Origin of the sequence: Pseudomonas sp. MB-090624 (genome assembly GCF_003205245.1) — a bacterium.
Classification (GTDB): Bacteria; Pseudomonadota; Gammaproteobacteria; order Pseudomonadales; family Pseudomonadaceae; genus Aquipseudomonas; species Aquipseudomonas juntendi.
The window spans coordinates 1-57671 of sequence record NZ_QJRK01000017.1; the positions used below are offsets into that span (position 1 = coordinate 1).

Below are 57671 nucleotides of genomic sequence, written 5' to 3' on the forward strand. Positions count from 1 at the left end.
TCGCTCTAACAGGCGCTGCATACCTTGTGGCAAACACCTGTCAGCCCTGATGCGATCCCCGTGGGAGCTGGCTTGCCGGCGATTGGGCTGCAAAGCAGCCCCGGCTATCTCAAGTTGGAATGAGTTCAATCAGGCAGCACCGCCCCTGCACATCCAGCTCCAGCAACGCTTCGTTGCCCTCCAGCCGCAGGCAGTCATACAACCCCAGCCGTTGCGCCTCACGCCCAGCCAAGGCCACCTCGACCTGATTACAGGCCGCAAACAGCAACACCGTCGACGCCGAGGTGTACATTCGCTGGGTACCGTCCAGCCACTGCAACCGCGCCCGGTAACGCTGCGGCGCATAGATCAGGTTGAAATCCCGAATCGCCCCGCCCAGCAACCTGCAACTGACCTGGCTCTCGCCACTGAAGGCAAATGCATCGCAGGCCAGCAATGGCCGGCTGGCCTGGCCGTCCACCACCAGGCGCATGCCGTCGCCCTGCAGCACAGTGATGATCCGCTGGTAACCGGCAAACGTGGAAAAGCCGCCCGAGTCCTCGATATCGGCGATCGACAGGCGCCAGCCGAAGCCGTCCAGGCCTTCGCCGCTGTCGCGGGTGATTTCTTCAGTGAAACCGCCACCGTTCTTCCATGGCATGCGCGGGTAATCCTGCGCGCGCAACACCTGCAACTGGCTCATTTGCTGAAACGCCCCTCCAGGCGATGACGGGATCCGGGGTGGATCAGCCGCGCGGCAGTCACCGGCTGGCGGCCCGACCAGGTGCGGCGCCGAATCAGCAGGCAAGGCTCGCCCCGCTCGATCTGCAACAGCCGGCATTCCTCCGGCTCGGCGAGGATCGCCTCGACCACGTGCTCGCCTTCGGTCAAGGGCGCGACCTGGGACAGGTAGGCGTAGGGCGTCTGCCGGGTGAAATCCTGCTTGAGGTAGTCGGGGGCGATCGCCGCATTGACGTAACGGTCCTCGATCTGCACCGGCACGCCGTTCTCGAAATGCACGATCAGCGAATGAAACACCCGCTGGCCCTCGCGCATGTCCAGGGCCAGGGCGCGCTCCGAGCCGGCCGCTTCCTCGGTGAGGGTGATGACCTGACACGTATGCTTGTGGCCACGGGCGGCAATTTCGTCGGCGATGTTGTTCACCTCGAACAGCGCCGACCGACCTTTGGGCTCAGCCACGAAGGTGCCCACCCCTTGCATGCGCACCAGCAGGCCTTCGGCCGTGAGTTCACGCAGGGCGCGGTTGATGGTCATGCGACTGAAGCCGAGCTCGTTGACCAGCTCGCTCTCCGAGGGGACCCGGTGATGCGGCGGCCAGCTGCCGTTGTCGATCTGCTGGACGATCATCTGTTTGACCCGCGCATACAGCGGCGCCGGGCCCTCGCCCATCTGGGCAACCAGCGCGGAGACAGGAGGTGTCGGCACGGCGTTGGATCCTTGTGCAAATGTAATGGGCGGTAGCTTGCCGCAGTTTACCCGGCAGGCAAACGCCTGTATATGTATATACAAGCTAACAATAACAGGATTCGCACCATGCCCGCCTACTTCGCCGAACGTGCCCTGCTGCCCAGCGGCTGGGCCCGCCATGTCCGCATCGAGGTCGCCGGCGATGGCTACGTGGCCAGTATCGAGCCAGGGGCTGCGCCCGAGGGTGCCGAACGGCTCGCCGGGCCCTTGGTCCCCGGCATGCCCAACCTGCACTCGCATGCCTTTCAGCGCGCCATGGCCGGGCTGGCCGAGGTTGCTGGCAACCCCAACGACAGCTTCTGGACCTGGCGCGACCTGATGTACCGGCTGGTCGGCCAGATCAGCCCAGAACAACTGCAGGTCATTGCCCGGCAGCTGTACATCGAGATGCTCAAGGCCGGCTACACCGCGGTCGCCGAGTTTCACTATGTGCACCATGACCAGGCCGGCAAGCCCTACGCCGACCCCGCCGAGTTATCCCGCCGCATCAGTGCGGCCGCCGCTGACAGTGGTATCGGCCTGACCTTGTTGCCGGTGCTGTACAGCCATGCCGGGTTCGGCGGCCTGGCGCCGAACCACGGCCAGCGGCGCTTCATCAATACCACCGACCAATACCTGCAACTGCAGGCGCAGCTGGCCCCCGCGCTGGCCACACAGCCCGCGCAGCGCCTGGGCCTGTGCTTTCACTCGCTACGGGCGGTGGCGCCGGCGCAGCTCGCCGAAGTGCTGGCGGCCAGTGATACGCAAGCACCGGTGCATATCCATATCGCCGAGCAGCAGAAGGAAGTCGACGACTGCCTGGCGTGGAGCGGCCTGCGGCCCCTGCAGTGGCTGTATGAGCATGTCGACGTCGACCGGCGCTGGTGCCTGGTACACGCCACCCACGCAGCACCCGACGAAGTGGCAGCCATGGCCCGCAGCGGCGCGGTGGCAGGCCTGTGCCTGACCACTGAAGCCAACCTGGGCGACGGGATTTTCCCGGCCGTGGAGTTCCTGGCTCAGGGCGGGCGCATGGGCATTGGTTCAGACAGCCATGTATCGCTGAGCGTGGTCGAGGAATTACGCTGGCTGGAATATGGCCAGCGGCTGCGTGACCAGCGCCGCAACCGCCTGTATCGGGGTGATCAGCCAATGGTCGGGCGCACCCTGTATGACGCCGCGCTGGCGGGCGGCGCCCAGGCGCTGGGGCAGCCAATCGGCGCGCTGGCCGTGGGCAAACGTGCCGACTGGCTGGTGCTCGACGGGCAGGACCCTTACCTGGCGATTGCCGAGGATGATGCCATCCTCAACCGCTGGCTGTTTGCCGGCGGCGATCGCCAGGTGCGCGATGTGATGGTGAATGGGCAGTGGGTAGTGCGCCAGGGGCGGCACGCCCAGGAGGAACAAAGCCGGGTGGCCTTTGCCGAGGTGCTGCGGCAGTTGCTGGGGTAATGCAGGGCCATCACCAAGCTTGAGAACTGTGTAGTACCTGTGGGAGATCACACAGCCCTACGGGCTGCGCTGTCGCGCAGAGAACTCAATTCATAAGCGCGACACGCCCGCTCCCACAGGGCCCCTGCTAAATCAGTAAGTTATGTAGTGTTAAATGAGAGATGGCTTGCCGGCGATAAGGCCGGCAATGCTGCCATCAATGCATCTTGACGATCTGCTGGTCGGAAGCGCGCCAGATCAAGCGGCTGGTGTCATAGCCCTGCTGACGGGCCTTGGCCAGCAGGTTCTCGCGCTGCCAGGCCGGCAGGGTCGGCGTGCGTGACAGGATCCACAGGTACTTGCGGTCCGGGCTGCCGACGATGGCGGTGCGATAGTGTTCGTCAACGTACAGAATCCAGTATTCACCCCGCGCCACGCCCGGCACCAGCTTGGTGAACCAGTTATCGAACTCGACCCATAATTTATCGGTATGGCCCGGCTCCTGGATATTGGCATGCCCTTCGGCGCGCAGCCATTCGTCACCCATGGTGCGGCAACGGTTGAGTACTCCGTAGCTGCCATCGGGCTTGAGGTTGTAATGGGCCTCGGACTGTTCGCAGCCCTCCTGGAAGCGCATGGGCAGGCGTGCCAGCTCGTACCATTTGCCCTGGTAACGCTTGAGGTCTACATTGCCGGCGGTTTTCGGCGCCAGCGGGTCATGCACAGAGCCTGCGCAACCGCCCAGCAGCACCGCCAGGCATACCGCCATCAGCAGGTACACACGCCTCATTTGAGGCCCTGCCCTGAGTACATCAACACTTTGTCAGCCGCATACTGCACGCTGATGAAGCTCTTCTCGTCCCCCCAGGTGCAGCTGCTCATGCCCAACGCGCCGGAACATTCGGTCGGCGTGCCGAGCAGCTGCTCGACCTCGGCCTTGCTCATACCGGCCTTGATCTTGGAATAGTTTTCCTGGTTGATCTTGCTGCAGGCAGTCAGCACGACGCACAGCGACAACAGGGCGAGGGAACGCAACGACATTGAAGGACACTCCTGGGAAGATGAGACAGGCGAGTGGCCTGCAGTGACCTTCGACGTGAAAATCCCTCCTTTGTTCCCTTCCCTCCCCCCTATACCCCTACACCATTGGTCGGGTGGCCACTACTGTGCGATTAATCACAAAGCATTAGTTAACGGCCAATAAAAAAGCCGCCCCTTGTAGGGGCGGCCTTATGTGGCGATGGCCTGCGCAGCAGGGCCCTGCAATATCAGAACCTGGACCCGGGCTCCAGCAGGAAGTCCATCTCTTCGCTGGTGCTCGGGCGATCCAGCACCAGGTTGCGGTGCGGGAAGCGACCGAACCGGGCGATCACCCGCTGGTGCTGCTCGGCGTAGTCGAGGAAGCCTTCGAACAACCGGCGGCTGGCCTCGGGCTGTTCGCCCAGCAGCATCTGAAACCGCTCGACGCACAGGTTTTGCCAGTCCAGCACCTCGGCGTGCTCCAGCACCACCAGCACGAATACCCGCTGGATCGGCAGCAGCTGATAGTCCCAGTACCTCTGCAGGCCCTGCATGGCCACCACCTGGGCACGCCGGTCACCCTCGAAGGCGCGCGGCGTGTCGCGGTAGATCATGCGTGGCAGCTGGTCGAGCAGGAGCAGCAGGCCCAACCAGCCCTGCGGGCTTTGCTGCCACTCGTCGAGCCCGCCGGCCAGGGCCTGCTCCACCAGTTCACCGAACTGCGCATGGGCCTCGGCATCGTGGTGCTTGCCGAACCACAGCGTGCTCTTCTCGTCAGCCACGGCCTGGGCACTGGTGCCCCAACCGAACCACCATTCCAGCAACGGCTGCCAAGGTGCGAGCATGACTTACTCCTTGTGGTAGGCGGTAACGCGCTCGACCTCTTCTTTCGAGCCGAGAATGACCGACACACGCTGGTGCAGGCTTTCTGGCTTGATGTCGAGGATGCGATCGTAACCATTGGTAGAAGCGCCACCGGCCTGTTCGATGATGAACGACATCGGGTTGGCTTCGTACATCAGGCGCAGCTTGCCCGGCTTGCTTGGCTCGCGGGCGTCACGTGGGTACATGAACAAGCCGCCACGGGTCAGGATGCGGTGCACGTCGGCCACCATCGAGGCGATCCAGCGCATGTTGTAGTTCTTTTTCAGCGGGCCGGTCTCGCCTGCCAGCAACTCGCCGACGTAGCGCTGGACCGGGGCTTCCCAGTGGCGCTGGTTGGACATGTTGATGGCGAACTCGGCGGTGGTTTCCGGCACGCGGATGTTCTCGTGGGTAAGCACGAAGCTGCCCAGCTCGCGGTCCAGGGTGAAGCCTTTCACGCCGTTGCCCAGGGTGAGGATGAGCATGGTCTGCGGGCCGTAGATGGCGTAGCCGGCAGCCACCTGCTGGGTGCCTGGCTGCAGGAAGGCGTTTTCGTTCAGGGTTTCGTTCTGGCTCAGGTACTCGTTAGGGCAACGCAGTACCGAGAAGATGGTGCCGACCGAAACGTTGACGTCGATATTCGACGAACCGTCCAGCGGGTCGAAGACCAGCAGGTAGGCGCCTTTGGGGTACTTGCCCGGAATCTGGTAGGCGTTGTCCATTTCTTCCGAGGCCATGCCGGCCAGGTGGCCGCCCCACTCGTTGGCCTCCAGCAGGATATCGTTGGAAATCACGTCCAGTTTCTTCTGGACTTCGCCCTGCACGTTTTCCGTGCCCATGCTGCCCAGCACACCGCCGAGGGCGCCCTTGGACACGTGATGGCTGATTTCCTTGCACGCACGCGCCACCACTTCGATCAGGAAGCGCAGATCGGCAGGGGTATTGTTGCTGCGGGTCTGCTCAATCAGATAGCGACTCAGGGTAACGCGGGACATGTATGGCTCCGAAAGGATGGGGGAGATGAAAAACCCCCGCAGTTTACAGGGAGAGTTGCAGGCTAGCGAGTGATGAGACTCGCCACGGCACTCTGACGGCACAATAGGTCGGTAGTTCAGCGGGTGCCAGGCCGGTGGTCGGCGCCCGCCTTCTTCACGAGCGAGCCCGTGAAGAAGGCGGTGCAGGCACCTTCAATCCAGCGCTTTCCAGATCTGCGTAGCATATTCGCGAATGGTCCGGTCCGACGAGAACCAGCCCATCCGCGCCGTGTTCAGCACCGCCATGCGCCACCATTGCTCCGGCGTGTGCCACAAGTCCTCGACGCGCTGCTGGGCATCCCAGTAGGCATCGAAATCGGCACATACCAGGAAGCGGTCATAGGCCACCAGCCCATCGATCAAGCCGGTGTAGCGCGAAGGGTCGTCCGGCGAGAACACACCGCTGCGAATCGCCTGCAGTACGTCGTTGAGGCGGTTGGACGCAGCAATCGCCGCCGTGGCGCCAAAATCACCCGCCCGCTTGCGCGCCTCGACCTGCTGGGCGGTCAGGCCGAATATGAACATGTTGTCGGCACCGACCTGCTCGCACATTTCCACGTTGGCCCCATCCAGGGTACCGATGGTCAGTGCGCCGTTCAGGCCGAACTTCATGTTGCTGGTACCCGAGGCTTCGTAACCGGCCGTGGAAATCTGCTCGGAGAGGTCCGCAGCCGGAATGATGCTCTCGGCCAGGCTGACGTTGTAGTTGGGCAGGAACACCACCTTCAACTGGCCACGCACGGTCGGGTCGTTGTTCACCACCCGGGCGATGTCGTTGGTCAGCTTGATGATCAGCTTGGCCTGGTGGTAGCTGGCCGCCGCCTTGCCGGCGAAAATCTTCACCCGCGGCACCCAATTGGTGCCAGGGTCGTTGCGCATGGCCTGGTACAGGGCCACGGTATGCAGCAGGTTGAGCAACTGGCGCTTGTACTCGTGAATACGCTTGACCTGCACGTCGAACAGCGCTTCGGGGTTGACCGTGACGCCAACGCGGTCCTGGATGATGCTGGCCAGGGCACGCTTGCTGTGCAGGCGCTGAGCCGCGAACTGCTTGCGGAAACCCGCCTTGTCGGCGAACGGCACCAAACCGGCCAGGCGCCCCTCCGGGTCGTCCTTGAGCTCCGGCCCCAGCGCCTCCACCAGCATGTCGGTGAGTTGCGGGTTGGACTGGTACAACCAGCGGCGGAAGGTAATGCCGTTGGTCTTGTTGTTGATACGCTGCGGATACAACTTGTGCAGCTCGGCGAACACCGTGCTCTTCATCAGCTGGCTGTGCAACGCCGAAACGCCGTTGACGCTGTGCGAGCCGAGGAATGCCAGGTTGCCCATGCGAACTCGGCGGCCGTTGTCTTCCTCGATCAGCGACACCGCCCGCAGCACGTCGAAGTCGTGCAGGCCTTTGGCACGCAGGCTGTCGATATGGTACGCGTTGATCAGGTAGATGATCTGCATGTGCCGCGGCAGCATGCGCTCCATCAACGCCACCGGCCAGGTTTCCAGCGCTTCGGGCAACAGGGTGTGGTTGGTGTAGGCCAAGGTGCCGACGGTCAGCTCCCAGGCCTTTTCCCATGGGATTTCGTGCTGGTCCACCAGCAAGCGCATCAGCTCCGCCACGGCAATGGACGGGTGCGTGTCGTTGAGCTGGATGGCGGCCGCATCGGGCAGGTTGAGCAGCGAGGCATGCTGGTTCAGGTGGCGGCGCAGCAAGTCCTGCAGTGACGCCGATACGAAGAAATACTCCTGGCGCAGGCGCAGTTCCTGCCCGGCCTCGGTACTGTCCGCCGGATACAGCACCCGCGAAATGCTCTCGGCACGTGCCACCTCGGCCACTGCACCCAGGTGGTCACCGGCGTTGAAACGCTCCAGGTGCAGCTCTTCCAGCGCCCGTGCGCGCCACAGGCGCAGGGTGTTGACGCTCGAACCCCGCCAGCCGACCACCGGCGTGTCGTACGCTACCGCACGCACGGTCTCGCCAGGTGACCACACCTGGCGTTGGTTGCCGTGGTTGTCGTGCACCGTTTCGACGCTACCGCCAAAGCTGATTGGGTAGATCACTTCGGCACGCTCGAACTCCCACGGGTTGCCGAAGTCCAGCCAGTTCTCGGTCTGCTCCTGCTGCCAACCATCGACCAGTGCCTGGCGGAACAAGCCATGCTCGTAGCGGATACCGTAGCCATGGGCGGCAATGCCCAGGGTCGACATGCTTTCCATGAAGCAGGCGGCCAGACGCCCCAGGCCACCGTTGCCCAGTGCGGCATCGGGCTCCAGCAGGCGGATGCGCTCCAGGTCCACGTCCAGGTCTTGCAGGGCCTCTCGGGCGATGTCCAGCAAGCCCAGGTTGCTCAGGCTGTCGTAGAGCAGGCGGCCAATCAGAAACTCCAGGGAAAGGTAGTAGACCCGTTTCTGGCTACGTCGGTAGGCCTGGCGGGTGTGGTCCATCCAGTGGTCGACCATGTGATCGCGCGCGGCCAGGGCGATGGCTTCGAACCAGTCATGGTCGAAGGCGTGCTCCGGGTCCTTGCCAACCGCATAGGTCAGCTTGTTCAGTACGGCAGCGCGAAAATCCGCGACTTCGGCGTCACGAGCTTCAGGTTCCTGGGACATGGGGCATCCTCGGGCAAGTTGACGAAAGCGGAGGGAGAGTGTTCAGACTAGACCCTTCGACAGGGAGAGACAGTTACGGTTCGCAGTTTTCATGCCGACTTGGTGATTCCGGCAAAAGGTTGTTCATAAATTGAACAATTCCGGTATCATCGCGCGCCCCAAGACCGTGATCCGCCCCTTATAAAGATGAAAACGACCCTGATCGCCGCAGCCGAAGTCGACCGCCTGGAGACCTGGCAGCGCTACACCAGCAACATGTGCCATGGCTGCCATTCGACCTGCTGCACCCTGCCGGTGGAGGTGAAGATCAAGGATCTGATCCGCATCGGCGTAGTCGATGAATTCGAGAAAGACGAACCGCCGAAGAACGTGGCCAAGCGTTTGCAGAAAGAAGGCATCATCGAGCGCTTCAACCAGAAGTCAGGCATCTTCACCCTGACCCGGATGAGCAACGACGACTGCATGTATCTGGATCGCAAAAGCCGCCTGTGCACCATTTATGACAAGCGCCCGGACACCTGCCGCAACCACCCCAAGGTTGGGCCGAGGCCGGGGTATTGTGCGTACAAGCCCAAGGTGGTCGGGCGCTGAGCGTTAGCCATCAAGGGCCTCTTCGCGGGCTTGCCCGCTCCCACAGGATCTGCGCGATCCTCAAGGCCTGTGCAGTACCTGTGGGGCAAGCCCGCGAAAAGGGCCATCGCAAATTCTGCAAGCATAAAAAAACGCCCCCGGCCTTTCGACCGGGGGCGCTTTTATTCAGCCTGAGCTAACTCAGTTCTTGGCTTTCTTGGCAGCGCGGGTACGCTCGCCTTCGTCCAGGATCTTCTTGCGCAGACGGATCGACTTAGGCGTGACTTCGCACAGCTCGTCGTCCTGGATGAATTCCAGGGCCTGTTCCAGGGTGTGGCGAACTGGCGGTACCAGGGCGATGACTTCGTCTTTGCCCGAAGCACGCATGTTGTCCAGCTTCTTGCCCTTGGTCGGGTTCACGCCCAGGTCGTTGTCACGGCTGTTCAGGCCGATGATCTGACCGTTGTAGATCTCTTGGCCGTGTTCAACGAACAGCTTGCCGCGAGCCTGCAGGGTTTCCAGCGAGTAGGTCAGTGCCTTGCCGGTTTCGACCGACACCAGAACACCGTTCAGGCGGCCAGACATCTGGCCCGACTTCATGGTGTCGTAGCGGTCGAAGATCGAGGTCAGGATGCCTGCACCGTTGGTCAGGGTCAGGAACTGGTTACGGAAGCCGATCAGACCACGGGCTGGAATGTTGTATTCCAGGCGAACACGGCCCTTGCCATCCGGCACCATGTTGGTCAGGTCACCCTTACGCAGGCCCATCTCTTCCATGACCTTGCCCTGGGATTCTTCAGGGATGTCGATGGTGACGTTCTCGAACGGTTCCTGCTTCACGCCGTCGACTTCGCGGATGATCACTTCAGGGCGGCCAACAGCCATCTCGAAGCCTTCACGACGCATGGTTTCGATCAGTACCGACAGGTGCAGCTCGCCACGGCCCGATACCTTGAACTTGTCAGGGGAATCGGTTTCCTGAACGCGCAGGGCCACGTTGTACAGCAGCTCCTTGTCCAGACGGTCCTTGATGTTGCGGCTGGTAACGAACTTGCCTTCTTTACCGCAGAATGGCGAGTCGTTGACCTGGAAGGTCATCGAAACGGTTGGCTCGTCAACGGTCAGCGGCTTCATCGCCTCTACCGCGTCCGGGGCGCACAGGGTGTCGGAGATGAACAGCTCGTCGAAACCGCTGATGCAGACGATGTCGCCAGCCTGGGCTTCTTCGACGTCGACGCGGTGCAGGCCGTGGTGGCCCATCAGTTTCAGGATACGGCCGTTACGCTTCTTGCCGTTGGTGTCGATGGCGACAACCGGGGTGTTCGGCTTGACGCGACCACGGGCGATACGACCAACGCCGATAACACCGAGGAAGCTGTTGTAGTCCAGTGCGGAGATCTGCATCTGGAACGGGCCGTCACGGTCAACAGACGGTGCCGGTACGTTGTCGACGATCGACTGGTACAGCGCAGTCATGTCTTCGCCCATGGCGGTGTGGTCCAGACCGGCAATGCCGTTCAGGGCCGAGGCGTAGACGACTTTGAAGTCCAGCTGTTCATCGGTGGCACCGAGGTTGTCGAACAGGTCGAAGATCTGGTCCAGAACCCAGTCCGGACGCGCGCCCGGGCGGTCGACCTTGTTGATCACGACGATTGGCTTGAGGCCGGCTTCGAAGGCCTTCTTGGTCACGAAGCGGGTTTGCGGCATCGGGCCGTCCTGGGCGTCGACCAGCAGCAGCACCGAGTCGACCATCGACATTACACGCTCGACCTCGCCACCGAAGTCGGCGTGGCCGGGGGTGTCGACGATGTTGATGTGGTAGCCGTTCCAGTTGATGGCGGTGTTCTTCGCCAGGATGGTAATACCGCGCTCTTTTTCCTGGTCGTTGGAGTCCATGACGCGCTCGTCGTTGAGCTCGTTACGCTCCAGGGTGCCGGATTGACGCAGGAGTTTGTCGACCAGGGTGGTTTTACCATGGTCAACGTGGGCGATGATGGCGATGTTACGCAGATTTTCGATCACAAGTGTATCTCGATCAGAGGATTCGGTTGCCGCCCAGTGTAGGCGGCGAATATGTACTGTTTAAGGCTCAGCGGGCCCGGCGGTCGGGAGGGCGATGGCGGATACTGCCGCCATACAGCCCCGGCGTCTTATGTCGGACGATAAACACGCACATTGGCATGTCCCTCACTGAGCAGGTGGTGTGCGTGCAAACGGCTCATCACACCCTTGTCGCAATACAGCAAGTACTGGCGCGTGGGGTCCAGGTGCTTGAACTTGCTGTTGATGGCATAGAACGGCATGGCCTGGACCTCGATACCTTCCAGTACCAGAGGCTGATCTTCCTGGGCGTCGGGGTGACGAATGTCGATGACGATCTGGCCTGGCAGCGCCTCGGCCACTTCCTCGATTTCGATGTCCTTGCCCAATTCATCGATCACGTGGTCGATGGAAATGAACTTGGCGCGCTCCAGGGCGCGCTCCAGCACGGCCATGTCGAACTGCTTTTCTTCGTGCTCCATGCGGTGGCGCTTGGCATGGGTGGTCGGGTTCACCGAGATCACGCCACAGTATTCCGGCATGTGCTTGGCGAAGTCGGCGGTGCCGATTTCGGTGGCCTGGTCGATGATGTCCTGCTTGTGCGTGGCCAGCAGCGGGCGCAGCACCAGCTTGTCGGTGGCCGAGTCGATGATCGACAGGTTCGGCAAGGTCTGGCTCGATACCTGGGAAATCGCCTCGCCGGTCACCAATGCGTCGATCTGCAGGCGGTCGGCCATATGCGCGGCGCCGCGCAGCATCATGCGCTTGAGGGTCACGCCCATGTAGCTGTTGTCGACCTTGTTGAGGATTTCGCCAACCACTTCCTCGAACGGCACGCTGATGAACAGCACGCGCTGGCTGCTGCCGTACTTCTTCCACAGGTAATGGGCCACTTCCATCACGCCCAGCTCGTGGGCACGGCCGCCAAGGTTGAAGAAGCAGAAATGGGTCATCAGGCCACGGCGCATCATCTGGTAGGCCGCCACGGTAGAGTCGAAGCCACCGGACATCAGCACCAGGGTCTGCTCCAGCGCACCGAGCGGGTAACCGCCAATGCCATTGTGCTGGTTGTGGATCACGTACAGGCGCTGGTTGCGGATCTCGATGCGCACCATCACCTCGGGGTTCTTCAGCGCGATGCCGGCAGCGCCGCACTGCTGGCGCAGCTGGCTGCCGACGTAACGGTCGACGTCCATCGAGGTGAAGTCATGGTGACCACCGCGCTTGCAGCGCACGGCGAAGTGCTTGCCGGCCAGCAGGTGGCCAAAATGGTGCTTGCACTTGGCGACGATATCGTCGAAGTCACCCAGCGGGTATTCCTCTACCTGCAGGAAATGGGTAATACCCGGGGTGCAGGTGAGGCGCTCGATCATCTCGCGCTGGACTTTCTCGTCTTCGACGCGGGTAACCACTTCGAGGTTGTCCCACACACCATCCACCGCAAGCTCAGGGTCGAGGTCCTTGAGCACGTTGCGGATATTCTTGCCGAGCTGGCGGATGAAGCGCTTGCGCACCGGCCGGCTCTTGATGGTGATTTCTGGGAAGACTTTGACGATGAGTTTCATTGGTTAACAGCGCGCGCAGGGCCTGCCGAAAATGAGGGGCGCGAATTATATCGGAAATTGCTCAGGATTTGACCAACTTTTGATCAGAAGCTTTGAGATAAATGTCAGCGCAGGATTTTTTGGTGCCCGTGAGACCGAGCGCCGCCCGCGCGGCGCATCGCGAGCTGCGCTCGCTCCTACGTTTGTTTCGGGCCAGTAACCCCTGTGCCAGGTGCGCGCGACCGCCTTGTTTGTACCGCGCGATAATGAGGCATGCGCCAAGGCGTTCGCGCACAAATCCCACAGGAATAATTGGCCCGAAACAAACGTAGGAGCGAGCGCAGCTCGCGATGCGCCGCGCGGGCGGCGCTCGATCTCACAGGCGATGAAGCCCTCAAAGAAAGCACACCCTCCAGGTCGTGCACCATGCCGGTGCACCAATACCAAAACCCGCATCTAAAAAGTGCACATTCCAAGCCCAGCCCCCCGCAAAATGCCTGCAAACGCCCCCTTTTATCCCGCGCTCGCCATTTTCGGGCACTGGCATGCAATTTGCTCCCTTGTGAGGCAGGTAAGCTTGGCCGACTATCCGCGCCCGGCAACACCCTTTTTCCAGGGCAGCGGCCCACCGCGCTCTAGACCATCCGGAGGACAACATGTCGAAGTCGGTTCAACTCATCAAAGATCATGACGTCAAGTGGATTGATCTGCGTTTCACGGACACCAAAGGTACTCAGCACCACGTGACCATGCCGGCGCGCGATGCGCTGGACGAAGACTTCTTCGAAGTCGGCAAGATGTTCGACGGTTCCTCCATCGCTGGCTGGAAAGGCATCGAAGCTTCCGACATGATCCTGATGCCGGTTGACGAAACCGCCGTTCTGGACCCGTTCACCGAAGAACCAACCCTGATCATCACCTGCGACATCGTCGACCCGTCGAGCATGCAGGGCTACGACCGCGACCCACGTGCCATCGCCAAGCGTGCCGAAGAGTACCTGAAGAGCACCGGCATCGGTGACACTGTCTTCGCCGGCCCGGAGCCCGAGTTCTTCATCTTCGACGAAGTCAAGTTCCAGTCGGACATCTCCGGCTCGATGTTCAAGATCTTCTCCGAGCAAGGCTCGTGGATGACCGGCGCTGACGTGGAAGGCGGCAACAAAGGCCACCGCCCAGGCGTGAAAGGCGGCTACTTCCCAGTTCCGCCGTTCGACCACGACCACGAAATCCGTACTGCCATGTGCAACGCACTGGAAGAAATGGGCCAGACCGTCGAAGTTCACCACCACGAAGTGGCAACTGCCGGCCAGAACGAAATCGGTGTCAAGTTCAACACCCTGGTGAAGAAGGCTGACGAAGTCCAGGCGCTGAAGTACGTTGTGCACAACGTTGCCGACGCCTACGGCCGTACCGCTACCTTCATGCCGAAGCCACTGTACGGCGACAACGGTTCGGGCATGCACGTGCACATGTCGATCTGGAAAGACGGCAAGAACACCTTCTCCGGCGAAGGCTATGCCGGCCTGTCCGACACCGCCCTGTACTTCATCGGCGGTATCATCAAGCACGGTAAGGCCCTGAACGGCTTCACCAACCCGTCGACCAACTCGTACAAGCGCCTGGTTCCAGGTTTCGAAGCCCCGGTGATGCTGGCCTACTCGGCGCGCAACCGTTCCGCTTCGATCCGTATTCCTTACGTTGGCAGCCCTAAAGCCCGCCGTATCGAAGCCCGCTTCCCGGACCCATCGGCCAACCCGTACCTGGCCTTCGCAGCGCTGCTGATGGCTGGCCTGGACGGTATCCAGAACAAGATCCACCCAGGCGACGCGGCCGACAAGAACCTGTACGACCTGCCGCCAGAAGAAGCCAAGAACATCCCGCAAGTGTGCGGCAGCCTGAAAGAAGCTCTGGAAGAGCTGGATAAAGGCCGTGCGTTCCTGACCAAGGGCGGCGTGTTCTCCGACGACTTCATCGATGCCTTCATCGAGCTCAAGAGCGAAGAAGAAATCAAGGTCCGCACCTTCGTGCACCCGCTGGAATACGAGCTGTACTACAGCTGCTGATCTGATCGGCGCCCGGCGCCGGTGAGCTGATCAAACGGCCTCCCTCGGGAGGCCGTTTTCGTTTCTGCCGTCACTATTTTCGGAAGCGTCCTACCCCCGAGGATCAGCCAACACCGCCACACTCGGGCCTTCACCCTATGCTCTGGAGGTCTGTCATGCGTCATTTCCCCTTCGCCGCAGTGGCTGTATTGGCCCTGACCGGTTGCACTGCAGAAGCCCCGCCGGATACGGCGCTGTCCGCGCTGCTCGACAACATCGAACGTCGCCTGGCCCTGGCTGAAGCCGTGGCGCTGCACAAGTGGGACACTGGCCAGCCCGTGCAGGCAACGCTGCGCGAGCAACAGGTGCTGGCCAATGTCCGTGCTGCCGCACCTGGCCACGGCCTGGCACCACAACGCGCCGAGGCGTTTTTCGCCGACCAGATGGAAGCCAACAAGTTGCTGCAATACACCCTGCTGTCCGACTGGCACCGCGAGGGCGCGGCGCCGCACACGCAACGCCGCGACTTGCAGACAGACATCCGCCCGCAACTGGATGACCTGCAGGGCACACTGCTGCAAAGGCTGGCAGCCTTCGACCGTGAGCCCGCGGCGGGCTGCAGCACACGGCTGGCCAAGGAACTGGCCGGCCGGTCCGCGCCCCAACCACTGCACCAGGCTTTGGTTCGCGCCACCGGTCAACTGTGCGATAAATCCTGAAAGCTCTATGCTCCTTATTGGTGCATTCTTGCGGGCGACGCCCTGGAATGCACCCCAAAAAAGGTCACAAGAAACGTTAAACCAGAACATTCTGGTGCGAATCTGCGCGATTTCGGGTGCTGATCGGACAATTCCGCTTCTTTTCGGAGCTTTGGTTTGTTTCTTGCATTTTATGCACTGAAACTGGAATCAGCGGATTCACTGCGCCCCGGGTTCTGGCTGCACCCTGCCAGACAAGCGCCAAAAGAGGTCAACGACGCCTTATGACCATCAGCGATGCACAGCACCGTCTGCTTCTGGACAACCTGACCACCGCCACGCTATTGCTCAACGGTGAGCTGCGCCTGGAATACATGAACCCAGCTGCAGAAATGTTGCTGGCGGTCAGTGGCCAGCGCAGTCACGGGCAGTTCATCAGCGAACTGTTCACTGAATCGACCGAGGCGCTCAGCTCGTTGCGCCAGGCGGTGGAACAGGCGCACCCGTTTACCAAACGCGAAGCACAACTGACGTCCCTGACCGGGCAGACGATCACGGTCGACTATGCGGTAACGCCAATCCTGCACCAGGGCCAGACCCTGCTGCTGCTGGAGGTGCATCCGCGCGACCGGCTGCTGCGCATCACCAAGGAAGAGGCGCAACTGAGCAAACAGGAAACCACCAAGATGCTGGTGCGGGGCCTGGCTCACGAAATCAAGAACCCCCTCGGGGGCATCCGCGGCGCCGCCCAGCTGCTGGCCCGCGAGCTGCCCGAGGACGGCCTGCGCGACTACACCAATGTGATCATCGAAGAGGCCGACCGCCTGCGCAACCTGGTCGACCGCATGCTGGGCTCGAACAAGCTGCCCTCGCTGGCCATGACCAACATCCATGAAGTACTGGAGCGGGTCTGCAGCCTGGTCGAAGCCGAAAGCCAGGGCTGCATCACATTGGTGCGCGACTACGACCCAAGCCTGCCGGATGTCCTGATCGACCGCGAACAGATGATCCAGGCCGTGCTCAATATCGTGCGCAACGCCATGCAGGCGATCAGTTCGCAGAACGAACTGCGCCTGGGCCGCATCACCTTGCGCAGCCGCGCCTTGCGCCAGTTCACCATCGGCCACGTGCGCCATCGCCTGGTGGCCCGGGTGGAGATCATCGACAACGGCCCGGGCATCCCGCTGGAACTGCAAGACACCCTCTTCTATCCCATGGTCAGCGGTCGCCCGGACGGTACCGGGCTCGGCCTGGCCATTACCCAGAACATCATCAGCCAGCACCAGGGCCTGATCGAGTGTGAAAGCCACGCTGGCCATACCGCCTTCTCGATCTACCTGCCTCTGGAACAAGGAGCCACCGCCTCATGAGCCGAAGTGAAACCGTATGGATCGTCGACGATGATCGCTCCATCCGCTGGGTCCTGGAAAAAGCCCTGCAACAGGAAGGCATGACCACCCAGAGCTTCGATAGCGCAGACGGTGTCATGGGCCGCCTGGCCCGCCAGCAGCCGGACGTGATCATTTCCGACATCCGCATGCCGGGGGCCAGCGGCCTCGACCTGCTGGCGCAGATTCGCGAGCAGCACCCACGCCTGCCGGTCATCATCATGACCGCCCATTCCGACCTGGACAGCGCCGTGGCATCGTACCAAGGCGGCGCTTTCGAGTACCTGCCCAAGCCGTTCGACGTGGACGAGGCGGTTTCGCTGGTCAAGCGGGCCAACCAGCACGCCCAGGAGCAGCAAGGGCTGGACGTGCCACAAAGCCTGGCACGCACGCCCGAGATCATCGGTGAAGCCCCGGCGATGCAGGAGGTGTTCCGCGCCATTGGCCGCCTCAGCCACTCCAACATCACCGTGCTGATCAATGGCGAGTCCGGTACCGGCAAAGAACTGGTAGCCCACGCCCTGCACCGCCACAGCCCGCGCGCAGCGGCACCGTTCATTGCCCTGAACATGGCCGCCATCCCCAAGGACCTGATGGAGTCCGAGCTGTTCGGCCACGAAAAAGGCGCTTTCACTGGCGCCGCCAACCTGCGCCGGGGGCGCTTCGAGCAGGCAGATGGGGGCACCCTGTTCCTCGACGAGATCGGCGACATGCCCGCCGAAACCCAGACCCGCCTGCTGCGGGTGCTGGCAGATGGCGAGTTCTACCGGGTCGGCGGCCACGTGCCGGTCAAGGTAGACGTGCGTATCATCGCCGCTACTCACCAGAACCTCGAGTCACTGGTGCAGGCTGGCAAGTTCCGCGAAGACTTGTTCCACCGCCTGAACGTGATTCGCATCCATATCCCGAGGTTGGCTGACCGGCGCGAAGACATCCCCGCACTCGCCCGCCATTTCCTTGCCCGTGCCGCTCAAGAGCTGGCGGTCGAGCCGAAGGTGCTCAAGCCGGAAACCGAGGAGTTCATCCGCAACCTGCCATGGCCGGGCAACGTGCGGCAGATGGAGAACACCTGCCGCTGGATCACCGTCATGGCCTCCAGCCGCGAGGTACTGATTGGTGACTTGCCGCCGGAGTTGCTGAACCTGCCCCAGGACGCTGCCCCCGTGACCAACTGGGAGCAGGCGCTGCGCCAGTGGGCTGACCAGGCATTGGCGCGTGGGCAATCCAACCTGCTGGACAGCGCGGTGCCAAGCTTTGAGCGGATCATGATCGAGACCGCCCTCAAGCACACCGCCGGCCGGCGCCGCGATGCGGCGCTGTTGCTGGGCTGGGGCCGCAACACCCTGACCCGCAAGATCAAGGAACTGGGGATGAATGTGGCGGGTGGCGATGACGAGGAAGGTGACGAGCACTGAGCGCTAGGTTAACCCTCGAGATCTTTGGGGCTGTTGCGCAGCCCTTTCGCGACACAAGGCCGCTCCTACACGGACCATCTGTGCCTCCGGGCTGATGGGTTACCTGCAGGAGCGGGTTCACCCGCGAAAGGGCCGGGCCTGCGGGCCAGTTTCTGCCAGGCATTGTGCATTGCCGGTACTACCGTATTCGCGGGTGAACCCGCTCCTACATCGATTGATGATGCCGGCCCGGCTCCGCAGGACTGCCGGCCACCCCCGCCCATTGTGAGCGGCCTTGTGCCGCGACAAGGCCGCAAAGCGGCCCCAGCTGTTTCAGCCTTCCGATGCACCGTTCCTGTGCCCGCTGCACCTCGCCAAGGCACAAACCCCCTCAAAAACCGGCCGAATCCCCCTCAAAGCCCAGTATTTCCGGGTTTTGCAAAATTGGCACGCCCCCTGCAATAGCTAATACATACCCAGTTTCGGGGGCCCTGGTACAGGCAGGCCGGGTGAACCCCTCTTTTATTAGCAACACCGCCGTTTTTGGGGACCTCGGTACAGGCAGGCCGGGCCATCCCCCCTTTACACGCAGTACGCCGTAGCCCTTTTGGGGACCCTGGTACAGGCAGGCCGGGATATCCCCTCTTTTATTCCTGCAGGCTCACCTGCAGCCGCCAGCGTCCAGCGTCTTCTGCACCGGCCCATTGGCCGTGCAGGGGGCGCGCGGCCACCACCGTCAGCAACAACCCCTCCTGGCTGTTCTGCAGCCGCCAGCTTACCGGTTTGCCGTTCAGGCTCAATTGGCCCTGCCGGGCCGTGCCCTGGGCCTGGAACAGCACAGCCACTGTGCCTTGGACGTTCTCGGCATGCAGCTTGGGTTCTTCGTTGAACCACAGCGCCAGCCCATCCGGCAACACCTCTACCTGCTGCAACTGGCGCTCTACAGGGGCGGTCAGGCGGCCGATCATCAGCCCCACCATCACCCCGACGATCGCCAGCGACAGCAGCATGCGCGGCAACGCCTTCGAACGCACATCCGGTTCGGGGGTAGAATGCCCGTCATCCTCTTGCTTGGAGCCGTGCATGTTTCACGTCATCCTTTTTCAACCAGAAATTCCGCCGAATACCGGCAATATCATTCGCCTGTGCGCCAACAGCGGCTGCCACCTGCACCTGATCGAACCCATCAGCTTCGAACTGGATGACAAGCGCCTGCGCCGCGCGGGGCTGGATTACCACGAGTATGCCACGCTCAAGCGCCACCAGAGCCTGGCCGAATGCCTGGAAAGCCTGGGCAACCCACGGCTGTTCGCCTTTACCACCAAGGGCTCGCACCCGTTCCACGAGGTCGCGTACGAGCCGGGTGACGCGTTCCTGTTCGGGCCGGAGAGCCGCGGGCTGCCGGCAGAAGTCCTCGACAGCCTGCCCGCCGAGCAACGCCTGCGCCTACCCATGCGCCCAGGCTGCCGCAGCCTGAACCTGTCCAACACGGTGGCGGTGACGGTGTATGAGGCCTGGCGGCAGAACGGATTTGCCGGGAGCTGATGTGTAAGCCTGCACTGGCCCTATCGCCGGCAAGCCGGCTCCCACAGGGACCACGTGCGGCTTCCCACACAGCCAACAAAAAAGCGCCCCTAGAGGCGCTTTTCCGATACCGGCAGCAGTTACTGAACGGTTGGCGCTTCGCCGGCTTCCTGCATGCGCTGCATTTCTTGCGCGTACAGGGCGTCGAAGTTGACCGGCGACAGCATCAGCGCCGGGAACGAACCACGGGTCACCAGGCTGTCCAGGGTCTCGCGGGCATACGGGAACAGGATGTTCGGGCAGAACGCACCCAGCGTGTGGCTCATAGAAGCAGCATCGAGGTTGGCGATGAGGAAGATACCCGCCTGCTGCACTTCAGCGATGAACGCGACTTCGTCGCCGTTCTTCACGGTGACCGACAGGGTCAGCACCACCTCATGGAAGTCGCCTTCCAGGGCCTTTTGCTTGGTGTTCAGGTCCAGGGCAACGCTCGGCTCCCAGGTCTGACGGAAGATCTGCGGGCTTTTCGGGGCCTCGAACGACAGGTCGCGCACATAGATACGCTGCAGGGAGAACTGAGGGCTGTTGTCTTCAGCAGCAGCGCCGTTGGTCTGTTGGTCAGTCATGGCAGATCCTTATCCTAATGTTTTCGAATGCAGTGCAAATCAGGCCGCCAGCAACGCGTCGAGCTTGCCGGCGCGCTCCAGGGCATAGAGGTCATCGCATCCACCGACATGGGTGCTGCCGATCCAGATCTGCGGCACCGACGTGCGGCCGGCTTTCTGGGCCATCTCGGCACGCAGTTGCGGTTTGCCGTCGACCTTGATTTCCTCGAATGCCACGCCCTTGCTCTCGAGCAGGTACTTGGCACGCATGCAGTAGGGGCAGTAGTCGCTGGAATAAACGATGACGGGCTTCATATCACTTCACCAGGGGCAGGTTATCGGCTTTCCAGCTGGAAACGCCACCGCTCAGTTTGGCGGCGTTGTAACCGGCCTTGAGCAGATCGCGGCAAATGCTGCCGGACTGCTGGCCCATCGCGTCGACGACGATCAGGGTCTTCTCTTTGTGCTTGTCCAGCTCGGCCATGCGGTTGGCCAGCTTGTCCTGCGGAATGTTCACCGCACCCACGATGTGACCGGCGGAATACTCCTTGGCCGGGCGGATATCGATCACCAGTGCCTTGTCGGCATTGACCAGGGCAGTCAGCTGACCGTTGCTCAGGCTCTGCCCGCCACGGCGGATTTCATTGATGAGCAGCAGGGCCAGCAGAATGAAGAAGATCGCAACCAGGATGTAGTGATCTGTCGCGAATTGAATCAGGTGAGCAACCATCAGCGGTGTTCCAGGCGATTGAAAATGCCGGCCAGTATACACAGCCCCTTGGTACCACCAAAGCCCGACGGGCCGGCCACCAGACCAGCTTCATGTTGCCATTGCGCGCGCGCCGGTCGGGGGATGGGACGATTATTCGCCGCACGTGGCGTATTTGCCCTAAAATGCGTTTCTTTATCATCTTTGAACAACCGTGAGTTTGATTGATGACGAGTACGCCCAAACCCCTGGTCCTGATCATCCTGGATGGCTTCGGCCACAGCGAAAGCCCTGAATACAACGCCATCTACGCCGCTAACACGCCGGTCTACGACCGCCTGCGCGCCAGCCAGCCGCATGGCCTCATTTCCGGCTCGGGCATGGATGTCGGCCTGCCGGACGGGCAGATGGGCAACTCCGAAGTCGGTCACATGAACCTGGGCGCGGGCCGCGTCGTCTATCAGGACTTCACCCGGGTGACCAAGGCCATCCGCGACGGTGAGTTCTTCCAGAACCCGGTGCTCACCGGTGCGGTGGACAAGGCTGCCGGTGCCGGCAAGGCCGTGCACATCCTTGGCCTGCTGTCCGATGGTGGCGTGCACAGCCACCAGGACCACATCGTTGCCATGGCCGAACTGGCCGCGCAGCGCGGCGCGGAAAAAATCTATCTGCACGCCTTCCTCGATGGCCGTGACACCCCGCCACGTAGCGCGCAGTCGTCCATCGAGCTGCTCGACGCCACCTTCGCCAAGCTGGGCAAAGGCCGCATCGCCAGCCTGATCGGCCGCTACTACGCCATGGACCGCGACAACCGCTGGGACCGCGTCAGCGCCGCCTATAACCTGATCGTCGACAGCAGCGCCGAATACACCGCTGACACCGCCGTGGCAGGCCTGCAAGCGGCCTACGCCCGTGACGAGAGCGACGAGTTCGTCAAGGCCACGCGCATTGGCGCAGCAGTCAAGGTCGAAGACGGCGATGCCGTGATCTTCATGAACTTCCGCGCCGACCGCGCTCGCGAGTTGTCGCGCGCCTTCGTCGAGCCCGATTTCACCGAATTCGCCCGTGCACGCCTGCCAAAAATGGCGGCCTACATCGGCCTGACCCAGTATTCGGCGAAAATCCCGGCACCCGCTGCCTTTGCCCCGTCCAGCCTGAACAATGTACTGGGCGAGTACCTGGCAAAGCACGGCAAGACCCAACTGCGTATCGCCGAAACCGAAAAATACGCCCACGTCACCTTCTTCTTCTCCGGTGGCCGCGAAGAGCCATTCGAAGGCGAAGAGCGCATCCTGATCCCATCGCCGAAGGTCGCCACCTACGACCTGCAGCCGGAAATGAGCGCACCGCAAGTGACCGACCGCATTGTCGAAGCCATCGAGCAACAGCGCTTCGACGTGATCGTGGTCAACTACGCCAACGGTGACATGGTCGGCCACACCGGCGTGTTCGAAGCGGCAGTCAAGGCTGTCGAAGCGCTGGACAACTGCGTTGGCCGCATTGTCGAGGCGCTGGACAAGGTCGGTGGCGAAGCGCTGATCACCGCCGACCACGGGAACGTCGAGCAGATGGAAGACGAGTCCACCGGCCAGGCCCACACCGCACACACCACCGAGCCGGTGCCGTTCATCTACGTCGGCAAGCGCAACGTGAAAGTGCGTGATGGCGGCGTGCTGGCCGATGTTGCGCCGACCATGTTGAAGCTGCTGGGGCTGGACAAGCCTGCCGAAATGACCGGCACTTCGATTCTGGTAGACGCCTGACAGCTGCAAGCTGCAAGCTGCAAGCTGCAAGCGAGAGGTGGCGCGCTTTTTCTTGCCGCTTGTAGCTTCACGTTTGCAGCTGATTCAATTTGCCCGCCCAGGCGGGCATACTAGGCCAGTCTCCATCCTTGGTACGCCAAACCCCATGCTTCGCGCCCTGATCTTCCTAGCCTTGTCATGCCTGCTCAGCCCGGCCTTCGCCGATGAGCGCGCACAGACCCAGCAGCAACTGGACGCCACCCGCCAGGACATTGCCGAGCTCAAGAAAACACTGGGCAAGCTCCAGGAAGAAAAAGCCGGTGTGCAAAAGGACCTGAAAGCCACCGAGACTGACATCGGCAACCTCGAAAAGCAGGTGGAGGCACTGCAGCAAGCACTAAAAAAGACCGAGGGCGAGCTGGAGCGCCTTGAAACCGAGAAAAAAAAACTCCAGACCGCCCGCGTTGAACAGCAACGGCTGATCGCCATTCAAGCCCGCTCGGCCTACCAGAACAACGGTCGCGAGGAATACCTCAAGCTGCTGCTCAACCAGCAGAACCCAGAGAAATTCGCCCGCACCCTGACCTACTACGACTACATGAGCAAGGCGCGCCTGGAGCAGCTGCGCACCTTCAACGAAACCCTCCGCCAGCTGGCCAGTGTCGAGCAGCAAATGTCTGCCCAGCAGCAACAGTTGCTGGCCCAGCGCGCCGACCTCGACAGCCGCCGCCAGGCCCTGGAGAGCGAACGCGGCAAGCGCCAGCAGGTATTGGCCAAGCTCAATAGCGACATGAAAGACCGCGACCAGAAGCTCCAGGCCCGTCAGCAGGACCAGGCCGACCTGGCCAAAGTCCTCAAGACCATCGAGGAAACCCTGGCACGCCAGGCCCGCGAGGCTGAAGAGGCACGCAAGAAAGCCCTGCTGGCGCAGCAGGAAGCGGAAAAACGCCGGCAGCAAGAGGCCCTGGCCGCCGCTGCGCGCGACCAGGCGCGCGAGCCTGAAGCGCCGGCAGAGCCGCCGAAAAAGGCCCGTACCACCCTCGGGCCGATGGTTTCCAGCGACGGTGCCAACTACGGCGGTGCATTTTCTGCAGCACGGGGCAAACTTCCTTGGCCAGTCAATGGTCGATTGCTGGCACGCTTCGGCGATGCACGCGGCAACGATGCCCGGGCCAAATGGGACGGCGTGATGATCAGCGCCAACCCCGGCACACAAGTGCGCGCCGTGCACGGCGGGCGTGTGGTGTTCGCCGACTGGTTGCGCGGCGCCGGGCTTCTGGTCATTCTCGATCATGGCAACGGTTACCTGAGCCTGTACGGCCATAACCAGAGCCTGCTGAAAAGCGCCGGTGACATCGTCAAGGCCGGTGAAGCCATATCCACCGTCGGCGACAGCGGTGGCCAGGACGCGGCAGGCTTGTACTTCGCCATCCGCCAGCAGGGCCGGCCTACCGACCCTTCGCAGTGGTGCCGGGGTTAGTCAACTTTCTACGGCGCGGCCCAAACGCTGCACCGATGCTCCGCAGGGAGCGCTTACAGGATCAGGAGTCCGTTCGACATGCTGCACTCGCCTCGTCTCACCCAGTTGGCCCTGTCCATCGCCCTGGCGGTCGGCGCGCCCCTGGCCACTGCCGCGGAGCCGGCCAAGGCGGCAGCTGTGCCGGCCACCGAGGTCACTGCCAAGGCGCCACTGCCACTGGAAGAGCTGCGCACCTTCGCCGAAGTCATGGACCGCATCAAGGCGGCCTATGTCGAGCCGGTAGACGACAAGACCCTGCTGGAGAATGCCATCAAGGGCATGCTCAGCAACCTCGACCCACACTCGGCCTACCTAGGCCCCGAGGACTTCCAGGAACTGCAGGAAAGCACCAGCGGCGAATTCGGTGGGCTGGGTATCGAAGTGGGCCAGGAAGACGGCTTCATCAAGGTGGTCTCGCCGATCGATGACACCCCGGCCTCGCGTGCAGGCGTCCAGGCCGGCGACCTGATCGTCAAGATCAACGGCGCCCCGACCCGCGGCCAGACCATGACCGAAGCGGTGGACAAGATGCGCGGCAAGGTCGGCGACAAAATCACCCTGACCCTGGTCCGCGACGGCGGTAACCCCTTCGACGTGACCCTGGCCCGCGCGGTGATCCAGGTCAAGAGCGTGAAGAGCCAGCTGCTGGAAAACGACTACGGCTATATCCGCATCACCCAGTTCCAGGTCAAGACCGGCGACGAGGTGGGCAAAGCCCTGGCCAAGCTGCGCAAGGACAACGGCAAGAAACTGCGCGGGGTGGTGCTCGACCTGCGCAACAACCCGGGTGGCGTGCTGCAATCGGCCGTGGAAGTGGCCGACCACTTCCTCACCAAGGGCCTGATCGTCTACACCAAGGGCCGCATCGCCAATTCCGAACTGCGCTTCTCGGCCGACCCGGCCGACGCCAGCGAAGGGGTGCCACTGGTGGTGCTGATCAACGGCGGCAGCGCCTCGGCTTCGGAAATTGTAGCGGGCGCACTGCAAGACCAGAAGCGCGCCGTGCTGATGGGCACCGACAGCTTCGGCAAAGGCTCGGTACAAACCGTGCTGCCATTGGCCAATGACCGCGCCCTGAAGCTGACCACCGCACTGTACTTCACCCCCAATGGCCGTTCGATCCAGGCCCAGGGTATCGTCCCCGACATCGAAGTACGTCAGGCCAAGCTCACTGCCGAGGTCGACACCGACAACTTCAAGGAAGCCGACCTGCAGGGCCACCTGGGCAACGGTAACGGCGGCGCCGACCGCCCGACCGGCAGCAGCAAGCGCAAGGAGCGTCCACAGGACGACGACTTCCAACTGAGCCAGGCACTGAGCCTGCTCAAAGGCCTCAACATCACCTCGGGCAAATGATCCAGCCCGTGCGGTACCTGCTGTGCCTGGTGTTCTGCCTGTTGGCCGGGGTCGCGCAAGCGGCGCCGGCCGGCAAGGCCTACATGAGCATCATCATCGACGACCTTGGCCAGAGCCCCGAGCGGGACAGCCGCACCTTGGCCCTACCCGGCCCGGTGACCATGGCCATCATGCCCGACACCCCGCATGCAACCGACTTCGCCCGCCAAGCGCACAAGGCAGGCAAAACGGTGATCCTGCACATGCCCATGGACCCGGCCACCGGGCCCTACGCCTGGCACCCCGGCATCGCCGGCGAAGAGCTGGCCCGGCGCCTGGACAGCGCGCTGCTCAAGGTGCCTTACGCGGCCGGCATCAACAACCATATGGGCAGCCGCATGACGGCCCAGCGCGAACCCATGGCCTGGCTGATGGGCGAATTGCAGCGCCGCCACCTGTTCTTCGTCGACAGCCGTACCAGTGCCGCCACCGTCGCGGCTGCAGAAGCACAGGCGCAAGGCCTGGCGCATGTCTCGCGGGATGTGTTTCTCGATGACGTGCGCACCACCGAAGCCATTGCCGGGCAGTTGCAACAAGGCGTGGCCCTGGCGCACAAGCAAGGCTCGGCAGTGCTGATCGGCCACCCTTACCCGCAAACGCTGGAGGTGCTGGCCCGCGAACTGCCCCGCCTGAAAAGCCAGGGCATCACGCTGCTGGGTCTGCCACAGATGATTGCCGAGCGGAGCAACCAGGCCATGCCGGCACATGGCCGGCAGGGCCGCTACAGCAACCGATGAACCTGGGTTCGGCCAGAAGCAAGCCGCCCCGAACCTACTGTGCTGTTGGACGATCGAAAGGAATGATCCCCGTGGCTTGCTGTAATGTCAGCTTGCCGCGGTAAAGCTGCTGCCCTGTATCCCTGGCAACCTGGCTGCTCAGGTAACGCTGGGCCCACACCTTCAGGTGCCCCGAAGTAAAATCCCGGGCGTAGGCAGCCTGCGACCGCAAATGGAAATGCACAGCCCAGAGTTTACGGTTGTTTGACAAGAGCTGGACCAGGTACTCATCGAAAGCGCTACCGTCCGCCATGACATGCCGCTTGAGGTATACGACCTTGATCGCCTTCAAATCGTGAAGAAAGCGCAGGGCTTCGGCAGTGGGGCGGCTGGTGTGGGTGTACAGGGTGGTCAGTTGCACCTCCTTCTCTGTACGCAGCGTATCCACTTCCTGTTCCAAGGTCCTGATCAGCGCATCGTCGCCACCGGCATCGCGCACTACGCTCACTGCCTCGGTCAGTTTGTTCAGCTGAAGATCGTATATCCTGGCCACCAGCGACCCGCTGATATCGATCTTGACATAGGCCTTGGCTGAGGCTCGATGGTCATTGCTCTTATTCAGTAGGGACTGCACCCAACTAGCGAGATCGGCTAGGGGGGCTTCGTCGGGTAACGATGGCTGCTGGACCTCGCGCCACTCGCCATCTACTTGTTCAAAGGTGGCCAATACCTTATCGCTGATCTTCTCACGCACCTCGAGCAAGGATTGCCCTTCGATAAGGTTGCCGATCATCAGTTGGCCCTGGGCATTACGCACCAACCGCTGCGGCACGAGGGACGCCGGATAAGGCCTACGCCCGGTCGGTAGAAGGGGGTGATCCTGCTCATCATACGCTATGCCCAGACGTACGTTCACATCGAGCTTGAGTTTGCTGATGTGCTCCCGATAGCGCTTGATCATGGCCGGTTCGATCAACGCCCCACCCTCTCGGCAAACGCGATCGCTGTTGACCAGTGCAGCACTGTATTCGTCCCAGGCTTCGTGGAGGATGACAACCCTGTCCTGCGCCGGCAGGTTGGAGAAGGCCAGCTCGCCGTGGGCTTCGGCCGCGTTGCGCAGGCTTGAGCTGGCCAGGGCAGCTTTGTAGCCTGCAAGTACGTCTGGCCGGTCGCTTTCCAGGTGCAGCGCCAGCTCGGCCAGATTCACCACTTGGTGTAAACGCAGTTGAACTGTACTGACGCGGCGCTTGGCAATTATGTCTGCGACGGTGCGTTTGGCGTTGCCCCCCCAATCCTGTACCTCGAAATCTTCCGGCGTTTCGGTCAACAATTGATCCAGCTGCTCACTCCCGACCAACATGCGATCCTGCACGTCGATCACGACTTGCTGTTTGACGCGCAACTTCTCATACAAATCCGCGAATTCACGAACTGGCCGCCCATCCAGCGCGTTTTGCATCTCCACAAGTTCGGGGTAATTCGCAAGGCTCCAGAGCTCGGTGAAAATAATCTCGGCATCGTTGATAGCGCTGTTGCGAACAACTTTATCGTGCTCGGCAAGCACCCCGTCCCAGCCCCCCTTTTCCCGCTCACGGGCAAATTTGTCTTCTCGCATGGTCGCGTGCAGCGCCAGTATTTCAATATCGGCGCCGACCGCAGCTTCCAGCTCCTTCAGCATCAGGTTCATCTGTGTGAAGTGGTCCTGCTCGAACGTAATCTTGCGCTCATCGTAAAGCGCGAGCGTTGTGCACAACTGCGACTTCCCCGCCTCGTCTTCGGCGGGCAACGCGGCCAGCCTTTCGGATGCGTTGGCCCGAAGTTCCCTGAGTTTCAGCAGTTTTTCGCGCAATTCCTGCGCAGCCCTGGCAAAAGGCCCGGCTTGCTCTCTGGCCTCCCGGGCGCGGTTGTCAAGGCGACTTATCTTTTGGTGCAAGTCGCGAAACCGAGCACCCAGCCTCTCTTGAGTAAATTTTGGCCCCATGCCACCCCGCAGACCAAGCGCCGTGTCCACACGCCACGCGCCGTCGACGAAACGCAGCCAGGGCCCCGCGGCTCCGCCACCATCGACCACCCGTACACCCTCTGGCAACCGCTCCACGCGGTAGGTATCACTGGCCAGGGCTACATAATGATCGCCGTCGATCAGGTACAAGCCCGTCGCCGTACCTTGGTTCAAGGGCTGCACGCCCGCAAGCGAGACCGGTGCACGCATGGCCCTGAGTGCTTCGCGCTGTTCGCGCGACAACCAATTGAAGCCACTCTGACCTCGCCATGAAAAATCGAGCCAGCGGCTCGGCAGCGCTTGGCCAGGCGCAGGCGTTTCCTCGATAGGCGCGATTGCAATTTCGGCAAATGCGCCGCGCTGCGCCTCAGGCCCCTCGACCTCCGCCGCACCGGGCAATGCATAGGCGGGAAAGGCTTTGGCGGGTTGCCTGGCATGCAGCAACACCATGCCCAGGTTCAATATCAGGTCAACCGTTGCCGCCGACCGATCAAACTCATTGCCACGCTCCAAGGCCTCAATGTCTTGCTGCAACGCGTTGAGCAATTGCACCAACCAGGCCACCGAGGCCACAGGCCCCCGAAGCGCCAAGGTCACGACATCGAACAACAGCCATGCCCCCTCGCACAAGGTCTGCCAGCGGCTCTCGGCGTTGGACACAGACTGTTCATCAGCGAGCGTCAGCAGCAGGTCCCGATTGGCTGTATAAAGTTTCTCGTCAATGTTGCTACGCCAGAATTCGATCGCCAGCCTGGCAGGTTCCGGACGCTCAGGCAGCGCATAGGGGTCGATGCCGATGACGCTGATGTGCGGTTCGCGGAAACCACCATGGTCGTAGACAGGCCTGGCGCTGGGCTGCATCCAGTCGAGAATACTCTCCTGCAAAATCTCCGATTCACGCACGTGTTCGAGCAAAGCCGAGAGGCTGGCATATTCACGCAGCGTGTCTTTGGCGAACAAGGGCCGGTACAGCAACACCAGCGAGGGTTCCGCGCAAAACAGAATGTACATGCAGCGTACCGGGTCCGTGACCCTGGACGCTGCGCTACGCCTGAACGCCAGCGGAAACAGGATCATGCGCGGCGCGTCGGGGTCGACGTGCCCCGCACAATAGTCGACCACGCATTGCAGGCCTGACTCTTTGATCTTGCCGTCCATCTTGGCAGTGAGTGCAGCGGCCAGCAGTGCTGCACGCCATTCCCGCCCCAGGCGCGTGACCCGGTCCGCGCGCTTGACCGGATCGTCCAGTTGCGCCGCGACATAGGCAGGATAATGGCTACCGATATCCACTTTGGTCACGAGGGCTCTGGCGGCGTCGGCATCGAGCCATGCCGGTGCCTCACCCCCGCCACGCAGGTAAATGCGCTCGATTGCCGCCCCCTTGAGCGACGCGAGGTTGCCAATGGCAAATTCGGTGAGCGTCTTGCTCCCGGCGAAGGCCAATGGCTCGCCGCCGCCGGTGCCTGTGCCCGCCCCACCAGGGATCCCACGGGCCAGGTAAAGGTCGAATACAAGATCGTCCGGCGAGCTGTCTGCCCCGTGATCCTCGCGGATCTGCCTGGTCAGCCGTTGACGGGCGTAATCGGTCAGCGATTGAACGCCATCCAGTGCTGAGACCCCACCCGAGTCGAGCTGGTAAAGCGCGAGTTGCAGCAAGGCAGCGCTGCAGGCAAAACTGTCCTGCGCACTGGCCATCAACCCAGGGGGAGGTTGCACTGCCGGGGTTTCATCCGGGTACCCCACGAACCACGAAGAAGGGTCGCCAAGCTGGTCAAAACGCTGCTCAAGGGCCGGAACATCCTGGATATCGGCATAACGCGCAAGCTCGACCCTGGCGAGCACCGTATCGAGCAGCAGCGAGACCTGCTGGGCAAACACATTGCCGGTGGCGGGATAGCGTTGCCAACTCATCCGTTCGAAGGCGTAGCGTTGCGCCAGTTCGTCACGCAAGGCCAGGCCAAACGCGTGCAACGACTCGAAACTGCGTACTATCCCCGAAGGTGCGCACCACAGGATGACCTCACGCTCATCCCACTCGGCGGCTATCAGCATCTGGCATTGCAGTTGATCGTATTGCATGGAGGCACTGGTCAGCCGGGCCTGCACGAAGTACACCGCGGGCTGCTCATCACCGCCGTGCAGCAGGCCGCGGATACAGGCCTGCTCCTGCGGGTCCAGTCCCTGCCAGGGCAAGCTGCGCAGTAGCGCGAGCTTGAGCAGCAACTGCAACCATTCGTCGCGACTCACCCCGGCGCTGCCCTTGCCTCGCCAGAACTCGAGCTGGGCCTCGCAGAAGTGTCGTGGCAAGTCCTCAACCAGCTGGTTCAGGGCAGCTGACAAGTCAGGCAATTGCCGGGTGTCGAACTCGCTCGACGAGCCGGCAAAACGATGGCTGCCGGTGAGCCCGAGGTTGTAATGGCGCCCATCCGCCAGTGGCGCCAGGCTCAACGCCTGAGGGTCGAGCAAGGCTTCCAGAACCCGATCCACAAAGGGTGTGGTGGTCCAATACGCAGTAGCGGGGTCTGGGCTGTCCAGCATCAGTGGGTCAGCATTTGTCAGGGCTGGCGTGGTGTTGGCCAACCATGGCAGGTGCGGCAGCAGCACGCGCAGTAGCTGCGCACTGGCGACCTGGCGCAGGGTCGGCCGGCCGTCGAACTGCCCGGCCACGGCCTGGCGGAAATCGAAGGGGGGTATCTTGTAACTCGTCATGCTGGGTGCCTCCGCTGAAAAAACCGCAGGCTGCGGTATTCAGGTGCGATACCCGCGCTACATATTGCTCAAAAAAAAGGCCTTGCACGGTGGGCAAGGCCTTTTCTTCATTGCAGCAGCGTCAGCTGTACACTCGCCCCAGCAACTGGCGATGGCTTTCGAACTGGTCCAGCACGTCACGCACGATCTGCTCGGGCGCAAAGCCCATCAGGTCGTACTCCTGGCTGCCGTCGTGCAGGTACACCTCGGCACGGTAGAAGCGTTGACGGACTTCCGGCTCGCCTTCCACCGGCGCCTCGCTCGGTGCCGCCAGGTAGCCGTCCAGGCTCACTTCGTAGACGAACGGGTTACCCTCTTCCATCATCACCCGCAGGCCCATCATGTCGCGCGCCTGGCCAACACGGGACTCCACGTCGAAGCCCAGGGTCTGCAACTGGGCAGCAGCCTCTTTCAGGGCCGGGCTGACCTGCTTGTCCATGAAGCGCTGCACCACGGCCTGGGTCGGCTGCAGCTCCAGCTGGGTCAGCCGCTCACTGAACCCGCGTCGACCACGGGCAGCCAGTTCGGCGCGCTCCTGCTCTACCGCCACGTCCTGTTTCATGGCCTTGTACAGGCCGAACATGAACAGCACCAGCACCACCGAGAACGGCAGGCCCGCCAGCACGACCATGGTTTGCATGGCCTCAAAATTACCGGCGAACAGCAAACCGATGGTCACCAGGGTGATCACCACCGACCAGAACACCACCATCCAGTGCGGGGCATCCTCGTCGACCTTGCCGCCTTTGCAGGACAGGTTGGCCATCATCACCGCACCGGAATCGGCCGGGGTCAGGAACAGCACGAAGCCGACGAACACCGCCACCCCGATCACGAGCTTGGCTGCCGGGAAGTATTCCAGCAGTTGGTAGATCGACATCGAGGGTTGTTCCAGCGCAGTCTTGCCCAACTCGACCGCGCCCTGGTTGATCACCAGGTCCAGCGCGGTGTTACCGAAGATCGACAACCAGGCCAAGGTGAAGCCCAGCGGGATCAGCAGCACACCCATGACCAGCTGGCGCACCGTGCGGCCTTTGGAAATACGGGCGATGAACATGCCTACGAACGGGCCCCAGGAAATCCACCAGGCCCAGTAGAACACGGTCCACAGGCCCAACCAGCGTTCGGACTTGCCAGCCTCGCCCTCATACACGTACAGGTCGAAGGTTTTCAGCACGATACCGTTGAGGTAATCGCCTACGTTCTGCACGAAGCCGTTCAGCAGGTGCAGGGTTTCGCCGCCCAGCAGGACGAAGATCAGCAAGCCGCTGAACAGCATGATGTTCAGGTTGGACAGGCGGCGAATGCCGTTTTCCACACCCGAAACCGCCGCCACGGTAGCTACGCCAGCCATCACCAGGATCACCACCAGCAGGTTGGTCTTGCTGTGGTCCATGCCGAACAGGTACTCCAGCCCGGACGACACCTGCATGGCACCGATGCCCAGGTTGGTGACCAGGCCCAACAGGGTGACGAACATGCCGAAGATGTCCACGGCATTGCCGGCGGCACCCTTGACCCAACGTTCGCCGACCAGGGGGTACAACGCCGAGCGCAGCGCCAGCGGCTGGTTATGCCGGTAGGCGAAGTAGCCCACGGCCAGGCCGACCAGCGCATAGATCGCCCAGCCATGCAGGCCCCAGTGCAGGAAGGTCAGCTGCAGGCCCTGGCGCGCGGCTTCCAGGCTTGCCGGGGTGCCCTCCGGTGGGTTGAAGTAGTGGTCCAGGGGCTCGGAGGCGCCAAAGTACAGCAGCGAAATACCGATGCCCGAAGAGAACAGCATGCCGGCCCAGGCGCCATAGCTGAAGTCGGGCTGGTCGTCCTTGCCGCCGAGCTTGAGGCTGCCGTAATCGGAGAAGGCCAGGTAGACGACGAACAGCAGGTAACCGCAGATCACCAGCATGTAGTACCAGCCAAAGGTGCGCGTCAGCCACTTCTGGGCCACGCCCAGCACCTGGCCGGCAGTTTCGGGTACAGCGATCAGCAAGGCAGTCAGAACAAGGATCATCAGCGCCGAGGTGAAGAACACCACGCGGTTGACCCGTACCCTCTCGGCGGGGGGCTTGGTAAGTGAGGCAGAACTCATTGCACGAATGCTCCGGGCAGTGCGGCTGTGGAGGCTAATCATTCTTTCCCGAGCAATTGGTGGAATATCCCCACTGCATCAGGTGTTATAAAAGCACCCTGGAAACCGTGATCCCGAATCGATACGTTGCAAAAAACAGACAGGTGGTCTGCTGCAAATGCCACGCTTTACCCGCTGGGTGCGCGCATTCGTCACAGATCACCCCGCCCGCTCCAAGGGCCCGCCGCAGGGCCGGGGCCACGTGGCAGAATCTGTATTTCGCATCGCTGATGCCCGTCAACGCCTTGTATTACGGGGGTTACGCGATTTCCTGGGGTGTCAATTCGTGCCTGCTCGACGACCTGAAAGACTGTCAATGGCACAAATTGTCGCAGAGCTTATTCTTTATTGATTGAACGTTCAATCAAAACAAAATAGACTGGTCTTCGCCGAGTCAGCCGCCTGTCGCCTGCTCGCAGGCCTGAGGAGATAGCAAGATGCCCAAGGTCGGTATGCAACCCATCCGCCGCCAGCAGTTGATCGAAGCCACGTTGCAGGCTGTCGACCAGGTCGGCCTGGGGGACGCCAGCATTGCGCTGATTGCCCGTTTGGCCGGGGTGTCGAACGGCATCATCAGTCACTACTTTCGGGACAAGAACGGCCTGATAGCAGCGACGATGGGTTACATCATGAATATGCTCAACGAAGGCGTTCGAGCACGTCGCCAGGCCCTGACGGACGACAGCCCGCGCGCTCACCTGAAAGTGATCATCGAGGGCAACTTCGATGCCAGCCAGGTGAACGGCCCGGCGATGAAAACCTGGTTGGCCTTTTGGGCTTCCAGCATGCACCAGCCCGATTTGCACAGGTTGCAACGGATCAACGACCACCGTTTGTACTCCAACCTGTGTTGCCAGTTTCGCCGTGCCTTGCCGCTTTACCATGCGCGCAAGGCCGCCCGTGGCCTGGCAGCCCTGATCGACGGTCTGTGGCTGCGCGGTGCCTTGTCGGGTGATGCATTCGACACTGGCCAGGCAGTACGGATTGCTTACGAATACATGGATCTACAACTGGCTAAGCAGCACACCCTGGGCACCAACGACCCGGCTGCTGAACAAGCGCGCACGGCCCTTGCCCACCCGGCAGGAGCGTGACGCAAAGCCAAACCACACACTGCACTTGCGAGGACACTATGGCCCGTTTCGGAACGCAAAAACTCTACATTGATGGCGCTTACGTCGACGCTGGCAGCGATGCCACTTTCGAAGCCATCAACCCGGCTACCGGCGAAGTCCTTGCCCACGTGCAGCGTGCGACCGAGGCTGACGTCGAGAAAGCCGTCGAAAGCGCCGAGCGTGGCCAGAAAGTCTGGGCTGCGATGACCGCCATGCAGCGCTCGCGCATCCTGCGCCGCGCCGTCGACATCCTGCGTGAGCGCAACGACGAGCTGGCCATGCTGGAAACCCTGGACACCGGCAAGTCGTACTCGGAAACCCGCTACGTCGACATCGTCACCGGCGCCGATGTGCTGGAGTACTACGCAGGCCTGGTACCGGCCATCGAGGGCGAGCAGATCCCGCTGCGTGAGTCGTCCTTCGTCTACACCCGCCGCGAGCCGCTGGGCGTGACCGTAGGTATCGGTGCCTGGAACTACCCGATCCAGATCGCCCTGTGGAAATCCGCCCCGGCCCTGGCCGCTGGCAACGCGATGATCTTCAAGCCATCGGAAGTCACGTCGCTGACCACCCTCAAACTGGCCGAGATCTACACCGAAGCCGGCCTGCCCAATGGCGTGTTCAACGTGCTGACCGGCAGCGGCCGTGAAGTCGGTACCTGGCTGACCGAGCACCCCCGCATCGAAAAGGTCTCCTTCACCGGCGGCACCACCACCGGCAAGAAGGTCATGGCCAGCGCCTCGAGCTCGTCGCTCAAGGAGGTCACCATGGAACTGGGCGGCAAGTCGCCGCTGATCATCTGCGCCGATGCCGACCTGGACAAGGCCGCCGACATCGCCATGATGGCCAACTTCTACAGCTCGGGCCAGGTATGCACCAACGGTACCCGCGTGTTCATCCCGGCTGAAATGAAGGCTGCCTTCGAAGCCAAGATCGCCGAGCGCGTTGCGCGCATCCGCGTTGGCAACCCGGAAGACGAAAACACCAACTTCGGCCCGCTGGTCAGCTTCCAGCACATGGAAAGCGTGCTGGGCTACATCGCCAAGGGCAAAGAGGAAGGTGCCCGCCTGCTGTGCGGCGGCGAGCGTCTGACCACCGGTGAGTTCGCCAAAGGCGCCTTCGTGGCCCCGACCGTGTTCACCGACTGCAGCGACGACATGACCATCGTCAAGGAAGAGATCTTCGGCCCGGTGATGAGCATCCTCACCTATGAAACCGAGGAAGAAGTGATCCGCCGCGCCAACGACACCGACTACGGCCTGGCCGCCGGTGTCTGCACCAACGACATCACCCGCGCCCACCGCATCATCCACAAGCTCGAAGCCGGTATCTGCTGGATCAACGCCTGGGGTGAATCGCCGGCCGAGATGCCGGTCGGTGGCTACAAGCAGTCGGGCGTAGGCCGTGAAAACGGCGTCAGCTCGCTGGCCCAATACACCCGTATCAAGTCGGTTCAGGTCGAACTGGGCGGCTACAACTCGGTCTTCTGACCGACAGTTGCAAGCCGCAAGCTTCAAGCTGCAAGAAAGAGCCGGTCGGCGTCAGACCGCCGGCCCTTGCAGATACCATCCATTCGCAAGCTTCGCCCAGCTGCTTTTTCTTGCAGCTTGTAGCTAGAAGCTTGCCGCTGCATTTCGGAGAAATGCCATGGAATACGATTACATCATCGTCGGTGCCGGCTCCGCCGGTAACACACTGGCCACCCGCCTGACCGAAGATGCCGGCGTCACCGTACTGCTGCTGGAAGCCGGCGGCCCTGACTACCGCTTCGACTTCCGCACCCAGATGCCAGCAGCCCTGGCCTTCCCGCTGCAAGGCCGCCGCTACAACTGGGCCTACGAGACCGACCCGGAGCCGTTCATGGACGGCCGCCGCATGGAGTGTGGCCGCGGCAAGGGCCTGGGTGGTTCGTCGCTGATCAACGGCATGTGCTACATCCGCGGCAACGCCATGGACTTCGACGGCTGGGCAGAACTGCCAGGCCTGGAAGACTGGACCTACCTCGACTGCCTGCCGTACTTCCGCAAGGCCGAAACCCGCGACATCGGCCCTAACGACTACCACGGCGGTGACGGCCCGCTCAGCGTCGCCACGCCCAAAGCAGGCAACAACCCGCTGTTCAACGCAATGGTCGAAGCCGGTGTACAAGCCGGTTACCCGCGTACCGAAGACCTCAACGGCTACCAGCAGGAAGGCTTTGGCCCGATGGACCGTTCGGTGACCAAGAACGGCCGTCGCTCCAGCACCGCCCGTGGCTACCTGGACCAGGCCAAGAAACGCCCGAACCTGACCATCGTGACCCACGCCCTCAGCGACCGCGTGCTGTTCGAAGGAAAGCGCGCGGTTGGCGTTACCTACCTGGTGGGCGACAGCGAAGAGCGCGTAGAAGCCCGTGCCCGCAAGGAAGTGATCGTCAGCTCCGGCGCCATCGCTTCGCCGCAGCTGCTGCAGCGTTCCGGCGTTGGCCCGCGTGCCCTGCTGGAAAGCCTCGACATTCCGGTGGTGCACGACCTGCCGGGCGTGGGTGAAAACCTGCAGGACCACCTGGAGCTTTACCTGCAGTACGCCTGCACCCAGCCGGTGTCGCTGTACCCGTCGCTGCTGTGGTGGAACCAGCCGGCCATTGGTGCCGAGTGGCTGTTCAACGGCACCGGCATCGGCGCCAGCAACCAGTTCGAGGCTGGCGGTTTCATTCGCAGCCGCCCGGAATTCAAGTGGCCGAACATCCAGTACCACTTCCTGCCGGTGGCGATCAATTACAACGGTTCCAATGGCGTGAAGGAGCATGGCTTCCAGGCGCACATGGGTTCGATGCGCTCCCCGTCCCGCGGCCGCATCCAGGCCAAGTCGAAAGACCCGCGCCAGCACCCGAGCATCCTGTTCAACTACATGTCCTCCGAGCAGGACTGGCAGGAATTCCGTGACGGCATCCGCCTGACCCGCGAAATCATGGCCCAGCCGGCACTGGACCCGTACCGTGGCCGCGAAATCAGCCCCGGCGCGCATGTGCAAACCGATGAAGAGCTGGACAAGTTCATCCGCGAGCACGCCGAAACCGCCTTCCACCCGTCCTGCTCGTGCAAGATGGGCACCGACGACATGGCGGTGGTCGATGGCGAAGGCCGTGTGCACGGCATGCAGGGCCTGCGCGTAGTGGATGCGTCGATCATGCCGTTGATCATCACCGGCAACCTCAACGCCACCACGATCATGATCGCCGAGAAAATCTCGGACAAGATCCGTGGTCGCAAGCCGTTGCCACGCAGCACCGCCGAGTACTACGTGGCTGGTGATGCCCCGGTCAAAGGCAAGCCGATGCGTGAAGTGAAGCAGGCGTAAGCCTGCACCGGCCGCATCGCCGGCAAGCCGCCTGCCACAGGTTGAGCACCGGCAACATGACAAAAGGCACCCACCGCGGTGCCTTTTGCACATCTGCAGAAACGCTTTACATGCTGCCAATTCATCAGGTTAGAATCGATTGGCACGCGACTTGCCAGTCATTCCCCTTTCCAGCGTTATCCCGGAGTACCTGCCTTTGGATGCCAGCACCATCAACAGCCTGTTCCTGATCGGCGCATTACTGGTGGGCGCGAGTATTCTGGTCAGTTCGCTGTCGTCGCGCCTGGGCATCCCTATTCTGGTCATCATTCTCGCCGTGGGCATGGTCGCCGGTGTCGATGGTGGCGGCATCATCTTCAACAACTACCCGACCGCCTACCTGGTGGGCAACCTCGCCCTGGCGGTGATCCTGCTCGACGGCGGCCTGCGCACACGGGTGGCGAGCTTTCGCGTAGCGCTATGGCCGGCACTGTCGCTGGCCACGGTCGGGGTCATGATCACCACAGCCCTGACCGGCCTGGTTGCTGCCTGGCTGTTCAACCTGAGCCTGATCCAGGGCTTGCTGATCGGCGCCATCGTCGGCTCCACCGACGCCGCAGCGGTGTTTTCGCTGCTGGGCGGCAAGGGCCTGAACGAACGGGTCACCGCCACCCTGGAGATCGAGTCGGGCAGCAACGACCCGATGGCGGTCTTCCTGACAGTTACGCTGATCGACATGATTGCCAGCGGCCAGACCGGCCTGCACTGGAGCCTGCTCACCCACCTGCTGCGCGAGTTCGGCATCGGCGGGTTGCTGGGCCTGGGCGGCGGCTGGCTGATGCTGCAACTGGTCAACCGGATCAACCTGGCCGGTGGCCTCTACCCCATTCTGGTGGTGGCCGGTGGCCTGGTGGTGTTCTCGCTGACCAACGCCCTGCACGGCAGCGGCTTCCTGGCTGTGTACCTGTGCGGCCTGGTGCTGGGCAACAAGCCGATTCGCAGCCGCCATGGCATCCTGCACATGCTCGACGGCATGGCCTGGCTGGCGCAGATCGGCATGTTCCTGGTACTGGGGCTGCTGGTGACACCGCACGACCTGCTGCCCATTGCCCTGCCGGCACTGGGCCTGGCGTTGTGGATGATCCTGGTGGCGCGGCCTCTGTCGGTGGTGGCGGCATTGCTGCCGTTCAAGGCCTTCCACGGCCGCGAAAAAGGCTTCATCTCGTGGGTTGGCCTGCGCGGCGCGGTGCCGATCATTCTCGCGGTGTTCCCGCTGATGGCCGGCCTGCCGGACGCCCAGCTGTTCTTCAACCTGGCTTTCTTCATCGTGCTGGTGTCGCTGCTGGTGCAGGGCACCAGCCTGCCGTGGATGGCCAAGCTGCTGAAAGTGACGGTACCACCGGATCCGGCGCCCATCTCCCGCTCTGCGCTGGAGGTGCACATCACCAGCGAGTGGGAAATGTTCGTCTACCGCCTGGGCAAGGAGAAGTGGTGCATCGGCGCCGCCCTGCGCGAGCTGAAGATGCCGGAAGGCACACGCATCGCCGCCCTGTTCCGCGGCGAGCAGTTGCTGCACCCCTCTGGCAGCACCGTGCTGGAGGTCGACGACATGCTCTGCGTGATCGGCCACGAACACAACCTGCCGGCGCTGGGCAAACTGTTCAGCCAAGCGCCGCAGCGTGGCCTGGACCTGCGCTTCTTCGGCGACTTCGTTCTCGAAGGCGATGCCGAACTGGGTGCGGTGGCCGCACTGTATGGCCTGAAACTCGATGGCCTGGACGCGAAAATGCCGCTGGCGCAGTTCATCCGACAGAAGGTCGGAGGCGCTCCAGTAGTAGGTGACCAGGTGGAATGGCACGGCACGATCTGGACCGTGGCGACCATGGTCGGGAACAAGATCCAGAAAGTGGGCGTCAGATTCCCCGAAGGAACGCGACCCGGACCAGGATTGTTCCTCTAAACTTCGTTTCTGCCGGATCCACAAGTAGTCTGCCTATGTCCCTGCGCGCATACCTTCGCACAGCCCTGCTCGGGCTGTGCCTGTCCCTTTCCTTCGCGGCCACCGCGGCAGAGCCGCCAACGGCTGCCAGCATTCAGAACAGCCTCGACAAGATTGCCGAGCGCAAGCTGCCCGAGGCCGACCAGAAGGCCTTGCAGCAGGTTCTGGAACAGACCCTGAGCCTGCTGGCCAGCAAGGACGACAACGAGAAGAAGCTGGCCGCCCTCAAGCAGCAACTCAGTGCCGCACCCAAGGAAACCGACGACAGCCAGAAAGAGCTGGCCCGGCTCAAGCAAACCAAGGTTCAGCCGGTTGCCCAGCGCTATGCCAACCTCAACGTGCAGCAGCTCGAACAAATGCTCAGCGAGCGCAACACCCAGCAGGGCGAGCTGCAGAAGTCGCTGTCCGACGCCAACAGCCTGATCATCAACTCGCAGACCCGCCCCGAACGTGCCCAGGCCGAAATCAGCAGCAACCAGACCCGCGCCCAGCAGATCAACACCATCCTCAAGACCGGCAAGGACGGTGGCAAGTCGATCAACGCCGACCAGCGCAACCAGCTGAACGCAGAACTGGCTTCGCTCAACGCGCTGACCCTGCTGCGCCGCCAGGAACTGGCCGGCAACAGCGTGCTGCAGGACCTTGGCAACGCCCGCCATGACCTGCTGATCGAGCGTGCCGCGCGCCTTGAGCAGGAAATCCAGGACCTGCAGACGCTGATCAACGACAAGCGCCTGGCCCAGTCCCAGGAAACGGTCACCCAGCAATCGATCGAGGCGCAGAAGGCGGGCGGCAGCAGCCTGCTGGCCACCGAAAGCGCAGCTAACCTGAAGCTGTCCGACTACCTGCTCAAAAGCACCGACCGCCTCAATGAGCTGACCCAGCAGAACCTGCGCACCAAGCAGCAACTGGACAGCCTGACCCAAGCCGACCAGGCGCTGGACGAGCAGATCAACGTGCTCAAGGGCAGCCTGCTGCTGTCCAAGATCCTCTACAAACAGAAACAGACCCTGCCACACCTGAAACTCGACCGTGACCTGGCCGACCAGATCGCCGACACCCGCCTGTACCAGTTCGAGGTCAGCCAGCAGCGCGAGGTGATGAGCAGCCCGGTGACCTATGTCGACAAGCTGCTGGCAGCCCAACCGCAGGAACAGGTAACCCCGCAGCTGCGCAAGGCCCTGCTGGAGCTGGCGATCACCCGCAGCGACCTGCTGGAGCGGCTGAACCGCGAGCTTTCGGCGCTGCTCAACGAATCGATCACCCTGCAGCTCAACCAGAAACAATTGCTGGGCACTGCCCAGAGCCTGCGCACCACCCTCGACGAACAGATGTTCTGGATCCCCAGCAACAAGCCCCTGGACTGGGACTGGCTGCGCACCGTGCCGCAACGGCTGGCCGACCAGGTCGCCAACCTGCCGTGGGCCTCCAGCCTGAGCGAGCTGACCGACGGCCTCAGCCACCGGCCGCTGCTGTTCCTGCCGCTGTTGCTGGTGATCGGCGCTCTGTTATGGCGGCGCAAGTACCTGTACCAACGGCTGGGCAAGGTGCACCAGGACATTGGCCATTTCCGCCGCGACAGCCAGTGGCATACGCCACAGGCGATTCTTATCAATATCCTGCTGGCGATGCCGGTCAGCCTTGTCCTGGCGTTGTGCAGCTATGCCCTGCAAATCGACGCCCGCGGGCAGAACGCCAACCTCGGCGCGGCCCTGTGGCAACTGGCCCAGGCGTGGCTGGTGTTCTATACCGCCTACCGCATCCTTGCACCCGGCGGCGTGGCGGAAGTGCATTTCCGCTGGTACAAACCCCAGGTCGAGTTCCTGCGGGGCTGGGTACGCCGCCTGGGCACCGTGGTGCTGGCCCTGGTCGGGGTAGTGGCGGTGGCCGAGCACCAGCCGTCGGCGCTGGCCGACGATGTACTGGGTATTGGCGTGGTGCTGGCCTGCTATGCGCTGATGGCCTGGCTGCTCAGCCGCCTGCTGCTCAGCAGCCCGGCGCACCGTGACACTTCGCTGTTCCGCAAGGCGGTCGGCGTGGCGTTCACTGCGCTGCCTATCGCCCTGTTCGTCGCGGTGTGCTTCGGCTACTACTACACCGCCCTGAAACTCACCGACCGGCTGATCTACACCCTCTACCTGCTGCTGTTCTGGCTGGTGATCGAGGCCGCCTTCGTGCGCGGCCTGTCGGTTGCGGCCCGCCGCCTGGCCTACCAACGGGCACTGAGCAAGCGCGCGGCGGCCAAGGAAGGGCTGGACGGCGAAGTGGTGGTCGAAGAGCCGACCCTGGACATCGAGCAGGTCAACCAGCAATCGCTGCGCCTGATCCGCCTGGCCCTGCTGGGCGGTTTCATCGCTGGCCTGTACTGGGTATGGGCCGACCTGCTCTCGGTGTTCGCCTACCTCAACAACTTCGTGCTGTACGAATACACCAGCGGCACCGGCGCCGCTGCCAGCATGGTGCCCATCAGCCTGGGCGACCTGTTGGGGGCACTGGTGATCGTCGGTATCACCTTCGCCCTGGCCGGCAACCTGCCAGGCCTGCTGGAGGTGCTGGTGCTGTCACGCCTGAACCTTGCCCAGGGCAGCGCCTACGCCACCACCACCCTGTTGTCGTACACCATCGTCGGCGTGGGTATCGTCAGCACCCTGTCGACCCTGGGGGTCAGCTGGGACAAGCTGCAATGGCTGGTGGCGGCGCTGTCGGTGGGCCTGGGCTTCGGCATGCAGGAAATCTTCGCCAACTTCATCTCCGGCATCATGATCCTGTTCGAGCGCCCGGTACGCATCGGCGACACCATCACCATCGGCAACCTGTCGGGCACGGTGAGCAAGATCCGCATCCGCGCCACCACCATCACCGACTTCGACCGCAAGGACATCATCGTCCCCAACAAGACCTTCATCACCGGCCAACTGATCAACTGGTCGCTGACCGACACGGTCACCCGGGTCACGCTGAAGCTGGGCATCGACTATGGCTCCGACCTCGACCTGGTGCGCGAGCTGCTGCTCAAGGGCGCGCATGAAAACCCACGGGTGCTCAAGGACCCGGAACCGATCGTGTACTTCCTCAACTTCGGCGAAAGCTCGCTGGACCACGAACTGCGCATGCACGTGCGCGACCTGGGTGACCGCAACCCGACGCTGGATGAACTCAACCGCTTCATCAGCCGCGAGTTCAAGGCGCACGACATCAAGATCTCGGTACGCCAGGTCGAGGTGTTCCTGATGGACGCAGCCGGCGGCAAGCAGCAGCTGATACCGATGGAGCAGCCCAAACCCGATGGCACCCAACCTGTGTGAGTGGACGCCATAGGGCATGAACGCCCAGAATGCCTGCGAGGGCTTGGCCCTCGATCGCCGGCAAGCCAGCCCCCACAGCTGGGCCCCGCAAAGCGGCCCCAATGGCACCGACTTCCAGGAGCAGCCCGTGAAAGCCCTCGACCAACTCACTTTCGACAACCGCTTCGCCCGCCTGGGCGATGCGTTTTCTACCCAGGTGCTGCCCGAGCCCATCGCCGAGCCCCGCCTGGTGGTGGCGAGCGAGTCGGCCATGGCGCTGCTGAACCTCGACCCGGCCCAGGCCGAACTGCCTCTGTTCGCCGAACTGTTCAGCGGCCACAAGCTGTGGGACCAGGCCGACCCAAGGGCGATGGTGTACTCCGGCCACCAATTCGGCTCGTACAACCCGCGCCTGGGCGATGGCCGCGGCCTGTTGCTGGCCGAGGTCCTGAACGACGCCAATCAGCACTGGGACCTGCACCTCAAGGGGGCCGGCCAGACGCCGTACTCGCGCATGGGCGACGGCCGCGCCGTGCTGCGCTCATCGATCCGCGAGTTCCTCGCCTCCGAAGCCCTGCACGCCCTGCACATTCCCACTAGCCGCGCGCTGTGCGTCATCGGCTCGAGCACCCCGGTATGGCGCGAAACACGTGAAAGCGCGGCCATGCTCACCCGCGTGGCGCAGAGCCACGTACGCTTCGGTCATTTCGAGTATTTCTACTACACCAAGCAGCCTGAGCAGCAACGGGTGCTGCTCGACCACGTCTTGCAACAGCACTACGCCGAGTGCGGCACCGCCGAGCAGCCTTACCTGGCGATGTTCCGCACCATCGTCGAGCGCAACGCCGACCTGATCGCCCGCTGGCAGGCCTATGGCTTCTGCCACGGGGTCATGAATACCGACAACATGTCGATCCTCGGCATTACCTTCGACTTCGGCCCGTATGCCTTCCTCGACGACTTCGACGCCAATTTCATCTGCAACCACTCCGACGACCGTGGTCGTTACAGCTACGCCAACCAGGTGCCCATCGCCCACTGGAACCTCAGCGCGCTGGCCCAGGCGCTGACCACGGTGGTCGAGGTGGAGCCGTTGAAGCAGGCGTTGAGCCTGTTCCTGCCACTGTACCAGGCCCATTACCTGGACCTGATGCGCAGGCGCCTGGGCCTGACCACGGCCGAGGATGACGACATGGCGCTGGTCGAGCGCCTGCTGCAGTGCATGCAGCGCGGTGGTGTGGACTACAACCTGTTCTTCCGCCGGCTGGGCGAGCAACCGGTGGCCGAAGCGTTGAAGGTGGTACGCAATGACTTCATCGACCTGGCCGGCTTCGATGCCTGGGGCGCCGAATACCTGGCCCGCTGCGAGCGTGAAGCCGGTAATGCCGAGGGGCGCCGCGAACGCATGCATGCAGTGAACCCGTTGTACGTGCTGCGCAACTACCTGGCGCAGAAAGCCATCGAGGCAGCTGAAGCGGGGGATTACAGTGAAGTGCGGCGGCTGCACCAGGTGCTGAGCAACCCCTTCGAGGAGCAACCCGGGATGCAGGCCTACGCCGAGCGCCCACCGGAATGGGGCAAGCACCTGGAAATCAGCTGCTCTTCCTGATTGGCGCTTCCCCCTGTGGGAGCGGCCTTGTGTCGCGATGGGCTGCAAAGCAGCCCCAAAAATCTCGAGGAACCAACATGTCCGAACCACTGGTCATCCCCTGCCCCCACTGCAACGGCCTCAACCGCTTGCCTGCCGAGCGCCTGGGCGACGCGCCGAAATGCGGCCGCTGCAAACAGCAGGTCCTGCTGAGCGCCCCTTTCGAACTCACCGAAGCCAGCTACGCCAGCCAAATCAAAGGCGACCTACCGCTGTTGGTGGATGTCTGGGCCGACTGGTGCGGCCCGTGCAAATCGTTCGCCCCCACCTTCGAACAAGCCGCCCGCCAACTGGCCGGCCGCTGCCGCCTGGCCAAGCTCGACAGCGAAGCCAACCGCAACCTGGCCGGGCAACTGGGCATCCGCTCGATCCCCAGCCTGCTGCTGTTCAAGAACGGCCGCGAAGTCAGCCGCCAGGCCGGGGCGTTTCCACTCCAGGCGTTGTTGGAGTGGGTGCGCAGCCAGGGGGTTTAGTTTTCAAGCGCTTGCCAGCAGCGACTCATAGGGAATGCGAAGGCCATCATGCAGGCGCTTGATCATGGAAAGGCTCAGCCCGCGCTTCCCGCTCAGTACTTCCGAAACTCGCCCGCTTGGACCGATGTACGGTTCAAGATCTCTTGGCGTGAGCCCCTGCTGATCCATACAAAACTTGATAGCCTCGATGGGATTGGCGGGGTGAATGGGATAGTGCCTGTTCTCGTACACTTCGATCAGTGTCACAAGCACTTCCATTTCATCAGCCTCAGGCGTGCCCGCTTCAGACTGAAAAATGGCTTCGAGGCGCTGGAATGCTGCTCGAAGATCGTCCTCGTTACGAATCGGCTTAATATTCACAGATTGTCTCCACATCAATCTCGTCATAGCGCTTGTGCGTACCGACGAACTTCACCCAGGCGATACCGGCGCGGTATTGCATCTCAACCACACGCCGGTACTTGTTACCCCACTAAGGAGGCGGGCTAGATACCTACTCGCTGCGCTCCAGCAAATCATGCAACTCGACAAACTGCTGCGTCAGCTTGTGCCTGGGCTCCAGGTGAATCAGTGGCAGGCTGGCGTGGTGCGATTCACGCATCTTCACCGAGCTGCCAAGGTACACCGGCAGCACCGGCAGCCCTTCGGCCAGCAGTTCGTCGAGCATCTGCTGCGGCAGGCTGGCACGCGACTGGAACTGGTTGACCACGATGCCTTCGACTACGAGGTCTTCGTTATGGTCTTCCTTGAGGTCTTCAATTTCGGCCAGCAGGCCATACAGGGCCTGGCGCGAAAAGCTGTCGCAGTCGAAGGGGATCAGCACACGGTCAGCCGCGATCAGCGCCGAAACCGCATAAAAATTAAGCGCCGGCGGGGTGTCGATATAGATCCGCTCGTAATCCTCGTCCAGCTCATCGAGCAGCTTACGCAGCTTGTTGATCTTGTGCTTGGCCTCGAGCTTGGGCTGCAGGTCGGCCAGTTCAGGCGTTGCAGTCACCACATGCAGGTTGTCGAACGGGGTTTCATAGATATCCACCCTGTTCTTCTTGCTGAATGGCCCGCTGGACAGGCTCTGCTTGAAGAAATCGGCGATACCCATGGGGATATCCTCACCCGTCAGCCCGGTGAGGTACTGTGTCGAGTTGGCCTGGGCATCCAGGTCGATCAGCAGGGTCCGGTAGCCTTCATTGGCACTGACCGCCGCCAGGTTGCAGGCGATGCTCGACTTGCCCACGCCACCTTTCTGATTGAACACCACGCGCCGCATGGTTGACCTCCGTGTTTCAACGAATGCCCGAGTATGTGGCGGTGTCGCCGCCATGGCCAGTGCCATTCGCCTGAAGCAGCTGCGCAAACGCCTCGGCCATGGCCGACCCGCCGCCTTCGCGCTGCACCAGCCACACCGCGGTCATCGCCCCCTCGTCGAGCAAGGTGCGGTACACCACCCCTTCGATACGCATGCGCTGGAACGAGGCCGGCAGCACCGACACCCCCAACCCCGCCGACACCAGGCCGATGATGGTCATAGCCTCCCCTGCCTCCTGGGCAAAATGCGGGCTGAACCCGGCCTGCCGCGCCAGGCTCAGCAACTGCGCATGCAAGCCGCTGCCATAGCTGCGCGGGAAGAACACGAACGGCTCATGGGCCAGCGCCGCCATGTGCACGCCTTGCCCGCTGGCTTCGGCCAGTGGGTGTGAGGCATTGATCACCGCCACCAGTGGCTCGCGGAACAGCTCGGTGGCCAGCAACCCTTCCGGCAGCGGCATTGGCCGCATCAGGCCGACTTCGATGGACTCATCGAACACCCCTTCGGCAACATCGCGGCTGCTCATTTCCTTGAGGTTCAGGTGCACTGCGGGGAAGCGCTGGCGAAAGGCATGAATGGCTTTGGGGATCTTCGATGTGAACGGGGCCGAGGAGGTAAAGCCGATCTTCATCTCGCCCAATTCACCCAGTTGTGCACGCCGCGCCACATCCGCCGCCTTCTCCACCTGCGCCAGCACCTGACGCGCCTCGCCCAGGAACAGCCGGCCTGCCTCGCTCAGCTCGACCCGGCGATTGGTGCGCTCGAACAAGCGCGCCCCCAGCTCCTGTTCCAGCGCCTGGATCTGCTGGCTCAGCGGCGGTTGCGAAATGCCCAGTTGCTGGGCGGCGCGGCCGAAGTGCAGCTCTTCTGCCACGGCAATGAAATAACGCAGATGGCGCAGTTCCATGGTTCGCTCCAAACAAGTCGCACAACGTCTTAAATAGGTCGAACAATATATTGGATCTAATCATTAGCCAGCTATATGCTTTTTTCATTGCACCAGAGGTACCCGCCGTGAAAACTGCTGTAGCCGCGCAGCCCATCGAACTCGAACCTGCCACCTTGACCGACATGTGGATCGAAAAAGGCACCCCCGCCTTCATGAAGACCGTGCTGGCCCTGTTCAGCGGCGGCTTCGCCACCTTCGCCCTGCTGTATTGCGTACAGCCGATGATGCCGTTGCTGTCTAAAGAATTCGCCATCAACGCCGCACAAAGCAGCCTGGTGCTGTCGGTGTCGACCGCGATGCTGGCGTTCGGCCTGCTTGTCACCGGCCCGATCTCGGACCGCATCGGCCGTAAGCCGGTGATGGTGTTCGCCCTGGTGTGCGCCGCGCTCTCCACCCTGGCCAGCGCGGTGATGCCGAGCTGGGAACTGGTGCTGGCCACCCGCGCGCTGGTCGGCCTGTCGCTGAGCGGCCTGGCAGCAGTGGCCATGACCTACCTGAGCGAAGAGATCCACCCCCAGCACATTGGCCTGGCCATGGGCTTGTACATCGGCGGCAACGCCATTGGCGGCATGAGCGGGCGGCTGATCACTGGCGTGTTGATCGACTTCGTCAGCTGGCACACATCCATGCTGACCATCGGCGGCCTGGCCCTGGGCGCCGCCCTGGTGTTCTGGAAGGTGCTGCCGGAGTCACGCAATTTCCGCCCGCAAACGATGAGCCCGCGCAGCCTGCTGGACGGGTTCGTCATGCATTTCAAGGATGCCGGCCTGCCCTGGCTGTTCCTGGAGGCCTTCCTGCTGATGGGTGCCTTCGTCACCCTGTTCAACTACATCGGCTACCGCCTGCTGGCCGAGCCCTACCACATGAACCAGGCACTGGTAGGCTTGCTGTCGGTGGTGTACCTGTCCGGCATCTACAGCTCGGCGCAGGTCGGCGCCTTGGCGGACAAGCTGGGCCGACGCAAGGTGTTCTGGGCCAGCATCGTGGTCATGGCGTGTGGTTTGCTGATGACCCTGGCCAGCCCACTGGCCATGGTGATCGTGGGCATGCTGGTGTTCACCTTCGGCTTCTTTGGCGCGCACTCGGTGGCCAGTAGCTGGATCGGCCGGCGGGCGCTGAAAGCCAAGGGGCAGGCGTCGTCGCTGTACCTGTTCAGCTATTACGCCGGCTCGAGCGTGGCCGGTACGGCGGGCGGGGTGTTCTGGCACCAATGGGGCTGGAATGGCATCGGCCTGTTCATAGGCAGCTTGCTGGCAGTGGCGTTGCTGGTGGCGCTACACCTGAGCAAGTTGCCACCGAAGTCAGGGTGAGGCATTCGCGGGCACGCCCGCGAACTGGCCCGGGAATCAGTTGATGATTTCGACGATATCCACATCCACTTCACGGCTCATCAGGTGTTTCTCCACCTCACCGGTCAGCTTGACCTTGGTCTTGTCGTTGAATGGCGTCGGTGGCAGGTCTTCATCATCGATTTCCACGGTGATGGTGCCGGTGTTGTCCTTGAATTCGTATTTGTCGTCGTTGTTGATCTTCTTGGTGACGAAGCCCTGCAGCACCACCGGCGTGTCATCGGCGGCATCGTTCGCAGCGGCCACGGTGGTTACTGCTTGCGCACCCGGGCCGGTATAGCCGGCAGCCAGGGCAGCAGTGCTGAACAGCGGGGCGAGGATCAGAGCAAGGTAACGGGTTTTCATGGAGGCAGGTCCTGTTTCGGTTTGGATGGGAACAGCCTACCGAAGCTGGCTGAATCCAATCTTAATCGCCCCAGGCTTCGTCCAGTTCCAGCGCCAGCTGCACCTGCAACTGCTCGCCAGTCACCTGTAGCTGCACACTGCGCAGCTGTGCGCCGTCACGTTCCAGCGTGTGCAGCCAGCTCAGCACTGCCGCGGGCTGGCCTTCGAGGCTGACGTCGAGCTGCGTGGCCCGAGCCTGCAGCGCGATAATGCGCAACCCGGCGGCCAAGGCACGCTCATTGAGCGCGGCGGGCGTCAGTGCTCGCACCGCTTCGCGCCCCCCGACCGGCGCTGACGCCACCTGCTGCAACTGCCCGGCCAGCTCCAGCGCCTGCCCATGGGCAAGCTCGGCCTGCAGCAAGCGCTGCTTGCCAGGCACCCAGGCCAGTTGCCAGAGCACCAGCATGGCCACACCCCATAGCGTGACCCTGAGCAGTGCCCGGCGAGTGGCAGGTAGCGTTTGCCATTGGCGCACAAGGGCCTGCTCAAACCTGCGCTTCATCGAGTCCCGCTCCAGGTCAGGGTTGCCCGCACCCCTTGGGCGGTCTGCCGGGCCTGGTCCATCAGCACGGCAGGGGCCAGCAGGCGCAAGCGCTCGAGGTCATCGAACCCTAGGGCCAGCACATCCATACGCCACCCTTGCGCCGGGCTGAACGCAGCCCGCTCGAGGGTGATGTTCCCGGTTTCCACCAGCGGCTGCGCGACGGCCGCCAGGCCTTCCATGCGGGTGGTCGCACAAGGACCGGCCTGCAACGCCCTGACGCGCACCGCCAGGTCACCGGTGACGGGCTGCCCGGGCGCCCACCGCTGGAATGCCTGAACGTTTTCGGCATGCTGTTGAGCCACGCGCTGCAACAGCCCCTCGACACGCCAATGATCGGCCACGCACAGCATGGCGAAGCCCAGCAGCACTGCGCCCGCCAACGCCGACCAGGGTAACGCCAGGCGCTGACGGCGGAATGGCCCCTGGCGCAGGTTCAGCGCCTTGGCTCGCCCTTGCAGCAAGGTCTGGAAGGCATTGTCGACCCTGTGGTTGACCAGCGGTTGCCCGCCATCGGCAGCGGCCGCCTGCCAGGCCATCGGCGGCAATTGCCGTGCCACGATTTCGGCTGCCTGGGGCGTGGCGACCAGCCACGGCCCACCTCGACCGCCCACCAGCCAGCGCCCGTCAAGCCACAGTGCACTGGGCTGCTCGCCACCCAGCAGGTCGGCATCGACATGGACCGCGACCGGGTCGATATCCAGCGTTTGCAACAGGGTCAAAACATTGCGCAGCACCTGACGCTCTACCACCAGCGCACGGCGGTGCCCTTGCATATCAGCTGCGGCAAAAACCAGGTGCACCGATTCCAGCGCCGCTGCCAACTGCTCTTCGGCGGCGTAGGCCAATGCTTCAGGCTTCGGCCGCTTGCCTGGCACGGGGCCGATTTCGCAACTGCCGAGCATTTCCATCGGCAAGACAAGGATCACAGGGCCGGCCAGGGTCGCCCCGAGCGCGTCCAGACGCGTCTTGCGCACGCTGCCATCGGCTGCTCGCAGCCACACCGGCCATTGCGCATCGCCCGCCGCAACGCCCGCGGGCAATAGGTACAGCCAGGTTTCACTCATCTGCTCTTCGCTCCCGCATTGCAGTAAACACACGCCGCACCACACGAACCTGGTGCGTGTTCAAGTCGATCTCCAGATCGCTGTACAGGTACATGCGCCTCCCCGCCTGCTGTGCCTGCACCTCAAGGCGAAACCAGCGGCTGGTCACGGCAAGCCCGCGCCTGTTCACGCCCACGCCTTCCAATTGCGCAGAGGCCAGAAAACGCTCCACCGTCGGGTAGCCCGCCTCGGGGCGTTGCCGTACCAGGTCGGCGGCCACCGCTGGCGACAACTCCGCCAGTGCTGCCAACAGGCGTGCCGGGGCCGTGTTGATGTTGAGCCGCGCCTCCTTGGGCAACACCACTACCCAAGGCTGCAAACGCGCCATCACCTCGGCAGTGACGCCCGGCAGGGCCCGCAACTGGGTAGGGTCCAGCAGTGGCTGGCCCGCCAGCGCCTCCAAGGCCGGCGGCGCCACCTGCAGTGCATGGCACAGGCGCTGCCAACGCTCGAGCAGCAAGGGGTCGGGGGTTTTACCTGCGGTCAGGGCGCCGAGGTTGAAGCGCCCTGCGAGGTCCTCCAGCTGTAGTTGCACCCGGCCTTCGCCCAAGGTCAACACACGGGGTTGGCCCCAGCCCTGCCGCCCGTGGGTCACCTGCAGGATCTCCCCTACCTCACCCCGCAGGCTCGCAAGCGCCTGTTGTTCGCCGGCTTGCGCCAGGCGCAACAGGCGCGTGGCATCGAGCTGCTGGGCAACACCGCCAAGCAGCAGGCGATGGCTGTGCAACATGCCGGCTACCAATAACGTCAGCAGCGCCATCACCAGCAGCACGGTAATCAACGCCAGCCCCTTCTGCCGTTGCCGCTTCACTGGCTGGCCCCGCCAAGCGGCAGTACCCGCCGAATCTGCGCCAAGCGCCGGGTGGACAGGGTCACCTCCAGCGCCTGCGGTGGCAGGGCCCGGCGCTGGGCCATTGGCCAATGCGCCTGCCAGCCGCTACCGGGTACATGCAGGCGCCACTGCAGTTCGCCCACACCTTCGAGCAAACGCTGCGGGCGCGGCTGGCCCTGCCCCTGGGTGCGCCGCTGGCGCCACAGCACGCCGTCGGCGAGCCAGTATTCGACCACCCTCAGTGCGCTGCGCTTGAGCGCCTGATGGTCGGGTTCGCGGGTCAGCCATTGGGCCCGGTCGCCGTTCAGCAGGATGCCGTAACCGCCCTTGCCCAGGCTCGCCGGCAGATACCCTTGCAAGGCATCGCGCTGGATCAGGCTCATGGCCCTGCCCAGCGCATGCAACTGCTCGGCCTGGGCCTGGCGCGCACGCTCGGCCCGCATGACCACATCCAGCACACGCGCACTGCCCACCGCCAACAAGGCAAAGAGGGCCATGGCCAGCAGCAGTTCGATCAAGGTAAAACCGCGCTGGCGGGGCCTAGCGTGAAGCATCGCTGCCCCCCTGCCACCCGGTGGCCTGGTGCAACACCTGGCGATCGGCCGCAAGGCCCACGCGCACCTGAACCTCCAGCAGGCCAGCCCCGCCCAGCCGTCGGCGGCTTTCCTGCAGCAGCCAGCGACGCTGGCCGAACATCACCTCCACACTGCGCTGGCCGGGCGCCAGGGCCGGTTGCAGGCGCATTTCCAGCAGGTGGTTGTCGGCGACCCAGCTGGCAAAAAGACGGTCCTGCAACCCCTGCGACTGCACCAGTATGCGCTGGCTGGCCGTGCTCACCGCCACGGCCAGCACCGCGAAGATCGCCAGCGCGACCAATACCTCGAGCAGGGTGAAGCCGCGTTCAGGGCTGGAACTGCGGGGCATTGAGGCCATCGCTCGACAGGGAGACCAGGCGCACGGTGTCGGCCTCGAAATACAGGGAAAACGGCGTGTGCTCGTCATTGCCGTACATCACCAGTTGCGGCGCCTTGCCAGGCACGGCGGGTGGCACTGGCAGCCCATCGATCTGCAGGCGCAGGTCCAGGCCAATATCGCGCTGCTGGCCCGCGGGCTCCCAGCTGTCACCGCGGGCCTTCAGCAGCTGATAGCCTTGCGGGTCGATTCGGATACCCAGCGCCACGCCCTCCAGCACAGCCTGTTGCCGTGCGTGTTGCACCAGTTGCAGGAACAGGTTGGCCTCCTGGCTGGCCAGGCGCTGCGGGTCGCGCCCGATACCGAGCCCCGCCATGCCCATGACGATGCTCAGCAGCAGCAGGACCAGCAACAGTTCCAGCAGTGTGAAGCCTTGCGCGCGGGGCCGTTTCATTCAGACCAGTTACCGATATCGGCATCCATCTGTTCGCCGCCCGGCTGCCCGTCGGCACCCAGCGAGTAAAGGTCATAGCCCTGGTTCGAACGGCTGCCCGGGTTCACGTACTGGTAAGGCGAGCCCCAAGGGTCGGTAGGCGTACGCTTCAGATAGCCCTGGGCACTCCAGTTGCGCGGCAATGGCGCCACGCTGGGGCGTGTGACCAAGGCGTCCAGGCCCTGCGCGGACGTTGGATAACGGCCGTTGTCCAGCCGATAGATTTCCAGCGCGGTGGCGATCGACTGCAGGTCGGTGCGGGCTGCGGTCAGCTTGGCATGGTCGGGACGGCTCATCACGTTGGGCAGCACCAGCGCGCCAAGCACGCCCAGGATGATGACCACCACCATGATTTCGATGAGTGTGAAGCCACGTTGCGCGTGGCGTGTAGAACGAAGGGACATGTCAGTTGACCAGTTGGTTGAGGTTGAGGATCGGCAGCAGGATGGCCAGCACGATGAACAGCACGATGCCCCCCATCACCAGCAGCATCAGGGGTTCGCAGAGGCTCACCAGCAGCGCGATACGCCCTGCCAGTTGCCTGGCCTGGAGGTCTGCGGCACGTTCAAGCATGGTGTCCAGTTCACCGGCGCGTTCGCCGCTGGCGATCATGTGCAGCATGAGCGGTGGCAGGGTGTCGCTGCGTGTCAGGCAACTGGCCAAGGCGCTGCCCTCGGCCAGCTCGCGGGCGGCCTGCAGCAGACGCTCGCGCAGGGTGAGGTTGCCGATCACCGCCGCAGCGATGTTCATCGCTTCTACCAAGGCCACGCCGCTGCGCCCCAGGATCGCCAGGGTGCTGATGAACCGCGCCGCCTCGCTGGCCCGCGCGAATTCGCCATAACCTGGCAGGCGCAGTGCCAAGGCATGCCACCGGCTACGCCATGGCGGTTGTTGCAGGGCCCACGCGCCCAGAGCAATGCCGGCCAGCAGCAGCGTGAGCGCTGCCAGGCCGTACTGGTTGGCGGCATCGCTCAGGGCAATCAGCACTTGCGTGGCCAACGGCAGGCGCGCCTGGTCGCGGGAGAATGCCTGCACCACATCAGGCACGACATAGCCCAGCAGAAACCCCACCACCAGCAACGAGACGGCCAGCAGAATCACCGGGTAGACCATGGCCAGCTGCACTTTCTGCCGCAAGGCTTGCTCGTCCTCGCCATGCGCGGCCAAACGTTCGAGCACGTCCGCCAAGCGCCCGGAGCGCTCCGCTGCGGCCACGGTGGCCCGGTAGATGACCGGGAACGCCCGCGGGTAATGGGCCAGCGCCTGGGCCAGGGCATGGCCTTCGGCAACCCGCTCTGCCACGCCGCGCAACACCTGCCGCTCCTGGCGCCGGGTGCCTTGCTCGGCAACCGCCTGCAAGGCTTCGGTCAACGGCAGCCCGGCCTGCAGCAGGGTCGCCAGCTGGCGGGTCAGCAGCGAGCGCCGGGCCAGGCTCAAACCGCTGCGGTTCAGCACGCCCGCCAGCAGTGACCGCGGCACGGGGCGCAGTTTCAGCACCTGCCAGCCTTGCTCGCGCAAGGTTTGCCGAGCCTGACGCGCCCCTGGGGCTTCCAGCGTACCGCGCTGGCGGGCGCCCTTGGCATCCTGGGCCTGATAGCGAAACAGCGGCATGTCAGTCCTGCCCGGTCACGCGCAGCAGCTCTGCCACGCTGGTCTGCCCTTGGCAGACACGCTGAACACCGTGCTGGAACAGGCTCGGCGTGTCCTGGCGAATCAGTTCATGCATGGCGGCCTGGGATGCCTGGGTGTGGATCGCCTGAGCCAGTGCAGGCTTGACCACCACCATCTCGTGCAAGGCCAGGCGCCCACTGTAGCCCGCTTGGCATTCACTGCAGCCCTGCGCCTGGTAAAGCTGCGCGGGCAGCCCGGCAGGGTTGCCCAAGGCGCTGGCCATGGCCTGGTCCACCTCGCAGGCCACCTTGCAGTGCGGGCAGAGCCGGCGTACCAGGCGCTGGGCCATCACCCCGGCCAGCGACGAAGCCAGCAGGCAGGTATCGATGCCCATGTCGGCAAGCCGCGTGATTGCCCCCAGCGCGCTGTTTGTGTGCAGGGTGGAAAGTACCAGGTGGCCCGTCAGCGACGCCTGCACCGCGATGTTGGCGGTTTCCTTGTCGCGGATTTCGCCCACCATGACCACGTCCGGGTCCTGACGCAGAATGGCGCGCAGGCCACGGGCGAAGGTCATGTCGACCTTGGGGTTGACCTGGGTTTGCCCGATGCCGGCCAGGTGGTACTCGATCGGGTCCTCCACGGTGAGGATATTGCGCGACTCCTGGTTCAGGTACGCAAGCGCGGTGTACAAGGTGGTGGTCTTGCCCGAGCCGGTTGGGCCGGTGACCAGGAAAATGCCGTGTGGCTTTTCCAGCATGCTCATGAAGCCAGCACGCACAGCCGCCGGCATCTGCATGTGGTCGATGTCCAGGCGCACGGTCTGCTTGTCCAGCAACCGCAGCACCACCCGCTCGCCATGGGTGGCAGGCAGGGTCGAAACGCGCACGTCGACTTCATGGCCAGCCAGGCGCAGGCTGATGCGACCGTCCTGGGGCACGCGCTTCTCGGCGATGTCCAGGCGCGCCATGACCTTGATACGCGAAACCAGCAGGGCAGACAGTTCCCGCGGGGGCGACAGCACTTCGCGCATGACGCCGTCGATGCGCATGCGCACGCGCAGCTGATGCTCGAAGGTTTCCAGGTGGATATCCGAGGCCCGCGAGCGCACCGCTTCGCTGAACAGGGCATTGAGCAGGCGGATGATCGGCGCATCGTCTTGCTGCTCGAGCAGGTCGCTGGTTTGCGGCAAGGCCTCGGCCAGCCGTGGCAGGTCGATTTCCTGGTCCAGGCTCTGAACGATCGATTGCGCGGCATCCTCACCCAGGCCGTAGCAACTGGCCAGGCGCTCGGCGAAGTCGGCTTCGCTCACCTGGCGCAGCGGCCAGGTATTGCCCAGCAAGCGGCAGGCTTCGGCCAGGGCGGCCAGGGACGCGCCTTCTCGCATCATCAGCACCGGCTCGGGCGCCTGGCGGTCGAGCAGGATCCCGTGACGCCGGGCAAAGCCGAATGGCAGCTCAGGGCTCATGGCTGTGGCACTTGCGCGCTTGGCAAGCGACGCGGCTCGAACAGGCGCTGGGCATCAGCCGGCAAGGGCGAATCATCGGCGGCGCGCACCCCGTCGTAGGCCCTGCGCCCAACCTCGACCCGCTCCGCCTGGCTACGCAGAATGGTCGGGCGCAGGAAGACCATCAGGTTGGTTTTCTCCTGAATGTCGCTGCGCCAGCGGAACAGACCGCCAAGCCACGGAATGCGGCTGAGCAACGGTACCCCACGCTCGACCTTGCGCATGCTGTCCTTGATCAGGCCGCCAATCACGATGATCTCGCCGTCGGAGGCCAGGATGGTGCTCTTGAGCGTACGCTTGTTGGTGACCAGGTCGTTCTCGGCCGTGCTCGGCGCGATTTCGGAGCTTTCCTGCTCGACCTCCAGGCGCAGGCTTTGCCCCTCATTGATGTGCGGGCGCACCTTCAGGCTGATACCGATATCCTTGCGTTCGACTGTGGTGAACGGGTTCTCCGAACCACTGCCGGGGGTAACGTAGGAGCCGGTCTTGAAGGCGACGTTCTGCCCCACCAGGATATGCGCCTCCTGGTTGTCCAGGGTCAACAGGCTTGGCGTGGACAACAGGTTGCTGCGGCTGCTGCTGGCCAAGGCCGATATCAGCGCGGCAAAACGGTCCGTGCCAATGGCCAGGGCAGCACCACCCGGCAGCTTGGCCTCCTTGCCCAGCAGGTCGGCCAGCCCGGTGCCACTTTCGCTGAACGTGACCCCGCCGTTGAGCCCGCCGGTGCCCACGCCCCACTGCACACCCAACGCTTCATCGATGCTGCCGCTGACTTCGACGATTGCCGCATGGATGAGGACCTGCGCCCGTGGCTGGTCCAATTGCTGGATGATCTGCTCGACGCTGCCCAGTGTCTGCGGCTCGCCCAGCAGCACCAGCGCATTCTGGTCGGCATCGGCCTTGACCACGGCGTCGCCAGTGAGGTTGGCGCCCAAGTCACGGGTGCCCGGCGCGCCATCCAGGCGCTTGCCCACCTCACCCAGCACGTCGGCAAGCTGCTCGGCGTTACTGTGCTGCAAGCGCACCACACGCCAGTTCTGCGCGGTGGCGGGTGCCGCCACATCCAGCGAACGGGTCAGTTGTGCCAGGCGCTGCCTGGACTTGGCCGGGCCGAGGATCAGCAGGCGGCTACCGTTGGCGTCGGCCACCACCTGCACACCGCTGTCCGGCCCCCCGGCGGCCGCTTCGACCACGGCGAACACGGCCTCGGTCTGGGCGTTATGCAGGGTCACCAGCTCATAGTCGTGCCGCTGGCCGCTGTCCAGCTGCAAGACCAGGCTCTCCAAGCGTTCAAGGTTGGCTGCAGAGTCGGTCACCACCAAGGCGTTGGCCGAGCTGGAGGGGCCAATGTAGCCGCTGCTGGACACCAACGGCCGCAACAGGCCGGCCAGGTCGGCAGCGACGCTGCCCGACAAGGTAAAGACGCGCGTGGTGAACGCGGCCGGTATGGCCTCCACCTGTTGGTTGGCCCAGGCCTTGGCTTCGCTCGCCGGCAGCACCAGCAAACGGTCGCCATCATTCACGGCGGCAAAGCCCTGGGCGTTGAGCACCGAGTAGAACAGCCGGCGTATGCCTTCGCGGTCCAGGGCTTCGTTGGAAAGCACGGTGATGCGCCCCTGCACGCGGGGGTCGAGGATGATGGTCTGGTCGAGGATTTCCCCCACCTCACGCACCACCTCGCGTACGT

General features: G+C 63.1%; 49 protein-coding genes (1 of these 49 running past the window's edge). 19 read left to right on the plus strand and 30 right to left on the minus strand.

Translation table 11 applies throughout. From position 1 onward, the window contains the following. Positions 1-109: 109 nt before the first annotated feature. Entirely contained in the window at positions 110-682 is a 573-nt protein-coding gene (locus tag DMX12_RS11220; protein ID WP_009683255.1) for a HutD family protein, read from the minus strand. Next, positions 679-1389 carry a histidine utilization repressor gene (hutC, locus tag DMX12_RS11225; RefSeq protein WP_154211989.1) on the minus strand — a complete coding sequence of 237 codons (711 nt, stop codon included), beginning with the start codon at positions 1387-1389 and terminating at the stop codon, positions 679-681. Before hutC ends, DMX12_RS11220 begins: the two co-directional genes overlap by 4 nt. Before the next feature lie 144 nt (positions 1390-1533). Between hutC and DMX12_RS11230 the strand changes: the two genes are divergently transcribed. Then, a complete protein-coding gene (locus DMX12_RS11230) occupies positions 1534-2898 on the plus strand; it encodes a formimidoylglutamate deiminase (RefSeq protein ID WP_110677587.1) in 1365 nt (454 codons plus the stop codon). Between the two features lie 196 nt (positions 2899-3094). On the opposite strand, the gene DMX12_RS11235 is transcribed toward DMX12_RS11230, so the two are convergent. From DMX12_RS11235 to DMX12_RS11255, 5 genes are all read right to left on the minus strand, one after another. Continuing rightward, the gene (locus DMX12_RS11235) at positions 3095-3667 is read right to left on the minus strand and encodes a lipocalin family protein (RefSeq protein WP_110677588.1); all 573 of its coding nucleotides are present in this window, start codon (positions 3665-3667) and stop codon (positions 3095-3097) included. Further along, entirely contained in the window at positions 3664-3918 is a 255-nt protein-coding gene (gene bamE, locus DMX12_RS11240; RefSeq protein ID WP_009681214.1) for an outer membrane protein assembly factor BamE, read from the minus strand. Before bamE ends, DMX12_RS11235 begins: the two co-directional genes overlap by 4 nt. 227 nt (positions 3919-4145) lie before the next feature. Beyond that, entirely contained in the window at positions 4146-4742 is a 597-nt protein-coding gene (locus tag DMX12_RS11245; protein WP_110677590.1) for a DUF924 family protein, read from the minus strand. A gap of 3 nt (positions 4743-4745) precedes the next feature. Then, entirely contained in the window at positions 4746-5756 is a 1011-nt protein-coding gene (locus DMX12_RS11250; RefSeq protein WP_009681216.1) for a class 1 fructose-bisphosphatase, read from the minus strand. A gap of 192 nt (positions 5757-5948) precedes the next feature. Next, positions 5949-8399, minus strand: coding sequence for a glycogen/starch/alpha-glucan phosphorylase (locus DMX12_RS11255; RefSeq protein WP_110677592.1), 2451 nt, complete (start codon positions 8397-8399; stop codon positions 5949-5951). A gap of 186 nt (positions 8400-8585) precedes the next feature. Between DMX12_RS11255 and DMX12_RS11260 the strand changes: the two genes are divergently transcribed. Then, positions 8586-8990: a YkgJ family cysteine cluster protein gene (locus DMX12_RS11260; protein WP_003249225.1), complete on the plus strand. Its 405-nt coding sequence runs from the start codon at positions 8586-8588 to the stop codon at positions 8988-8990. 180 nt (positions 8991-9170) lie between these two features. Here DMX12_RS11260 and typA read toward each other — a convergent pair whose 3' ends face one another. After that, positions 9171-10991, minus strand: a complete 1821-nt coding sequence (typA, locus tag DMX12_RS11265; protein ID WP_009681218.1) for a translational GTPase TypA — start codon at positions 10989-10991, stop codon at positions 9171-9173. 128 nt (positions 10992-11119) lie between these two features. Beyond that, positions 11120-12574 carry a tRNA uracil 4-sulfurtransferase ThiI gene (thiI, locus tag DMX12_RS11270; RefSeq protein WP_009681219.1) on the minus strand — a complete coding sequence of 485 codons (1455 nt, stop codon included), beginning with the start codon at positions 12572-12574 and terminating at the stop codon, positions 11120-11122. 635 nt (positions 12575-13209) lie between these two features. Here thiI and glnA point away from each other — a divergent pair. The 4 genes from glnA (at position 13210) to ntrC (ending at position 18096) form a co-directional block, all read left to right on the plus strand. After that, complete coding sequence (gene glnA, locus DMX12_RS11275) at positions 13210-14616, plus strand: type I glutamate--ammonia ligase (RefSeq protein ID WP_009685006.1); 1407 nt, start codon at positions 13210-13212, stop codon at positions 14614-14616. Positions 14617-14771: 155 nt separating this feature from the next. Beyond that, a complete protein-coding gene (locus DMX12_RS11280) occupies positions 14772-15314 on the plus strand; it encodes a chorismate mutase (RefSeq protein WP_110677594.1) in 543 nt (180 codons plus the stop codon). Between the two features lie 263 nt (positions 15315-15577). After that, complete coding sequence (glnL, locus tag DMX12_RS11285; protein ID WP_009685004.1) at positions 15578-16663, plus strand: nitrogen regulation protein NR(II); 1086 nt, start codon at positions 15578-15580, stop codon at positions 16661-16663. Beyond that, on the plus strand, positions 16660-18096 hold the full coding sequence (gene ntrC / locus DMX12_RS11290; protein ID WP_009685003.1) for a nitrogen regulation protein NR(I): 1437 nt from the start codon (positions 16660-16662) through the stop codon (positions 18094-18096). Before glnL ends, ntrC begins: the two co-directional genes overlap by 4 nt. Positions 18097-18722: 626 nt before the next feature. Here ntrC and DMX12_RS11295 read toward each other — a convergent pair. Next, positions 18723-19160, minus strand: coding sequence for a hypothetical protein (locus tag DMX12_RS11295; protein ID WP_054905874.1), 438 nt, complete (start codon positions 19158-19160; stop codon positions 18723-18725). Between DMX12_RS11295 and trmL the strand changes: the two genes are divergently transcribed. After that, a complete protein-coding gene (trmL, locus tag DMX12_RS11300) occupies positions 19159-19620 on the plus strand; it encodes a tRNA (uridine(34)/cytosine(34)/5-carboxymethylaminomethyluridine(34)-2'-O)-methyltransferase TrmL (protein ID WP_110677596.1) in 462 nt (153 codons plus the stop codon). The genes DMX12_RS11295 and trmL overlap by 2 nt on opposite strands. Before the next feature lie 119 nt (positions 19621-19739). On the opposite strand, the gene secB is transcribed toward trmL, so the two are convergent. Genes secB through DMX12_RS11315 form a run of 3 tightly spaced genes read right to left on the minus strand, consistent with a single transcriptional unit; the run spans position 19740 to position 20934 of the window. Further along, entirely contained in the window at positions 19740-20225 is a 486-nt protein-coding gene (gene secB / locus DMX12_RS11305) for a protein-export chaperone SecB (protein ID WP_009685000.1), read from the minus strand. 39 nt (positions 20226-20264) lie between these two features. After that, positions 20265-20519, minus strand: coding sequence for a glutaredoxin 3 (gene grxC / locus DMX12_RS11310; protein WP_029886544.1), 255 nt, complete (start codon positions 20517-20519; stop codon positions 20265-20267). Between the two features lies 1 nt (position 20520). After that, positions 20521-20934 (minus strand): rhodanese-like domain-containing protein, encoded by a 414-nt coding sequence (locus tag DMX12_RS11315; protein WP_009684998.1) that lies wholly within the window; start codon positions 20932-20934, stop codon positions 20521-20523. 206 nt (positions 20935-21140) lie between these two features. Between DMX12_RS11315 and gpmI the strand changes: the two genes are divergently transcribed. The 4 genes from gpmI (at position 21141) to DMX12_RS11335 (ending at position 26306) form a co-directional block, all read left to right on the plus strand. Beyond that, positions 21141-22676, plus strand: coding sequence for a 2,3-bisphosphoglycerate-independent phosphoglycerate mutase (gpmI, locus tag DMX12_RS11320; protein ID WP_110677598.1), 1536 nt, complete (start codon positions 21141-21143; stop codon positions 22674-22676). A gap of 145 nt (positions 22677-22821) precedes the next feature. Further along, positions 22822-24135 carry a murein hydrolase activator EnvC gene (locus DMX12_RS11325; protein WP_110677600.1) on the plus strand — a complete coding sequence of 438 codons (1314 nt, stop codon included), beginning with the start codon at positions 22822-22824 and terminating at the stop codon, positions 24133-24135. 78 nt (positions 24136-24213) lie between these two features. Further along, the gene (locus DMX12_RS11330) at positions 24214-25530 is read left to right on the plus strand and encodes a S41 family peptidase (protein WP_009684994.1); all 1317 of its coding nucleotides are present in this window, start codon (positions 24214-24216) and stop codon (positions 25528-25530) included. Positions 25531-25538: 8 nt separating this feature from the next. Further along, positions 25539-26306, plus strand: a complete 768-nt coding sequence (locus DMX12_RS11335; protein WP_054912237.1) for a divergent polysaccharide deacetylase family protein — start codon at positions 25539-25541, stop codon at positions 26304-26306. A 34-nt stretch (positions 26307-26340) separates the two neighbouring features. Here DMX12_RS11335 and DMX12_RS11340 read toward each other — a convergent pair whose 3' ends face one another. Together DMX12_RS11340 and DMX12_RS11345 are read right to left on the minus strand one after the other, a co-directional pair. Then, a complete protein-coding gene (locus DMX12_RS11340) occupies positions 26341-30891 on the minus strand; it encodes a dermonecrotic toxin domain-containing protein (RefSeq protein ID WP_256598440.1) in 4551 nt (1516 codons plus the stop codon). 226 nt (positions 30892-31117) lie between these two features. Then, positions 31118-33064 (minus strand): BCCT family transporter, encoded by a 1947-nt coding sequence (locus tag DMX12_RS11345; RefSeq protein ID WP_223809683.1) that lies wholly within the window; start codon positions 33062-33064, stop codon positions 31118-31120. A 533-nt stretch (positions 33065-33597) separates the two neighbouring features. On the opposite strand from DMX12_RS11345, the gene betI reads away from it, so the two are divergent. From betI to trxC, 7 genes are all read left to right on the plus strand, one after another. Further along, positions 33598-34254, plus strand: a complete 657-nt coding sequence (betI, locus tag DMX12_RS11350) for a transcriptional regulator BetI (protein ID WP_009684989.1) — start codon at positions 33598-33600, stop codon at positions 34252-34254. 38 nt (positions 34255-34292) lie between these two features. Continuing rightward, the gene (betB, locus tag DMX12_RS11355) at positions 34293-35765 is read left to right on the plus strand and encodes a betaine-aldehyde dehydrogenase (RefSeq protein WP_009684988.1); all 1473 of its coding nucleotides are present in this window, start codon (positions 34293-34295) and stop codon (positions 35763-35765) included. 157 nt (positions 35766-35922) lie between these two features. Beyond that, positions 35923-37614, plus strand: coding sequence for a choline dehydrogenase (gene betA, locus DMX12_RS11360; protein ID WP_054912240.1), 1692 nt, complete (start codon positions 35923-35925; stop codon positions 37612-37614). A gap of 196 nt (positions 37615-37810) precedes the next feature. Continuing rightward, complete coding sequence (locus DMX12_RS11365) at positions 37811-39553, plus strand: potassium/proton antiporter (RefSeq protein ID WP_054912241.1); 1743 nt, start codon at positions 37811-37813, stop codon at positions 39551-39553. Positions 39554-39588: 35 nt separating this feature from the next. Beyond that, the gene (gene mscK / locus DMX12_RS11370; RefSeq protein WP_110677603.1) at positions 39589-42897 is read left to right on the plus strand and encodes a mechanosensitive channel MscK; all 3309 of its coding nucleotides are present in this window, start codon (positions 39589-39591) and stop codon (positions 42895-42897) included. Between the two features lie 127 nt (positions 42898-43024). Next, entirely contained in the window at positions 43025-44485 is a 1461-nt protein-coding gene (selO, locus tag DMX12_RS11375) for a protein adenylyltransferase SelO (RefSeq protein ID WP_110677665.1), read from the plus strand. Positions 44486-44562: 77 nt separating this feature from the next. Next, on the plus strand, positions 44563-44997 hold the full coding sequence (trxC, locus tag DMX12_RS11380; RefSeq protein WP_054904607.1) for a thioredoxin TrxC: 435 nt from the start codon (positions 44563-44565) through the stop codon (positions 44995-44997). Between the two features lie 3 nt (positions 44998-45000). Here trxC and DMX12_RS11385 read toward each other — a convergent pair whose 3' ends face one another. The 4 genes from DMX12_RS11385 to DMX12_RS11400 are packed head-to-tail and all read right to left on the minus strand — an operon-like array spanning position 45001 to position 47210. Further along, a complete protein-coding gene (locus tag DMX12_RS11385; protein WP_009684982.1) occupies positions 45001-45357 on the minus strand; it encodes a type II toxin-antitoxin system HigA family antitoxin in 357 nt (118 codons plus the stop codon). Then, on the minus strand, positions 45347-45439 hold the full coding sequence (locus DMX12_RS30295) for a type II toxin-antitoxin system HigB family toxin (RefSeq protein WP_232108561.1): 93 nt from the start codon (positions 45437-45439) through the stop codon (positions 45347-45349). The genes DMX12_RS11385 and DMX12_RS30295 overlap by 11 nt, the downstream gene beginning before the upstream one ends. Before the next feature lie 51 nt (positions 45440-45490). Further along, positions 45491-46264 carry a ParA family protein gene (locus DMX12_RS11395; RefSeq protein ID WP_110677605.1) on the minus strand — a complete coding sequence of 258 codons (774 nt, stop codon included), beginning with the start codon at positions 46262-46264 and terminating at the stop codon, positions 45491-45493. 16 nt (positions 46265-46280) lie between these two features. Next, positions 46281-47210 carry a LysR family transcriptional regulator gene (locus DMX12_RS11400; RefSeq protein WP_110677607.1) on the minus strand — a complete coding sequence of 310 codons (930 nt, stop codon included), beginning with the start codon at positions 47208-47210 and terminating at the stop codon, positions 46281-46283. Between the two features lie 107 nt (positions 47211-47317). On the opposite strand from DMX12_RS11400, the gene DMX12_RS11405 reads away from it, so the two are divergent. Then, positions 47318-48562: an MFS transporter gene (locus DMX12_RS11405; protein WP_110677610.1), complete on the plus strand. Its 1245-nt coding sequence runs from the start codon at positions 47318-47320 to the stop codon at positions 48560-48562. 36 nt (positions 48563-48598) lie between these two features. On the opposite strand, the gene DMX12_RS11410 is transcribed toward DMX12_RS11405, so the two are convergent. From DMX12_RS11410 to gspD, 11 genes are all read right to left on the minus strand, one after another. Further along, positions 48599-48946, minus strand: coding sequence for a YgiW/YdeI family stress tolerance OB fold protein (locus DMX12_RS11410; protein ID WP_047149598.1), 348 nt, complete (start codon positions 48944-48946; stop codon positions 48599-48601). Between the two features lie 61 nt (positions 48947-49007). Then, positions 49008-49487, minus strand: a complete 480-nt coding sequence (locus DMX12_RS11415; protein WP_110677612.1) for a hypothetical protein — start codon at positions 49485-49487, stop codon at positions 49008-49010. Then, positions 49484-50593, minus strand: coding sequence for a type II secretion system protein GspL (gspL, locus tag DMX12_RS11420; protein ID WP_110677614.1), 1110 nt, complete (start codon positions 50591-50593; stop codon positions 49484-49486). The genes DMX12_RS11415 and gspL overlap by 4 nt, the downstream gene beginning before the upstream one ends. Next, positions 50586-51443: a general secretion pathway protein GspK gene (locus DMX12_RS11425; RefSeq protein ID WP_110677616.1), complete on the minus strand. Its 858-nt coding sequence runs from the start codon at positions 51441-51443 to the stop codon at positions 50586-50588. The genes gspL and DMX12_RS11425 overlap by 8 nt, the downstream gene beginning before the upstream one ends. Then, on the minus strand, positions 51440-52018 hold the full coding sequence (gene gspJ, locus DMX12_RS11430) for a type II secretion system minor pseudopilin GspJ (protein ID WP_110677618.1): 579 nt from the start codon (positions 52016-52018) through the stop codon (positions 51440-51442). Before gspJ ends, DMX12_RS11425 begins: the two co-directional genes overlap by 4 nt. Then, on the minus strand, positions 52005-52388 hold the full coding sequence (gspI, locus tag DMX12_RS11435; protein ID WP_110677620.1) for a type II secretion system minor pseudopilin GspI: 384 nt from the start codon (positions 52386-52388) through the stop codon (positions 52005-52007). Before gspI ends, gspJ begins: the two co-directional genes overlap by 14 nt. Further along, a complete protein-coding gene (gene gspH / locus DMX12_RS11440; protein ID WP_054904614.1) occupies positions 52366-52830 on the minus strand; it encodes a type II secretion system minor pseudopilin GspH in 465 nt (154 codons plus the stop codon). The genes gspI and gspH overlap by 23 nt, the downstream gene beginning before the upstream one ends. After that, complete coding sequence (gene gspG / locus DMX12_RS11445; RefSeq protein ID WP_054912252.1) at positions 52827-53273, minus strand: type II secretion system major pseudopilin GspG; 447 nt, start codon at positions 53271-53273, stop codon at positions 52827-52829. The genes gspH and gspG overlap by 4 nt, the downstream gene beginning before the upstream one ends. 1 nt (position 53274) lies before the next feature. Further along, the gene (gene gspF / locus DMX12_RS11450) at positions 53275-54480 is read right to left on the minus strand and encodes a type II secretion system inner membrane protein GspF (protein ID WP_110677622.1); all 1206 of its coding nucleotides are present in this window, start codon (positions 54478-54480) and stop codon (positions 53275-53277) included. A gap of 1 nt (position 54481) precedes the next feature. Next, complete coding sequence (gene gspE / locus DMX12_RS11455) at positions 54482-55945, minus strand: type II secretion system ATPase GspE (protein ID WP_110677625.1); 1464 nt, start codon at positions 55943-55945, stop codon at positions 54482-54484. Continuing rightward, positions 55942-57671 carry the 3' portion of a type II secretion system secretin GspD gene (gspD, locus tag DMX12_RS11460; protein WP_110677627.1) on the minus strand. The gene runs 112 nt beyond the window's last position, so the window shows 1730 of its 1842 coding nt (coding positions 113-1842); its start codon lies beyond the right edge, outside the window; its stop codon occupies positions 55942-55944. The genes gspE and gspD overlap by 4 nt, the downstream gene beginning before the upstream one ends.

Bases quoted from the DNA above. Each gene is read 5' to 3' on its own strand.
- DMX12_RS11220 (WP_009683255.1), bottom strand. From the start codon at position 682: ATGAGCCAGTTGCAGGTGTTGCGCGCGCAGGATTACCCGCGCATGCCA.
- hutC (WP_154211989.1), bottom strand. From the start codon at position 1,389: ATGGGCGAGGGCCCGGCGCCGCTGTATGCGCGGGTCAAACAGATGATC.
- DMX12_RS11230 (WP_110677587.1), top strand. From the start codon at position 1,534: ATGCCCGCCTACTTCGCCGAACGTGCCCTGCTGCCCAGCGGCTGGGCC.
- DMX12_RS11235 (WP_110677588.1), bottom strand. From the start codon at position 3,667: ATGAGGCGTGTGTACCTGCTGATGGCGGTATGCCTGGCGGTGCTGCTG.
- bamE (WP_009681214.1), bottom strand. From the start codon at position 3,918: ATGTCGTTGCGTTCCCTCGCCCTGTTGTCGCTGTGCGTCGTGCTGACT.
- DMX12_RS11245 (WP_110677590.1), bottom strand. From the start codon at position 4,742: ATGCTCGCACCTTGGCAGCCGTTGCTGGAATGGTGGTTCGGTTGGGGC.
- DMX12_RS11250 (WP_009681216.1), bottom strand. From the start codon at position 5,756: ATGTCCCGCGTTACCCTGAGTCGCTATCTGATTGAGCAGACCCGCAGC.
- DMX12_RS11255 (WP_110677592.1), bottom strand. From the start codon at position 8,399: ATGTCCCAGGAACCTGAAGCTCGTGACGCCGAAGTCGCGGATTTTCGC.
- DMX12_RS11260 (WP_003249225.1), top strand. From the start codon at position 8,586: ATGAAAACGACCCTGATCGCCGCAGCCGAAGTCGACCGCCTGGAGACC.
- thiI (WP_009681219.1), bottom strand. From the start codon at position 12,574: ATGAAACTCATCGTCAAAGTCTTCCCAGAAATCACCATCAAGAGCCGG.
- glnA (WP_009685006.1), top strand. From the start codon at position 13,210: ATGTCGAAGTCGGTTCAACTCATCAAAGATCATGACGTCAAGTGGATT.
- DMX12_RS11280 (WP_110677594.1), top strand. From the start codon at position 14,772: ATGCGTCATTTCCCCTTCGCCGCAGTGGCTGTATTGGCCCTGACCGGT.
- glnL (WP_009685004.1), top strand. From the start codon at position 15,578: ATGACCATCAGCGATGCACAGCACCGTCTGCTTCTGGACAACCTGACC.
- ntrC (WP_009685003.1), top strand. From the start codon at position 16,660: ATGAGCCGAAGTGAAACCGTATGGATCGTCGACGATGATCGCTCCATC.
- trmL (WP_110677596.1), top strand. From the start codon at position 19,159: ATGTTTCACGTCATCCTTTTTCAACCAGAAATTCCGCCGAATACCGGC.
- DMX12_RS11295 (WP_054905874.1), bottom strand. From the start codon at position 19,160: ATGCACGGCTCCAAGCAAGAGGATGACGGGCATTCTACCCCCGAACCG.
- secB (WP_009685000.1), bottom strand. From the start codon at position 20,225: ATGACTGACCAACAGACCAACGGCGCTGCTGCTGAAGACAACAGCCCT.
- grxC (WP_029886544.1), bottom strand. From the start codon at position 20,519: ATGAAGCCCGTCATCGTTTATTCCAGCGACTACTGCCCCTACTGCATG.
- DMX12_RS11315 (WP_009684998.1), bottom strand. From the start codon at position 20,934: ATGGTTGCTCACCTGATTCAATTCGCGACAGATCACTACATCCTGGTT.
- gpmI (WP_110677598.1), top strand. From the start codon at position 21,141: ATGACGAGTACGCCCAAACCCCTGGTCCTGATCATCCTGGATGGCTTC.
- DMX12_RS11325 (WP_110677600.1), top strand. From the start codon at position 22,822: ATGCTTCGCGCCCTGATCTTCCTAGCCTTGTCATGCCTGCTCAGCCCG.
- DMX12_RS11330 (WP_009684994.1), top strand. From the start codon at position 24,214: ATGCTGCACTCGCCTCGTCTCACCCAGTTGGCCCTGTCCATCGCCCTG.
- betI (WP_009684989.1), top strand. From the start codon at position 33,598: ATGCCCAAGGTCGGTATGCAACCCATCCGCCGCCAGCAGTTGATCGAA.
- betB (WP_009684988.1), top strand. From the start codon at position 34,293: ATGGCCCGTTTCGGAACGCAAAAACTCTACATTGATGGCGCTTACGTC.
- betA (WP_054912240.1), top strand. From the start codon at position 35,923: ATGGAATACGATTACATCATCGTCGGTGCCGGCTCCGCCGGTAACACA.
- mscK (WP_110677603.1), top strand. From the start codon at position 39,589: ATGTCCCTGCGCGCATACCTTCGCACAGCCCTGCTCGGGCTGTGCCTG.
- trxC (WP_054904607.1), top strand. From the start codon at position 44,563: ATGTCCGAACCACTGGTCATCCCCTGCCCCCACTGCAACGGCCTCAAC.
- DMX12_RS30295 (WP_232108561.1), bottom strand. From the start codon at position 45,439: ATGCAATACCGCGCCGGTATCGCCTGGGTGAAGTTCGTCGGTACGCAC.
- DMX12_RS11395 (WP_110677605.1), bottom strand. From the start codon at position 46,264: ATGCGGCGCGTGGTGTTCAATCAGAAAGGTGGCGTGGGCAAGTCGAGC.
- DMX12_RS11400 (WP_110677607.1), bottom strand. From the start codon at position 47,210: ATGGAACTGCGCCATCTGCGTTATTTCATTGCCGTGGCAGAAGAGCTG.
- DMX12_RS11410 (WP_047149598.1), bottom strand. From the start codon at position 48,946: ATGAAAACCCGTTACCTTGCTCTGATCCTCGCCCCGCTGTTCAGCACT.
- DMX12_RS11415 (WP_110677612.1), bottom strand. From the start codon at position 49,487: ATGAAGCGCAGGTTTGAGCAGGCCCTTGTGCGCCAATGGCAAACGCTA.
- gspL (WP_110677614.1), bottom strand. From the start codon at position 50,593: ATGAGTGAAACCTGGCTGTACCTATTGCCCGCGGGCGTTGCGGCGGGC.
- gspJ (WP_110677618.1), bottom strand. From the start codon at position 52,018: ATGCTTCACGCTAGGCCCCGCCAGCGCGGTTTTACCTTGATCGAACTG.
- gspI (WP_110677620.1), bottom strand. From the start codon at position 52,388: ATGCCCCGCAGTTCCAGCCCTGAACGCGGCTTCACCCTGCTCGAGGTA.
- gspH (WP_054904614.1), bottom strand. From the start codon at position 52,830: ATGAAACGGCCCCGCGCGCAAGGCTTCACACTGCTGGAACTGTTGCTG.
- gspG (WP_054912252.1), bottom strand. From the start codon at position 53,273: ATGTCCCTTCGTTCTACACGCCACGCGCAACGTGGCTTCACACTCATC.
- gspF (WP_110677622.1), bottom strand. From the start codon at position 54,480: ATGCCGCTGTTTCGCTATCAGGCCCAGGATGCCAAGGGCGCCCGCCAG.
- gspE (WP_110677625.1), bottom strand. From the start codon at position 55,945: ATGAGCCCTGAGCTGCCATTCGGCTTTGCCCGGCGTCACGGGATCCTG.